The 57,671-nt window shown below is 69.7% G+C and carries 39 protein-coding genes and 2 pseudogenes (1 of these 41 running past the window's edge); 22 read left to right on the top strand and 19 right to left on the bottom strand.

Annotated features, from left to right (window positions below; all coding sequences use genetic code 11):
- A protein-coding gene (locus AOK11_RS12650; protein ID WP_157869344.1) for a hypothetical protein crosses the window boundary here: on the bottom strand, nucleotides 1-40 show its 5' end (the start). Its footprint begins 485 nt before the window's first position; 40 of the gene's 525 nt are visible here — the first part of the coding sequence; it begins with the start codon at nucleotides 38-40; its stop codon lies beyond the left edge, outside the window.
- Nucleotides 41-410: 370 nt separating this feature from the next.
- Nucleotides 411-806: pseudogene (locus AOK11_RS12645) on the bottom strand (nucleotidyl transferase AbiEii/AbiGii toxin family protein); the annotation flags it as partial.
- A gap of 2,418 nt (nucleotides 807-3,224) precedes the next feature.
- Here AOK11_RS12645 and AOK11_RS12635 point away from each other — a divergent pair.
- Together AOK11_RS12635 and AOK11_RS12630 are read left to right on the top strand one after the other, a co-directional pair.
- Nucleotides 3,225-3,560 carry a helix-turn-helix domain-containing protein gene (locus tag AOK11_RS12635; protein WP_055593778.1) on the top strand — a complete coding sequence of 112 codons (336 nt, stop codon included), beginning with the start codon at nucleotides 3,225-3,227 and terminating at the stop codon, nucleotides 3,558-3,560.
- A gap of 241 nt (nucleotides 3,561-3,801) precedes the next feature.
- Entirely contained in the window at nucleotides 3,802-4,005 is a 204-nt protein-coding gene (locus AOK11_RS12630; RefSeq protein ID WP_019072426.1) for a cold-shock protein, read from the top strand.
- Between the two features lie 451 nt (nucleotides 4,006-4,456).
- Here AOK11_RS12630 and AOK11_RS12625 read toward each other — a convergent pair whose 3' ends face one another.
- Nucleotides 4,457-5,017, bottom strand: coding sequence for a hypothetical protein (locus AOK11_RS12625; protein ID WP_206188826.1), 561 nt, complete (start codon nucleotides 5,015-5,017; stop codon nucleotides 4,457-4,459).
- Nucleotides 5,018-5,282: 265 nt separating this feature from the next.
- Here AOK11_RS12625 and trhA point away from each other — a divergent pair, with 265 nt between their 5' ends.
- The 3 genes from trhA (at nucleotide 5,283) to AOK11_RS43400 (ending at nucleotide 6,856) form a co-directional block, all read left to right on the top strand.
- Nucleotides 5,283-6,068 (top strand): PAQR family membrane homeostasis protein TrhA, encoded by a 786-nt coding sequence (gene trhA, locus AOK11_RS12620; protein WP_240497321.1) that lies wholly within the window; start codon nucleotides 5,283-5,285, stop codon nucleotides 6,066-6,068.
- A 230-nt stretch (nucleotides 6,069-6,298) separates the two neighbouring features.
- Nucleotides 6,299-6,655 carry a PRC-barrel domain-containing protein gene (locus tag AOK11_RS12615; protein WP_055593775.1) on the top strand — a complete coding sequence of 119 codons (357 nt, stop codon included), beginning with the start codon at nucleotides 6,299-6,301 and terminating at the stop codon, nucleotides 6,653-6,655.
- Between the two features lie 36 nt (nucleotides 6,656-6,691).
- Complete coding sequence (locus tag AOK11_RS43400) at nucleotides 6,692-6,856, top strand: hypothetical protein (RefSeq protein ID WP_167353787.1); 165 nt, start codon at nucleotides 6,692-6,694, stop codon at nucleotides 6,854-6,856.
- A gap of 67 nt (nucleotides 6,857-6,923) precedes the next feature.
- Here AOK11_RS43400 and AOK11_RS12610 read toward each other — a convergent pair.
- From AOK11_RS12610 to AOK11_RS12595, 4 genes and pseudogenes are all read right to left on the bottom strand, one after another.
- Nucleotides 6,924-7,899 (bottom strand): annotated as a pseudogene (locus AOK11_RS12610) (PP2C family protein-serine/threonine phosphatase); the annotation flags it as partial.
- A gap of 1,244 nt (nucleotides 7,900-9,143) precedes the next feature.
- Complete coding sequence (locus AOK11_RS12605; RefSeq protein WP_055593774.1) at nucleotides 9,144-10,631, bottom strand: carboxylesterase/lipase family protein; 1,488 nt, start codon at nucleotides 10,629-10,631, stop codon at nucleotides 9,144-9,146.
- Nucleotides 10,632-10,719: 88 nt separating this feature from the next.
- A complete protein-coding gene (locus AOK11_RS12600; protein ID WP_055593773.1) occupies nucleotides 10,720-11,238 on the bottom strand; it encodes an SRPBCC family protein in 519 nt (172 codons plus the stop codon).
- Between the two features lie 32 nt (nucleotides 11,239-11,270).
- The gene (locus AOK11_RS12595) at nucleotides 11,271-12,218 is read right to left on the bottom strand and encodes an MBL fold metallo-hydrolase (protein WP_055593772.1); all 948 of its coding nucleotides are present in this window, start codon (nucleotides 12,216-12,218) and stop codon (nucleotides 11,271-11,273) included.
- A gap of 337 nt (nucleotides 12,219-12,555) precedes the next feature.
- Between AOK11_RS12595 and AOK11_RS12590 the strand changes: the two genes are divergently transcribed.
- Entirely contained in the window at nucleotides 12,556-15,396 is a 2,841-nt protein-coding gene (locus AOK11_RS12590; RefSeq protein ID WP_055593771.1) for an ATP-binding protein, read from the top strand.
- Between the two features lie 517 nt (nucleotides 15,397-15,913).
- On the opposite strand, the gene AOK11_RS46180 is transcribed toward AOK11_RS12590, so the two are convergent.
- Nucleotides 15,914-16,045: a hypothetical protein gene (locus tag AOK11_RS46180; RefSeq protein ID WP_276204817.1), complete on the bottom strand. Its 132-nt coding sequence runs from the start codon at nucleotides 16,043-16,045 to the stop codon at nucleotides 15,914-15,916.
- 364 nt (nucleotides 16,046-16,409) lie between these two features.
- Here AOK11_RS46180 and AOK11_RS12585 point away from each other — a divergent pair, with 364 nt between their 5' ends.
- Nucleotides 16,410-17,135: a glycoside hydrolase family 11 protein gene (locus AOK11_RS12585; protein ID WP_055593770.1), complete on the top strand. Its 726-nt coding sequence runs from the start codon at nucleotides 16,410-16,412 to the stop codon at nucleotides 17,133-17,135.
- A gap of 1,904 nt (nucleotides 17,136-19,039) precedes the next feature.
- On the opposite strand, the gene AOK11_RS12580 is transcribed toward AOK11_RS12585, so the two are convergent.
- From AOK11_RS12580 to AOK11_RS12570, 3 genes are all read right to left on the bottom strand, one after another.
- The gene (locus AOK11_RS12580) at nucleotides 19,040-20,077 is read right to left on the bottom strand and encodes an alcohol dehydrogenase catalytic domain-containing protein (RefSeq protein ID WP_107098566.1); all 1,038 of its coding nucleotides are present in this window, start codon (nucleotides 20,075-20,077) and stop codon (nucleotides 19,040-19,042) included.
- 42 nt (nucleotides 20,078-20,119) lie between these two features.
- Nucleotides 20,120-20,491: a DUF2255 family protein gene (locus AOK11_RS12575; protein ID WP_055593769.1), complete on the bottom strand. Its 372-nt coding sequence runs from the start codon at nucleotides 20,489-20,491 to the stop codon at nucleotides 20,120-20,122.
- Nucleotides 20,492-20,557: 66 nt separating this feature from the next.
- On the bottom strand, nucleotides 20,558-21,442 hold the full coding sequence (locus AOK11_RS12570) for an aldo/keto reductase (protein ID WP_055593768.1): 885 nt from the start codon (nucleotides 21,440-21,442) through the stop codon (nucleotides 20,558-20,560).
- Between the two features lie 452 nt (nucleotides 21,443-21,894).
- On the opposite strand from AOK11_RS12570, the gene AOK11_RS42780 reads away from it, so the two are divergent.
- Nucleotides 21,895-22,083: a hypothetical protein gene (locus AOK11_RS42780; protein WP_157869343.1), complete on the top strand. Its 189-nt coding sequence runs from the start codon at nucleotides 21,895-21,897 to the stop codon at nucleotides 22,081-22,083.
- A 15-nt stretch (nucleotides 22,084-22,098) separates the two neighbouring features.
- Nucleotides 22,099-22,257 (top strand): hypothetical protein, encoded by a 159-nt coding sequence (locus tag AOK11_RS41715; protein WP_240497317.1) that lies wholly within the window; start codon nucleotides 22,099-22,101, stop codon nucleotides 22,255-22,257.
- Between the two features lie 671 nt (nucleotides 22,258-22,928).
- Here the strand turns inward: AOK11_RS41715 and AOK11_RS43395 are convergent.
- On the bottom strand, nucleotides 22,929-23,081 hold the full coding sequence (locus tag AOK11_RS43395) for a hypothetical protein (protein WP_167353786.1): 153 nt from the start codon (nucleotides 23,079-23,081) through the stop codon (nucleotides 22,929-22,931).
- Nucleotides 23,082-23,336: 255 nt separating this feature from the next.
- Between AOK11_RS43395 and AOK11_RS12560 the strand changes: the two genes are divergently transcribed.
- The 9 genes from AOK11_RS12560 to AOK11_RS12520 all read left to right on the top strand — a co-directional run bounded on the left by AOK11_RS12560 (nucleotide 23,337) and on the right by AOK11_RS12520 (nucleotide 37,592).
- A complete protein-coding gene (locus tag AOK11_RS12560) occupies nucleotides 23,337-23,849 on the top strand; it encodes an SRPBCC family protein (protein ID WP_055593766.1) in 513 nt (170 codons plus the stop codon).
- Between the two features lie 118 nt (nucleotides 23,850-23,967).
- Nucleotides 23,968-26,295 carry an FdhF/YdeP family oxidoreductase gene (locus AOK11_RS12555; protein ID WP_055593765.1) on the top strand — a complete coding sequence of 776 codons (2,328 nt, stop codon included), beginning with the start codon at nucleotides 23,968-23,970 and terminating at the stop codon, nucleotides 26,293-26,295.
- Between the two features lie 684 nt (nucleotides 26,296-26,979).
- Nucleotides 26,980-28,500 carry a catalase gene (locus AOK11_RS12550; protein ID WP_055593764.1) on the top strand — a complete coding sequence of 507 codons (1,521 nt, stop codon included), beginning with the start codon at nucleotides 26,980-26,982 and terminating at the stop codon, nucleotides 28,498-28,500.
- Between the two features lie 214 nt (nucleotides 28,501-28,714).
- Nucleotides 28,715-29,215, top strand: a complete 501-nt coding sequence (locus AOK11_RS12545) for a metallophosphoesterase family protein (RefSeq protein ID WP_055593763.1) — start codon at nucleotides 28,715-28,717, stop codon at nucleotides 29,213-29,215.
- A gap of 217 nt (nucleotides 29,216-29,432) precedes the next feature.
- Complete coding sequence (locus AOK11_RS42775; RefSeq protein WP_157869342.1) at nucleotides 29,433-29,810, top strand: hypothetical protein; 378 nt, start codon at nucleotides 29,433-29,435, stop codon at nucleotides 29,808-29,810.
- Between the two features lie 120 nt (nucleotides 29,811-29,930).
- Nucleotides 29,931-30,386 carry an SRPBCC family protein gene (locus AOK11_RS12535; RefSeq protein WP_055593761.1) on the top strand — a complete coding sequence of 152 codons (456 nt, stop codon included), beginning with the start codon at nucleotides 29,931-29,933 and terminating at the stop codon, nucleotides 30,384-30,386.
- Nucleotides 30,387-30,475: 89 nt separating this feature from the next.
- Complete coding sequence (locus AOK11_RS12530; RefSeq protein WP_055593760.1) at nucleotides 30,476-32,083, top strand: phytoene desaturase family protein; 1,608 nt, start codon at nucleotides 30,476-30,478, stop codon at nucleotides 32,081-32,083.
- Nucleotides 32,084-32,319: 236 nt separating this feature from the next.
- Entirely contained in the window at nucleotides 32,320-32,829 is a 510-nt protein-coding gene (locus AOK11_RS12525; RefSeq protein ID WP_157869341.1) for an effector-associated constant component EACC1, read from the top strand.
- A 2-nt stretch (nucleotides 32,830-32,831) separates the two neighbouring features.
- Entirely contained in the window at nucleotides 32,832-37,592 is a 4,761-nt protein-coding gene (locus AOK11_RS12520) for a caspase, EACC1-associated type (protein WP_055593758.1), read from the top strand.
- A gap of 161 nt (nucleotides 37,593-37,753) precedes the next feature.
- Here the strand turns inward: AOK11_RS12520 and AOK11_RS43940 are convergent, their stop codons facing one another.
- Nucleotides 37,754-38,206: a hypothetical protein gene (locus AOK11_RS43940; protein ID WP_240497320.1), complete on the bottom strand. Its 453-nt coding sequence runs from the start codon at nucleotides 38,204-38,206 to the stop codon at nucleotides 37,754-37,756.
- A gap of 565 nt (nucleotides 38,207-38,771) precedes the next feature.
- On the opposite strand from AOK11_RS43940, the gene AOK11_RS12510 reads away from it, so the two are divergent.
- The 3 genes from AOK11_RS12510 (at nucleotide 38,772) to pglW (ending at nucleotide 48,832) form a co-directional block, all read left to right on the top strand.
- The gene (locus AOK11_RS12510) at nucleotides 38,772-43,784 is read left to right on the top strand and encodes a sacsin N-terminal ATP-binding-like domain-containing protein (RefSeq protein WP_157869340.1); all 5,013 of its coding nucleotides are present in this window, start codon (nucleotides 38,772-38,774) and stop codon (nucleotides 43,782-43,784) included.
- Nucleotides 43,768-44,067: a hypothetical protein gene (locus tag AOK11_RS42770; protein ID WP_338058925.1), complete on the top strand. Its 300-nt coding sequence runs from the start codon at nucleotides 43,768-43,770 to the stop codon at nucleotides 44,065-44,067. Before AOK11_RS12510 ends, AOK11_RS42770 begins: the two co-directional genes overlap by 17 nt.
- Before the next feature lie 355 nt (nucleotides 44,068-44,422).
- Nucleotides 44,423-48,832, top strand: coding sequence for a BREX system serine/threonine kinase PglW (gene pglW, locus AOK11_RS12500; protein ID WP_055593755.1), 4,410 nt, complete (start codon nucleotides 44,423-44,425; stop codon nucleotides 48,830-48,832).
- Nucleotides 48,833-48,945: 113 nt separating this feature from the next.
- On the opposite strand, the gene AOK11_RS12495 is transcribed toward pglW, so the two are convergent.
- From AOK11_RS12495 to AOK11_RS12480, 4 genes are all read right to left on the bottom strand, one after another.
- Nucleotides 48,946-49,491: a GNAT family N-acetyltransferase gene (locus AOK11_RS12495; protein ID WP_055593754.1), complete on the bottom strand. Its 546-nt coding sequence runs from the start codon at nucleotides 49,489-49,491 to the stop codon at nucleotides 48,946-48,948.
- Nucleotides 49,492-49,573: 82 nt separating this feature from the next.
- Nucleotides 49,574-51,025: a hypothetical protein gene (locus AOK11_RS12490; protein ID WP_055593753.1), complete on the bottom strand. Its 1,452-nt coding sequence runs from the start codon at nucleotides 51,023-51,025 to the stop codon at nucleotides 49,574-49,576.
- Nucleotides 51,025-52,404, bottom strand: coding sequence for a KGGVGR-motif variant AAA ATPase (locus AOK11_RS12485; RefSeq protein ID WP_055593752.1), 1,380 nt, complete (start codon nucleotides 52,402-52,404; stop codon nucleotides 51,025-51,027). Before AOK11_RS12485 ends, AOK11_RS12490 begins: the two co-directional genes overlap by 1 nt.
- Complete coding sequence (locus AOK11_RS12480) at nucleotides 52,401-52,931, bottom strand: hypothetical protein (RefSeq protein WP_157869338.1); 531 nt, start codon at nucleotides 52,929-52,931, stop codon at nucleotides 52,401-52,403. The genes AOK11_RS12485 and AOK11_RS12480 overlap by 4 nt, the downstream gene beginning before the upstream one ends.
- 166 nt (nucleotides 52,932-53,097) lie before the next feature.
- On the opposite strand from AOK11_RS12480, the gene pglX reads away from it, so the two are divergent.
- Nucleotides 53,098-56,826: a BREX-2 system adenine-specific DNA-methyltransferase PglX gene (gene pglX / locus AOK11_RS12475; protein WP_055593750.1), complete on the top strand. Its 3,729-nt coding sequence runs from the start codon at nucleotides 53,098-53,100 to the stop codon at nucleotides 56,824-56,826.
- Between the two features lie 48 nt (nucleotides 56,827-56,874).
- Here pglX and AOK11_RS12470 read toward each other — a convergent pair whose 3' ends face one another.
- The gene (locus tag AOK11_RS12470; RefSeq protein ID WP_055593749.1) at nucleotides 56,875-57,066 is read right to left on the bottom strand and encodes a DUF397 domain-containing protein; all 192 of its coding nucleotides are present in this window, start codon (nucleotides 57,064-57,066) and stop codon (nucleotides 56,875-56,877) included.
- Nucleotides 57,063-57,671, bottom strand: a 609-nt coding sequence (locus AOK11_RS12465) for a DUF5753 domain-containing protein (RefSeq protein ID WP_055593748.1), incomplete at its 5' end; no start/stop codon positions are given. The genes AOK11_RS12470 and AOK11_RS12465, both read right to left, overlap by 4 nt.

The following is a 57,671-nucleotide window of genomic DNA, read 5'->3' as shown; positions in this document are numbered from 1 at the left end:
GACAGTGGTTCGTCAACACCGTCTCGAACGAGTTGTCCATGAACTGGACTCTATGGCGTATTCATCGACTGCTCGGCTGGATTCCGCCAACCCCTGAAACAGATCGACGCGCTGACGGAGCTGGTCCGAGCGCAGACCAACACAGCCCGCTTCCTCGTCCTGCACCGCTGGATGGAGATCGCCGTCGACCGGACGCACGTGCTCAGGGCACGCACCCATCCCCGGTACTCCGCCGCCTCCACGGTGCCGTTCTTGCCGACTCGGTATTGACGGGAGCCCTACGAGGGACACCCAGCCCGTTTCCGTCTGCCGCCGCTTCCAGGTCATGCGGTCCTTTCGGGCGGTTCGGTTCACAGGTAGGGCTTGGTGATCAGTTCGATGGCGTGGCCGGCGGGGTCTTTGAAGTAGACGCCGCGGTCGGCGAGGGCGCGGACTTTGGTCCCGATCACGTCCTCCTCCGCGAGGACGGGCCCGTACGGGCTCTGGGCGACCGGCCGCCAGAAGATTTCCTTGAGGATGTCGACTTCGCAGTCCTGTCCGGTGGCCGGGTCGGTCACGGTGAAGCGGGCGGACAGCGGGGCGGTCTCCAGCGCGTGCACCTTCCAGCCGCGGGCTTCCAGGCCGGCGCGGAGCGTGGCCGCGATGTCGGCCATGGGTGCCGGGTTCTCGGTGGCGACATCGAGGTCCTGGCTGGGGCGGGTCACGAGGCGGTGCGCTCGCACGGCGTATCCACCGGTGAGGACCAGGGGATACGGGGAGCCGAGGGCGATCACATCTGCCAGGAGCCGCGTGTGCAGCTCCGGCATGTCCGTCACGCGGCTGCCCGAGTGCGGGAGGCGAGCTGGGGGGAAGGCGTCCTCCCACACGGAGCGCACGGTGCGACCGGCGAGCGTGCGCAGCACCGGCCACATCTGGAGGAGGAGGCCCTGGTCGAGGTAGCGGGGCAGGTCGTCGCGCAGGCCCTCGTGCAGGACGGTGCGGTACAGGCCCATGCGCTGGCGAGGCTTGCCCATGTCGTACGAGGTCATCCCGGACCAGGCCATGTGCAGTGGCAGCTCCACGACACCGTGGGTGGGGCCGTGCAGCTCCTCCAGCGCCTCCGGCAGACGTCGCCGGAACTTCTCCCGGTACAGCGCGAGGTCCTCGGCGTCCGTACCGGAGAGGTCCGTAGGTGCGGGTACGGGCTGCTGTGGGCTGGAGCTCTATTATGGCGGCTCGAGAAGTAGTGCGGGGCATGATGAGTGAGCCGGCGTCCGGAGTGAGTCGAGGCGGATCCTGCCGGTGAGCTGGTTGTCGTAGTCTCCTCTGCCCTGAGCAGCAGGGACGGGCTCTCGGCCGTGACGCTCGTTTGACGCTCTGGGCGCCCGCACGCGGACAGCGAGCCGAGAAACTGGCTCTGACCTGGGCTTTTCCTTGGCTTGCTCAGGCCGATATCTTTTCGATGACCTCGCACGTGGAGTGCGTGGCGATTCTGGAACTGGCTAAGAAACTCCTCTGACCTGCCGTTTTCCTAAGTCGTCGGTCTGCTCGACCTGTTTCCACACAGGCAACGGGACGAGTAGGACAGCTTGGCTGTTGAGGTGTCCTGACCTGCACGTTCAGGTGGAGCCATCGCCGCAGCCAGCCAGCGACGGGCTATCTCCGTGGATTCTTTGACGCTCAGTTGACGCCCGTTGAGTACTGCCCCAGGACATCACCGCCGACCAGGCACGATCTCGGCGAGTGGGTCCTCAAGGGAGCGTGCGGCCGTGGCGGCCCGTTCGCCGACCCGGTGGGGCAACCCACCGCTGACGCAGACCCTCAGGCGGTCAGCGGGGGGAGTAGTCGTACCCGCGGCGTTCTGCCCCCAGGGCGCCGTTACGAGCTGCTGGACGTCTCCTGAAGGGCCGGCAGAGCCGCAGTGCTTGCCGGAGAAACCGACGACCACGGTCGACGTGTGACGGCAAGCTGCCGTGTGCCCGCGTCCCGCCTGTGTCAAGGTGCCGGCCCATGGCCTGATCGAGTCGGGGCCCACGCCGGGTTCGATCAGGCGGTCCATCCGAGGCGACGCCACCGGTCGGGCGAGCACGGGCAGCCGGGCGAACACGAGAGAGTACCCGCGGGTTGAGGAAGCAGATCCCCGTTGTGGCGCTGACTCGGCAGCAGGAGCGCCAGTCTGCGAATCGTGGCACCAGCACCGGCGTGCACCGCTTCCACGAGCTGCTCGGTCATCGGGCCACGCCCGTCAAGACCGGCGCAGGCCCTCGTGCCACGCCCGTCACCGGCCGGCCTGTCGGTAGATACGGTCGAAAGCATGAATGCCCAGCGGTGGCCGGTACCTGCCGACGGTAGCCGTGGCGCAGTGGGCGGCACCCCGGGAAGCCCGACGGACTGCGCGGCTGTGGGTCACTCCGAGCGCCGGACCTGAGCTTCGGAGCTGCTCCGACCATCAAGAGACCGGTCGAGGCGGGTTACCTCATGTTCGAGCGCGCAGAAATCTATGTCGGCCGGAGTAGACATTGGATGGTGGTGTGGTTATGGTTTCTCTTGTAGCCGAGATCGAGCAAGGCCCGGCAGAGACGAACTGCCGGGCAGCAGTACACGCAGGTGCAGTGCGCAGGACGGTGCGGTGGTGGAGTTCCGAAGCCAGGGTTGTCGTAGGACGGCGACGGGACTGACGGCCGGACCGGGTGGCCCGCAGTGATCAGGGGCCGCCGTGAGCAGGGCCGCGGTTAACGCGGTGGCAGTACCTGTAAGTGCAGTGCGCAGTACTCAGCAGTGAAGTCAGTGAGCAGTACCTCGGTGAAGGCGTCGGCTGCGGGCGCGCGCACCGGGAGGTTCGGCAGTGGGGTTCCAAGCCAGAGCAGACGCAGGACGGGCGACGGGGCTGGCTGCCGGAGAGTGGCGCTGTCACAGGCCACGGAGCAGTTCGCATCACCAGCAGTACGTAGGAGAGCAGTACCAGCAGTAGGTAAGTGATTGATCCCAGAGGGAAGAACGGAGGACTTCAGCGCCATCAGGATCGCCCGGGCGGAAGCCTTGAACCCGGGTACCGCAGGACATCGATAGTGAGGTGGTCTCCGGTCAAGCAACCGCGATCCCCGCACCCCCGACAGCATCTCGGTCGGGTCAGCGGACACAGAAGGCCGGCGCAGCACTAGGGCCGGCAGATGGTGTAGCAGTTCCTTCGGGGCCCTGGCGCCAATGGTGCCAGGGCCCCTCCATGCGTTCCGAGAGAGGTGCAAGTGACAGCAGACGACTCGTACGGCCGTCTCGACGACGACTACCCCGCCTACACCATGGGCCGAGCCGCCGACATGCTCGGCACCACCCCGGGCTTCCTGCGCGCCATCGGTGAGGCCGGGTTGATCACCCCGCTCCGCTCCAAGGGCGGCCACCGCCGCTACTCCCGTTACCAGCTGCGCATCGCGGCCCGCGCCCGGGAACTCGTCGACCACGGCACCCCCGTCGAGGCCGCCTGCCGCATCGTCATCCTCGAAGACCAGCTCGAAGAAGCCCAGCGCATCAACGCCGAGCACCGCCGCGCCGCCGGATCACCCAACCCCCCGGCTGCGGCATGAGAGGAGCGTGTCCGCCGGTATCGGCGGACACCGCCCGCACGGTCCCGGTCTGCGGCGTGATCGTTCCAGTGGTGACGCGGTGTGCGGCCGTGTAGCGTCTGCGTCAGCTGTCGTGGTTCGGAGTTCCCCTTTGCCCACGCCTTGGTGTGGGCGTTTTGCTGTGCTGTGCCGCAGGAACCAGGGCGATCACCTTTGCCTTCCACATGGAGTGGGAGGCGTTCATCGACTGGAAGGCATGACTATGGCTACGGGAACCGTGAAGTGGTTCAACGCGGAGAAGGGCTTCGGCTTCATCGCCCAGGACGGGGGCGGCCCGGATGTCTTCGCGCACTACTCCGCGATCAACTCCTCGGGGTTTCGTGAGCTCCAGGAGGGCCAGGCCGTGACGTTCGACGTCACCCAGGGCCAAAAGGGCCCGCAGGCCGAGAACATCAACCCGGCCTGACCTCGCAGCCTTGCCCGAGGGACCGGGCACTCCGCGTCCGGTGACTGCCGCGGCCCGTGCGGGCCGTGTTTTCAGCCGGACAAGGGGACCCGTTCTCGTGCCGGGCGCCTACAGGACCTGTCGTGCACAGGATCGGGGCCGCGCAGCAATGGCTGCGCGGCCCCGATCCGTTGAGGTGCATCCGGGGCGACGCGACCTCGGCCGGAAAATTCCTGAACTCGGTCGCTCCAAGCGTTGTCCCGGACTCGGCCGCCTCACCGTCGAGTTGCCGTTGAGCCGAGGGCCACGACGTTACGTCCAGGTCGCCGGCGCGCAGTTCGTCGGTGACCAGGGTTGCTCGCAAGGTGCAGCAGCACCGAGCCGGATGAGTACGGATACGGGGCCGGGTCTGCGCGCCACGTGCCGGCTCGGGTGCCGCGTGCCCTGCGTGGCTGTCCGGAGGAGCAGACGTTCAGACGCTGGTCCAGGCGTCGAGGAAGGCTTTCCGTCCAGCCGGATCGTCCGACCTGCGGTCTGCATGCAGGACGCGCCAGGCGGTGAGCTCGAGATCTCGGAGCCACAGTTCTCCGATGACCTGTGTCTTGAGGTCGGGAAGATGGTCGGACTCGGCGAGGGCTTGACCGATCACCTCCCCGGCCGCGACGCGCTGGGGTGGGGTCATCTCATAGACGGCCGAGAGGATCTGTCGGGCCAGGGCGGTTCCTTCTCCTGCCAGGGAACGCAGCACCCGAGCCTTGATGTTGACGGGGAGCAGGTACGCGGTGCCCGATGACCTCCACAGGTCCGACCAGAAGCGTTCTCCTGCCTTGGTGGGGGTAGGCAGCGCGGCCAGCAACCCGAGGAGATGGCCGGTGGCCGCATAGCCATCGGAGTGGGCAGCTGCGACGACTGCGATGCCGGCGACGCCCTCCACATCGAGATGGCCGGCTTCGAGATGCGAAGCCAGACCCAATTGATGTTCCAGCTGGTGTGCCAGGGGGGCGGATACGTGGGGGCGGACCTCAGGAAGCATCGGCGATCCTTGTGCGTAGGCGAGCGGAGATGCCCGTTCTGGAGCCCTGATCGTTCCCATGACCAGCCGATCTATTCGGCTTCGGCAGGCCCTATCGGCGGCAGCGTCTACGGAGCTGGGGTTCACCCTCGCGAACCAGCCCATGCCCGGCGACGTGGCCCTGGGGTTCTGGACCGACCTCCCCTCATGCTGTCGGAGTGAGGTCTTTTAGCATGACCGCATGGCTGCCCGTCACGCCCAGGTGCCCGAGAGAGGACGAGAAGCTGTGTCCCGCGACGCCGCTGAAGTCGAGTATGGTCACGTCGCCTCAGCGCGTGGAGAGCGCCGTGAGGACGGGTTACCCGGCGGATCACAAGGCGACCATGCCGGGGAGAAGGCTCACTCGGTTGCTGCTCTGGTGGAGCGGGCGGCCGACCTGGCCGAACCGATCAAGCCGAGGTTGCGTGGCTGGCTCCATGCCGGAATGGTCCCCGCCGCGCTGATCGCAGGCGTCGTACTCATCTGCCTGGCCCGTACTCCGCAGGCAGTCCTGGCCTGCGTCGTGTATTCGGTCACCGCCTGGCTGCTGTTCGCAACGAGCGCCATCTACCACCGCGGCACCTGGGGACCGCTGGGCGAGGCTCTTCTACGACGTCTCGACCACGCCAACATCTTCCTGATCATCGCCGGTACCTGCACGCCCCTGGCCGTGCTCCTCCTCCCGCCGGACCAGCGGTCCATGCTGCTGTGGATCGTGTGGGCGGGCGCGTTGGCCGGCATCGCGTTCCGGGTCCTGTGGGTCGGAGCTCCGCGCTGGCTGTACACCCCGTGCTACCTGGCCTTGGGGTGGGCGCCGGTGCGCTACCTGCCCGACTTCCTGCACACCGGCGGAGTGGCCGTACTCGCCCTGATCGTGGCGGGTGGTCTCCTCTACAGCGCGGGCGCGGTTGTCTACGCCCTCCAGCGACCCGACCCCTCGCCCCGCTGGTTCGGCTTCCATGAGGTGTTCCACGCCCTGACCGTGGCAGCCTTCACCGCGCACTATGTCGCCATCTCCCTCGCCACCTACTGACCCCGCGACAGTGTTCCGGCCCGTGCTGCTCATCGCCCATGTTGCCGTGCGCTGGGCCGCGACGGGCCGGACGGTCGCTGAGGCATCGCCCCGCGGGTGAAAGCCGTCTGCCGTCTGGCCCGCAAGTGGGCTGCTCTCCAGGGTGTGACGCTCCGTGGACAGGTAAGGAGGGAGGAGCGAGAGAAAGACGAGACAGCGGTCTTCAGCTGACCTGCGACGGAGGAGGCCCCGTGTTCGAGGCGGAAGACATCAGGGAATGGCGAGGCCACGACGTGGTCGACCATGAGCGGCACAAGATCGGCGTCCTGGAAGCGGTCTACGTCGACACGGCCACGGACCGGCCCGCGTTCGCGACGGTCACGGTCGGCCTGCCGACCCGGCACCGGCTGGTGTTCGTCCCCCTGGCCGACGCGACGGTCGGTCCGGGTTATCTGAAGGTCGCCTACGACAAGAAGCAGGTCAAGGAAGCGCCCTCGATCGGCACGGACGGCGAACTGCTCGCGGAGGACGAGAAGACGGTCTTCGCGCACTACGAGCTCGCCTACCGGACGGGTGCGGGCGGCGAACGTCGCCTCGCCCGCCGCTGATGCCCCACCAACTTCCCCTCCCATGAGGTGACACGCATGGCTCTCTTCCTCCTGCTGGTCGTTGTGGCCATCGTGCTCGGCATCATCGGAGTGGTGGCGAAGGGTCTGTTCTACCTGCTGGTCATCGGTGTGGTGGTCCTGGTCGCCGACTTCGTCCTTCTCGGCCTGCGCCTGGGCCGCCGCAGGCGCCTGCCCCGGTGACGCGGTCGCCCGGACAGAGCACCCCGTTCTGCCCTCCAAGGGCCGCCCGAAGCGGGCTACTGGAGCAGTCCTTCAGCATCACCAGCCGGTCGCCTGGCCGCAGGTCCAGCGACTGGACCCGGTAGCTGTGAAGGGCATGGAAGCCGAAGGCATATCGATCTTCGGTTTGATCTCCCGCACCTGTCCGTTCCGCATCCACAGCGGCCAGGGATGCCCGGCGTTGATGAACTCGGTCTTGCCGTCGATCAGGCTGATGCGCAGGAGCCGGCCGGTGACGTAGCCCTGGCGGCCGTGCTCGCGCATGGCCCGGTCGGCCTGGCGGGCCTGTTCGGCCAGGTCGGCACCGGCCCGCCGTGCCCGGCGCAGGGCGCCCACCAGAAGGGTGGCCAGCAGCGCGGCGTCGACATCGTGCCCCATGGCATCGGTGACGGAGAGTTGGACCGTGTCCCGGTCGATCACGTAGTCGAAGGTGTCACCCCCGACGCGGTCGGTCGGCTCCAGCGCCCCGGCCACCGCGAACTGAGCCGCCTCGCACGCCAGCGAAGCCGGAAGCAACCGGTGCTGGATCTCCGCGGCCAGACTCAGCGGGATGGTCCGGCGGCCCCACTGGTACACGTCGGTGAAGGACCGGTTCGCGATGACGACGTACGCCAGGACGTGCGCGGTCTCGCCGATCGCCCGCATCACCTCCGCTTCCGGCGCCGCGGGCAGGAACAGTTCCAGGAGCCCGATGGCGTCCCCGCGGTTGGTCACCGGGGCGACGTCCGTACCAGCGCGCCCTCGCTCTTGTCCTCCACGCTCGGCCGCTGGGTGCGGATCACGTCGTCGTACAGGGTGCCCCGCAGGGTGATGCGCCGGGCGGGCTCAGCGGTCTCGACGCTGCCCGCCGCCCCGAGCCGTACGACCGACCCGCCGGTGAAGTCGGTGATCAGGAACGACACCGACGCGGCCCCGAGGTGCTCCCTGAGCATGCGCGCGACCACGTCGAGCGACTCCACGGGCGCTGCGGTCTCCGCCGCCGCCAGTGTCCCCGCCAAGGTCATCGCCCTGCCCCGGTCACCCCCGTTCTCGTGAGGACGAGCGGTCGGCCCACCGTCCTCCTCAGGCCCACATGCGGTCACGGTGACTCCTCGCTGGTCGCCGGCGCTCAGGACTCAGTCCCGGGTGGGCGAGGGGCCGGCGCCAAGCCCGGTGCGGCGGATGTCATTGCCCCACAAAGCCCCTGAACGGATGCGCCTGGCGGCCAACCGCTCGTCGAACGGTCCGGCGCCGCCGCCGCGTGGAACGCCCGGGCCTCGCCGTCACCCGGCCCACCAGAGTTCGTGTCACACTGGCGCCGGCGGCGCCCCGTGGTGACTGCTGCGGCCTTCAGATGCTGCGAGCCCATGCTGGGCACCCCCGCTGGCTGCCTGCTGTATCTGGTCGATGAGGCGGTGCTGCGTGACGCCGTCGGCGAACGTGGTCGCCTCGGTGGTGCCGTTGGTCTTGTCGCGGGCGAAGGCGACCGTACAGGTGGGCGAGGTCCTGCACGCCCTCGCCTGGCATGACCGTGACGCTCGTTTGACGCCCCGGCCGCCTCGGAGCCCGGCTCCAGGTGGGCCTAACCCCCGCTGAACTGCAGGTTTTCACGCCTCCAGTTCTTGGGACGTCTTTCCGATGACCTCGCACGTGGAGTGCGTGGCTATTCTTGAGCCTGCTGAGAAAGGGGCCTGACCTGCGGGTTTATATCGTAGGCGGGTCGCTCGACCTGTTCCGCTCCGTGCAGCGGTTCGAGCGGACGAATCGACCCTTGAAAGCTTCCTGACCTGCGAATCCACAAGAGAGACACCTGCATCGGCGACGCCTTCAGGGTTTCATTCGGAGACTCTTGACGCTCGGATGACGCTCGAAGCGGAAGTCACGGACCTCTCCGGGCCGGGCCGCGCGGACCGGGCTGTCGGCACGGGGCGAGGTCTCCGGTTCGGGCGTCCGACTGCACTTCCTCGGCGGCGGCGCGAGCTGCTGCCTCGGTCGCACGTGTCCTGGAACCGAGAGCGTGGCCCGGCCGGGCCACAAAGGACGGCGCCGTGGTCCGAGGTCTCGAGTGGCTCGTACCACCTCGCCGCGCTGGCCGTCTCGCCTACGCCGTCGAGAGCAGCGACGAGCACCTCGCGGCACTGCGTGAGGAGGGCAAGGACCCGGGTGCCGTCGTTGACGGGGCCATCGGGAACCGGGCCCGCTCCATGTACCGGGACGGCCTGGCGCACGGGCCGGTCGTCGAGCTGATCGAACAGGCCGGCCATGACCGTCAGCCCGCGGACGGACTCGGTTCGGGTCGCCGCCCCGGGACGGTCTCCCACTCCTCCGCGATGCGCATGAGTGGTCCGTTCCCGCGCTCGTACGGAGCCCAGCCCGGGTCTCCGGTCGTGGCGAAGGCGATCCATGCCGCGTGTGTGCGGGTGGCGAGTTCGGCCGGCGGCGTCCCGGCACCGAGCAGGGCGTGGGGACCGAGCAGACCGGGCTGGTCGGTCACATCGAAGACGAAGGGCACCTCGACGGTGTGCGCCGCGCCCAGTTCACCGCCCAGAGCGGGAGAACGCCAGGCGAACTCGTAGCGGAAGGTGCGGGAGCCCGGGTGTGCGGCATGCGCGTCGGCGAGGTCGCGGCTGCCGGCGACGAACAGGGCCTCGGCGATGAGGGCGGAGCGCAGTTCGCCGGCCGTGCCTCCTGGACGGCTGCGGCGGAAGGACGCGACATACCGCGCGGGGTTGGGGCGGAACAGGGCGGCGGTGGCCTCCACGTCGGCCATCGTCGACGTGCCGAGCGTGCCGAACGGGGCCAGGTAGAGATTGCCCTCCTCGGCGTTCGTGCCGATCAGCAGGTCCACGCTCGCGCCCGGTCCGTCGGCGACGGCGTCGGCGGGCTGACGGTCGAGCACCACGCTGAACGGGCTGAGCCCGATGAGCGGATCGCTGGCGGTCGCCGTGCGCATGTCGATCCCCGACAGGCCCGGCATGATCTCGACGAGACGTTCGTCGGTGATCCGCGCGAACGCCTCGGCGTGCGGTGCGACACCCAGCTTCACGGCCGCGCCGGCCGTCACCCGCGCCGCCTGCTCGGGCGTGAACGCCCCCCGTCCGTTGCCGCTCTGGACGATCGCGCGCGCGACGAGTCCCTCTGCCGCGGGATCGGCCAGGACGGCACCGGTGATGGTGGCACCGGCCGACTGACCGAACAGCGTGACGTTCCCGGGATCCCCGCCGAAGGCGGCGATGTTCTCCCGCACCCAGCGCAGGGCTTGGAGCACGTCGAGCAGACCCCGGTTGCGGGGGGCTCCGGGCAGGTCGAGAAACCCGGGGATGCCGAGCCGGTAGTTCACGGTGACGAGCACGACGCCGTCACGGGCGAAGCGGCTGCCGTCGTAGAGGGACGACCGGTTGGAACCGGCGACGAAGCCGCCGCCGTGCACGAACACCATGACCGGCGCACCGGGCCGCGTGGTCCGGGGTGCCCAGACGTTGACGGTGAGGTAGTCCGGCCCTCGCACCCATCCGGACCCGAAGTAGGCCGTCATCTCCAGTGCGCCGAGGCGGCGCGGCGCCTGCGGTGCGGTCGGTCCCCATTCCGTGGCGTTCAGGACCCCCTCCCACGGATCGTGCGGTCGCGGGGCCGCGAAACGGCCCGCGCCGACGGGAGGCGCGGCGTAGGGAACACCGAGGAACACGGCGTGGTCGTCGCTCTGGCTGCCGCGGACCGCGCCCTGCGCGGTCCGAACGACGAGGTTGCGGTCGGTCAACGGACTCTCCTTGTCGGCCAGTGAGTCGTGAGTCGGTGAGTCCGGTACGGCTGTCCGGGGAGGCTGCCGGGTGCGTGACGGTGCGGTTTCAGACCGCCGGGTTGTCGAAGACCCAGCGGGCCAGTGCCACGAGGGTGTCCTCCATGCTCCCGGCGGTGACGTCCCGCAGGGTGTCGAGGTCCGTGTAGGTGGAGCCGAGGACGGGGTCCGCCTCGAGCAGTTGCCACGTCTGGGTGAGCAGGGTCCCCGACCCGTCGGGGGTGAAGGTCCAGCGCCAGCGGACGACGGGCACGGGCGCCGAACCGAGGACGGTGTACGTGAACTCGGCCCCGCGCACGGCCTCCTGCACCTGCGAACGGCTGTCCCACTCTGCGCCCTCGCGCCGGTTACGGCCCCGGAACCAGGCTCCCGCCCATGCTCCGGCGCCTTCCTCGTACTGGGCGCGGATCGCGTCGGGGCTCCATCGACCGATGTTCGACACGGTGCTCAGCAGGTCGTACGCCCGCCCTGGATCGGCCGCGACCCAGGCTCGTCGGGTGACGCGGTAGCCGGACACGTCGAGGACCGCGGTCGTGTTCTCCGGGTTCCTGGGCAACGTGGTGGACATGGGGGTTCCTCCTTGAAGGACGGGCGGTCGGATCAGGTGCGGGAGAACGGCGCCCAGTTGGTCAGCTCGAAGCCGGAACCCCGGCGGCGCATTTCGAAGGCACCGTGTCCGGGCAGGTGCGCCGGGAACACGAGGGAGTTGTTGTCCGCGGCGTGCGCGAACATGCGCGCACGGCTGGCGCGAGCACCGTCCTCGTCCTCTTCGAAGCAGCTGTTGATGTGCGGCTCGTGCACCTGGATCGCGCCGTGCAGGAGGTCGCCGGCGAAGATCGCGCGGTCGCCCCCGGACTCCAGGTGGATGATCGAGGCGCCGGGGGTGTGGCCGGATGCCAGTTCGAGGCGGAGGTGGGAGTCGATGGTGTACGACTCGTCCCAGGTCTCCACCAGACCGGCCTCGACGACCGGGTCGATGCTGTCCTCGTAGACGTTCTGGTTGCCCCGCCCGAATACCGTGTTGTGGAGGTTCTCGGGCCTCCAGTACTCGAAGTCACGCTGCGGCATGAGGTAGGTCGCGTTGGGGAAGGTGGGGACCCAGTCGCGGCCTTCGAGCCGGGTGTTCCAGCCGACGTGGTCGTCGTGCAGGTGGGTGTTGACGACGATGTCGACGTCTTCGGGCCGCACGCCGACAGCGGCGAGATTCGCCAGGTAGTCGGTGTTCAGATAGGACCAGATCGGTTGCAGCGGGCGGTACTTGCCGTTACCCGCGCCGGTGTCGATCAGGATGATCCTGCCCTCGCTGCGCAGCACCCAGGACTGGGTCGCGGCACGGGTGAGATCGGTGTCCGGCTCCCAGTGGTGGGGCGCCAGCATCTCGGTGTGCCGCTGCCACTCCTCGGGCTTGCTGCCGGGGAAGAAGACATCCGTCGTCATCGGAGTGGTGTCGGAGTACTCCATGACGCGGTGGATCCGCACATCACCGAGTTCGATGGTGCTCACCGTCGGCGTCCCGGTCTCGGAGGACGGGGAGGCAAGGGGGGACATTGTTCTCCTTCGAAGGTTCGGACGTCTTCCAGCCTGCGAGCATGCGGTGCCTCGGGGGTATCGGACACGTGACTGCACTTCTCCGGGGGCGGGCCCGGGGCCGTCCGCGGTGCGGACGGGCAGGCGCGTGGTGAGCGAGGCGGTGGGGAGCAGTAGGCCGGCCGCATGGGGTTTCATGTCCACGGCGGGCCGCAGGGTTTGGGGCACCGACCGCAGGCGCCGTCCGTCATGTGACTGCACCCGGGGTACACCGAGAACGCCCTGGTAGCGTCGATGCGCGGGATGCGGTGATCGGAGGCGTTGAGCCCTGGAAGATCCCGCCACGTCTGGAGAACCGGTGGACGAGTACACAGTGACAACCGCCTGCGGCCGCAGCGGCACCGCCGTGGTCAGGGGAGCCGAGTTGGACAGGCTGGTCGCAGCGGTGACCGCGCCGCGTGCGGCGGAGCCCGTGACGAGGCCGGTGCACGCTCTGCTGACCGTGGTGGGAGGGTTCGGAGCGGGCAAGACCACCCTGGTGGAGGCGGTCGTGGCGCGCTTCGCCGCGGACGGCGGCCGGGTACTCAAGGCCGACAGCAGCCAGTCCGAGACCCACCTGGCGTTCTCGGGGCTGCACCAGCTGCTACGTCCGGTCCGCGGGCGGATCGACGCCCTGCCCCTCAGGCAGCGCGGGGCGCTGCACGTCGCTTTCGGAGTGGCGGAGCGAAGCGAGGCGCCGGACCCGATGCTCATCGGGACAGCGGTCCTCACCATGCTGTCGGACCTCGCCGCCGAGCGCCCGCTGCTGGTGGTCGTGGACGACGCCCAGTGGGCCGACCGCGCCTCGCTGGACGCTCTCTCCTTCGTCGCCCGGCGTCTGGCCGGCGAACCGGTGACGCTGCTGGTCGCCACCAGGGACCCCACGTTGCGCGGGCTCGCCGTTCAGGAACCGACCCTCACCCTGGAGCCCCTCGACCGCGGCGCGGCGGAACGGCTGCTGGACCTCCAACCGCGGGTGCCCGCCGGACTCACCCGGGCGTCCATCCTCGACCAGGCCGAGGGCAACCCCCTCGCCCTGGTGGAACTGGCCCGGGCCGCCGGCGACCACGACAGCACGTCCCGCACGATCTACGGCCCGCTTCCGGTCACCGAACGGCTGGGGCGGGTCTACGCCGACCGTCTGGCCGCACTGCCCGCCGAGACGCGCCGCGCGGTGGTGCGCCTGGCCACCGTCGACAACGAGGACCCGTCGCACACCGTGCTGTCCTGGCTTCCCGACATCGGCGATCCGGTGTGGGCGCCCGCCGAGGAGGCCGGACTCGTCCGGCGAAGCGGGGGACGACTGCGCTGCGATCACCCGCTCTCCCGCCTCGCGATCTACCACACGGCCCCCGCCGAGGAGCGGCGCGCGGCGCACCTGGGGCTGGCCGAGCTGTTCGGCGACCAGGATCCCGACCGGCACGCCTGGCACCTTGCCGCCGCTACCTCCGGGCTGAGCGCGGCGGTCTCGGCCCAACTTGAAGGCAGCGCGAACCGGGCACGTCACCGCAGCGGCTACGCGGCTGCCGCCCACATGCTGGAACGGGCCGCGGACCTGCACCCCGACCGGGACGAGAGCACCCGGCTGCTGGCCGCCGCGACCAGTGCGGCGGTCCTGACCGGCAGGCTCGACTCCGTCGAACGGCTGGCCGCACGCACCCGCGCCGGCACCGACGACCCGACGGCCGCGGCCCTCGCCGCCCTTCAGGTCGGCCGGATCATGACGCTGACCAGCTCGCACAACGCCGCCTTCGGACAACTGATGCGCCCCGCCGCCGCCCTGGCCGACACCGATCCCGCAGCGGCGTTGGAGGCCCTGGCCGCCGCCGCTGTGGTGCGCTTCTACTCCGGTGACGCGGCCCAGTTGTACGAGATCGAACGCCTGCTGCCCCTGGCCTCGGCGCCCCCCGGCCACCGGCTCGGAGAGCGGGAGACGCTCCTGGCGGGCTGGGCCGGGGTCGTCGCGCATCCGGACGCCGCCGACGCGCGCTTCGCCCTGCGGCTGCCCGCCCTGGCCGCGGTCGCGCGAGAGGAACCGCAGACGCTGATCCTGCTCGCCGCCGCGGCCTGGCTGCTGGACGAGACGGAATTGGCCGCGCGTACGTACGACGCGGCGCTTGCCTCGTGGACCTCGCAGGGACCGCTGCCGGACGGCCTCGGCGGGGTAGCCGCCCTCGCCTATCTGGAACAGGGCCGGTGGGCCCGTGCGCAGACGGCCTGCGCCGAACTCGCGGCCGTCGCGTCGTCGGTCGGTCTCGATCATGCCGCGGCCTGTGCCGCCGCGACGGAGGCGCTGCTGTGCGCGCTGCGCGGTGACGTGGCCAGGGCACACGCCCGGGCGCGGTACGCCCTCTCGCTCGTCGACCCGCGGGAGAGCCGTTCTGTCCTCGTTCTCGCCCACCGCGCGCTGGGCACCGCCGCCACCGTGGAAGGCGATCACGAGACCGCCCACCAGCACTACCGTGTGCTCTTCGACGACCGGGGCAACCCCACGCACTACCACCTCTCCTACCCGGCGTTGCCCGAGCTGGCGGCTGCCGCGGCCCGGGTCGGCCGTCGCGAGGAGGCCACCCGGATCGTGGACGGAGTCGAGCGGTCCCTGGCGGACGCGGGCGCGCTGGCGCCGCGCAGGGCCGCGCTGGTCCGTCTGAGCCGGGCGGCGCTCGCCCCCGCCGAGGAGGCCGAGCACCACTTCACGGCGGCTCTGGAGACTCCCGCGCTCGCCCGCCGGCCTTTCGAGCGTGGCCAGGCGCTGCTCGCGTACGGGGAGTGGCTGCGCCGCCGCCGCCGTATCTCCGATGCCCGTCCGCCACTGGTCGACGCCGAGGCCGTCTTCCGGCGGCTGGCCGCGCAGCCCTGGGTGGCGCGGGCCCAGTCCGAACTCAGGGCCGCCGGTGCCCAGAGCGGCACCACGAAACCGGACGCCTTCGCCGGCCTCACCCCGCAGCAGCAGCAGATCGTGCGGCTGGCGGCGCTCGGACTGACCAACCGTGAGGTGGCCGAGAAGCTGTATCTGTCCCCGCGTACCGTCAGCTCGCACCTCTACCGGGCGTTTCCCAAGCTGGGCATCACCGTGCGCTCCCAACTGAGGCATGTGGTCGATGCCATGACCGCTGACAGAGAGGCGGGTCGAGACATCGACGCGAGGGGCGGGGCATGATCGCCGCGCACCACGGCCGGCGGTCCGGCCGGGATCTCGGGGAAAGAGGCAGTCCTGTCGGTACCGCGCCGTGAGCGGAGGATCAATGCGCGGGAGGCATGACGCTCGTTTGACGCTCCGAGCCTTGAATCGTGGGAAGTGAGGGTCGAAGAATGGTCATGACCTGCGGTTTTCGTTGCAGCGCACGCTGTGACGTCTTTCCGATGACGTCGCACGTGGAGTGCGTGGCGATCCTGGAGCCTGCCGCAAAGGGCTTATGATCTGCTGTTTCTTCTGTTCCTGCTAGCTTCGGGCGGTGGCCCCGACCTGTTTCCGCGGGCGCGTGACGTGGACTGTGTCGAGGTGTCGGACAGTGCTGCCGATCTGCTGTTTCCCAGGCTTGTGTGTGGGATCACGGATGCAAGGCCCCGATTCCGCATGGACGGGAGTACATCGCCTCGACGCTCATGTGACGCTCGACCTGATCGGGCATCAGGTGGATGGGTGCTGCTGGTCTGCCGGATGCCGGTACCTCGATTCAGTCCGCGGTCCGCGCGCGGCACCGCACCTCGACATGGGCGACGGTCGCGGGTTTCGCCGCGTCGTACGTGGTGGCCCAGGCCAGGCCGTTCGCGCGTAGTCGTTCCCAGCGGGGCCGCCGCAGTCGCATCCACGCTCGTTCGAAAGTTTCGAAGGTCGCGCACATGCTTGCGTTACGTCTCTTCCTTATCTCACTCCATCCCTCACAGCAGTTCGCGTGAGAGTTAGCTTGACCAGCGAAGACGTACTCGCCAAGACCTCTTCTGTCAAAGAAATATTTCCGAAAGGCTGTCGAAACTGTTGACAGGATCATGGCGTTTTGCGAAAACTGTGGCCACCGAACGACAGGAGAACGTCGTTCCCCTCGCGTCATGTGGCCGGGGATGGCGGTCGGTCGTTGCGGCACGACGACGGGCGACCCCCGCCGTGTTCCATGCAAGGCCGCGGGCAGCAGAAGCCGCCCGCCCCCCCACCAGCCTTCATCGGGAGGACGCATGCAGCAGGACGGCACGCAGCAGGACCAGATCCAGCAGAACCCCGCTCCCTTCAGCGGCTTGAGCCGACGAGGCTTCCTCGGCGGCGCCGGCACCGTCGCGCTCGCCACCGCGTCCGGACTGCTGCTGCCCGGCACCGCCCACGCCGCCACCACCATCACCACCAACCAGACCGGCTACGACGGCATGTACTACTCGTTCTGGACCGACGGCGGCGGCTCCGTCTCCATGACGCTCAACGGCGGCGGCAGTTACAGCACCCGGTGGACCAACTGCGGCAACTTCGTCGCCGGCAAGGGCTGGAACACCGGCGGGCGCAGGACGGTCCGCTACACCGGCTACTTCAACCCGTCGGGCAACGGCTACGGTTGCCTCTACGGCTGGACGTCGAACCCCCTGGTGGAGTACTACATCGTCGACAACTGGGGCAGCTACCGGCCCACCGGCGAGTACAGGGGCACCGTCTACAGCGACGGCGGCACGTACGACATCTACAAGACGACGCGGTACAACGCCCCGTCCGTCGAGGGCACCCGCACCTTCGACCAGTACTGGAGCGTCCGGCAGTCGAAGGTGACCAGCGGCTCCGGCACCATCACCACTGGCAACCACTTCGACGCCTGGGCGCGCGCGGGCATGAACATGGGCCAGTTCAGGTACTACATGATCATGGCCACCGAGGGTTACCAGAGCAGCGGAAGCTCGAACATCACGGTCAGCGGCTGACCTCTGTCCGGCGAACAACCGGCTGCGGGCTCCGTCCTCGTGGCGGGTCCCGCAGCCGTGGCGAACTCGCCACCGCGGCGGGAGCGCCCCCGGCCGAAGGCTGGGGGAGGGTCGACCGGTTCGACAACCAGCACTTCCACACAGCGATCGGCGACATCCCACCCCACGAGCACGAGACCAACCACTACGTTCAACACCAGCCCCCAACCGGCAGCTGGAGTCAACGCATAGAGCCTCCACCGATTCCCGGACTGGTTCAGGTCCCTGCCCAGATGGTTCGGCATGGTTCGGCAACACGCTCCAGTCCGGGTACCTCATCGGCACCGGCGGCCGGTCCCGGATGCAGATCGCCTCGTCCGGGAACATCGACGGTGACGGATTCACTGACCTCATCGCCCGGGACACCTCCACGGGAACTCTGGACGTACCACGGCCGCAGCAGTGGTGACGCTGACGGAGACGGCACTCCCGACACCGCTGGCACCGAACCAGCCTCCCGCGGGAACCATGGCCAACCGCACCGCGTACGCCACCGGTTGGACAACTGCCGCCCGCCCGCTGATCACCGCGACAGGAGACTCCCACAGCGACGGAGTCCCCGACCTGTGGACGACGGCCTCCAACTCCACAGCCGGACTCCACCTCGTACCTGGCCGACGGACTGGTCAGGTCGGTCCACCGTCAGTCGTCGGGACCGGCGGTCGGAGCGTGATGAAGCGCGTCTCCTGAATCCCCACGGGAGGCGGCAGGCCTGACCAAGCCGACCGCCTCCCGGCACCTTCCAAGGGGCGCGGAGGGCGTCAGGCGGAAGGGGCGCGGATCGTGCTGACCGCGCACGGCAGGCCCAGCCGTTTGCGGCACACACCGACCTTATGCGCGCCAGACCTCGACACCGTGTCCCGGGTGGAGACGCATCAGGGTTATGTAGAGGGTGGCAGCGCGAGCGTTCTCCCCGAGGAATTGCCACAGCCCTTCTGGGTCGGATAGGCCGATCATCGGAGGCGAAGGTCGAGGTCAGGTATGCAATTCACGGCTCGCCCGGCCCTGAGCGGCATGTTCGTGTCCAGGAGGATCAAAGTAGGTTGCTCCGTCCCGGGCGGTGAGCAACAGGCAGGACACGCCTTCCAGGCCCGGAGCGGTCTCGTCAGTGGATTTCGATCACACTGCCCCTTCGACGGCGGGCCTCTCGTGCGCACCGACGCGTCTCCACCGACGTGAGGCTCCGTACCGGGGGAGGTGCTGCGCAGGGAGTCGTGACGCGCCAGATCGCCGGTGCCGAACCGATGTAGGGCCGTGACGCTCGTTTGACGCTCCGGGCGCCCGACGGCCCTCACTCGGGCCCCAAAAGCATCTCTGACCTGCTGTTTTCCCGCTTGCGTCCAGGGTGACATGTTTCCGATGACGCACCACGTGGAGTGCGTGGCGATCCTGGAGCCTGCCGCAAAGGGCTCCTGACCTGCAGCTTCTCCTGCTCCTGTCGATCTCGGGCTGGTCGGATCGACCTGTTTCCGTGGGTGCACGACGTGGAGTGCGCGGCATGCCGGACACATTGCTCCGACCTGCGGTTTCAGCCAGGAGGGCAGGGGTGGCGAGCATGCTGCGGCGGTCTTCGCCGGGAGGGTGAGCGTCGAGCCCACTGAGCAGTACGGATCGTGAAGGTGCCCGGGGGCCGGTGTCCGCGGAGCCCGGGATGCTCGTCATGGCGGAGCCTTGGCCACGATCGCTGGGCAGCAGGAGAGGTCCCCGGGCCGCCCCGGGCCACCCGGCCTCACCGGAGCCGCCAGCGATCACGACGTACTGCGTCCCCGCGGGAATTCCGGACCGGGGCGGCGGAGGCTTTTGGGAGTGCATGCGCTGATCGTGCACGCGGTGACTTCGTTGTCGTCGCCGCGCCGCTCCGGGTGTCACGGGGCGAGGAGAACCTTGAGGGCTTCGCGCCGGTCCATGGCGCGGTAGCCGTCAGGGGTCTGCTCCAGAGTGAGGGTGCGGTCGAAGACGCGGCCAGGGTCGCGGGTGCCGTCCAGGACGGCGGGCAGCAGCTTCTCGATGTAGGCGCGGACGGGAGCCGGGCCGCCGGTGAGGGTGACGTTCGGGCCGAAGAGGCTCCCGAAGCCGACGGGGGCGTCCTCGTACTGGGGGACGCCGACGCGGCTGATGACGCCGCCGGGGCGGACGGCTCCGATGGCCATCTCGTAGGCGGGCATGTGGCCGACGGCTTCCAGGACGGCGCGGGTGCCGTGGCCGCCGGTGAGGTCGCGGACCCTGGCGATGCCCTCGTCGCCGCGTTCGGCGATGACGTCGGTGGCGCCGAAGTACCGGCCGAGGTCGGTACGTTCCTCGTGGCGTCCCATGAGGATGATGCGCTCGGCGCCGAGCTGTCCGGCGGAGAGCACGGCGAGCAGGCCGACGGCGCCGTCGCCGATGACGGTGACGGAGTCGCCGGGCTTGACCTGGGCCTGGTGAGCGGCGTGGTAGCCGGTGCCGTAGACGTCGGCGAGGGTGAGCAGGGAGGGCAGGAGTGCCTCGTCCACGTCGTTCGGGAGCTTGACCAGGGTGCCTTGTGCCTGGGGGACACGGATGGCCTCGGCCTGGGCGCCGCCGACGCCGGCGGCGGCGAAGAAGCCGCCGTCGGGGCAGGAGGTGTGCAGGCCGGCGCGGCAGAACTCGCAGGTGTTGTCGGCGAAGGCGAAGGGCGCCACGACCAGGTCGCCGCGCTGGAGGCCGGAGACCTCGGATCCGGTCTCCTCGACGGTGCCGAGGAACTCGTGGCCCATCGGCACCGGGCCGTCGGCGGCCGTCAGGGAGTGGTACGGGTGCAGGTCGCTGCCGCACACGCAGGAACGCAGGACGCGGACGATCGCGTCGGTGGGCTGCTCGATGACCGGGTCGGGGGCGTCCTGGACGCGGACATCGCCGGCTTCGTACAAGAAGGTGGCTCGCACGAGCGTTCCTCCTAGCGGTGACGATCAGGGGGTGGCCGGGGATCAGCGGGGTTCGAGGCGCAGGGTGGAGGCGCGGGCCCGCTCGGTCAGCACGTGCTCGACGATGCTCGTGTACCGCCCGTACTTCTCCCGGTAGGCCGCGTCCACGTCGGCGAACTCGCCGGGCCCCGCCGCGCGGAAGGCGACGTCGGCCTGGACGCCTCCGGCCGTGATGCGGCCCTGGTGGCGGGACTGCGTGCCCCGATACCAGGGGCCGTTCACGCCCTTGACCGAGCGGACGTAGACGTGGTCGCCCGTCCGTACGACCCACATGGTCACCGGGCCGCGGAGAGTGCCGTCGGCGCGTTCGGACTCCAGGTCCAGTTCCTCCGCCGTCCCGATCTTCTGCAGGTCCGAGTCGTTCCAGGTGATCATGGTCCTCACCTTCTGTGTCCTCTGTTTCTGTGTCCTCTGTGTCCTCTGTGCGGCTGGGAGGTGATGTCAGGCTTCGGGGATGGCGCGGCCGAAGGCGGCGAGGGTGACGTTCTCTGGCTCGGGACCTCCGCGGCGGCCGGTCTCCAGGCCGTCGAGGGCCTTCATCTCGTCCGCGGTGAGTTCGAAGTCGAAGACGTCGATGTTCTCGGCGATCCGGTGGCGCTTGGTCGACTTGGGGATCACCGAGCGGCCGTGCTGGAGGCCCCAACGCAGCAGCACCTGGGCCGGGCTCTTGCCGTGCGCCTCGGCGATGCCGATGACCACCGGATCCTGCAGGACGCTCTTGCGGTTCTCGCCGTAGCCCGGGTAGAAGGTGATCCCGCCGATGGGGGACCACGCCTGGTTGAGGATGTGGTGCCGGTCGTCGAAGTCGAGGACGGCGCGCTGCTGGAAGTAGGGGTGGATCTCCAACTGGTTGACGGCCGGCACGACGGAGGTGGCGTCGAGCAGCGCGGTCAGGTGATCGACCATGAAGTTGCTGACGCCGATGGCGCGGACCTTGCCGTCGGCCAGGAGCTTCTCCAGGGCGCGGTAGGCCGCGAGGGTCTTGTCGAAGTCCGACGGCAGCGCCTGGTGCAGGATCAGCAGGTCGATCCGGTCGACGCCGAGCTTGGCGGCGCTCTTGTCGAAGCCGTGCAGGGTCTCGTCGTAGCCGTAGTCGCTGATCCAGACCTTGGTCTCGACGAAGATCTCCTCGCGGGGCACCCCGGAGTCGCGGACGGCCTGGCCGACCTCGCGCTCGTTGCCGTACGCGGCGGCGGTGTCGATGTGCCGGTAGCCGAGGTCGAGCGCCGCCGTGACGGCGGCCCGGGTCTCGTTCGGCGGGGTCTGGAAGACGCCGAGCCCGAGGGCGGGCATCTCGACGCCGTTGTTGAGGGTGAGGGTCTGCATCACAGGGACCTTTCGTTCCGGGTGGCCCGTGCGGGCACGATCAGGGTGAGTACGGTCACGATCGACGGCGTGAGCAGGACGGCCGAGCCGGTCAGGGCCGCGTCCGAGCGGGACGCGATGTCGGCGGCCGCACGGCCGGTGGAGACGGCATGGTGACCCCTGCGTCACTCGGCACATGGGGGGCGCCCGGACGGCTCGGGTCGGCGACGTGCCCGGCACGGACGTCGCCGGCCCCGTAGGCGGGTGCTGCGCGCACGGTGTTCCTTCGAGTCGGCTGTGATTCCAGGCCCGGTCTCGGACCGCCAGTTTCCGGCCTTTCCCGGGTAACTGCACGTCGGCCCACGAGCGGGAGTCACTGCTCTTCCGGGTACTGGCAGTACCTCGCAGGCCCGCTCGGACAGACCTGACGTGAAGATGTCGGCACGACACAGGGTGATCAAAAGGAGGTCGCAGTGCCCCCGGCTCCGGTATGCACACCAGCCTGGCGGCTGAGCCGCACCGTCTGTCCCGCGCCGCCCTCCCTCATCGGCGACGTCCTGCCCGGCGGCACACGGGCCGGGCTCGGGGCGAGCACGCTCCACACCGCCCTGCGCCCGGCGCCGTCCGCCGCAGGCGTGGCCGACGACAACACCAGGATCTGAGCATGGCCGAGCACCATGGAGCAGCTGGAGACGTTCCTGCCCGCCGCCGGCGTCACCCTCCCGGCCGACGTGCTCGACGCCATCGATGACATCGTCGCGCCCGGGGTCACAGTCAACCCGGTCGACAACAGCTACGGCGACTTCGAGCTGCGGGCCGACCGGCGGCGACGCTGACGCGCGGTCGCCCCGCCGGGCCACGGCCGCTCGACTCCGCACGCCAAGGCCACCGCGACAGTTCACCGGCGCGGTGGCCGCCCGGGGGCATCGTGCCGTGCCGGTGGCGTGTCGGCTGCCATGGGAACCACGGGTGACGCCCGTGTGACGCTCCGAGCGCCGGACAGCTCTGGAGAGCCGTGGTAAATGCCCTTTGACCTGCACATATGGTGGACCGCGTTCCGGTGAGATCTTTCCGATGACGCATCACGTGGAGTGCGTGGCGATTCTGGAGCCTGCGGCGAAGGGCTCTTGATCTCTCCCTCGGCCGAGTCTTTCCGCCGCCGGAGCGCCTCGATCTTCGCGGTGAGGCCGTCGTGCAGTTTCTGCCGGTCGCGCAGCGCCTGGTCGGAGGAAACTGCCTGCTCTTCACGTGATGGCTGATCCCTTCGGGGGGTGAGTGCGGCGGGTTCGGCCGAGGGCCGAGGTCCCTCTGGCATGAGGTACTTCCTGAACTCCGGGAGCGGCCACGGCCGCAAGGGGCAAGGAGTGGGTCGGGAGGAGGGCACTCGGCAGCGCATCGGCCCCTACGGCCACCCCCGGTTCGTCACCTGTTCGGCTTCGTCGTTCTCGACCAGGCCGATCCGGCGGCGTTGCCGTCCGCCCGATGTCTCCTCAGCGGTCGGTACCCGCTACGGCTGCTCGTCCCCGCCGTCCGCCGAAGCCCGGTCGTCCTCCTCGTCCCGTTCCCCCTCGGCTTGCGAGGGAGTGGTCCGGTCCGGCTCCGTGGGCCGTTCCTCCTCGTCCCGTTCTCCCTCTGCCTGTGAGGGGGTGGTCTCGCTCATCACATCACCTTCTTTTCCTTGTTTTACGCCGTCGCCACGGGCTTTGGAGTTCCCCGGGTCCCCGGAAGAGGCGTGCGTCAACCGTCCGCGGAGGCCCCGCGGTGGCCGGTGGCGTGCGGCACCGGCCGACGGAGGCGCCGCCGAACCCGCTCCAGGGACGACATCACCCGGGTTGAGAGCGTTCGAGGAGGGCACTCGATCGCGTGGATGTGTGGATGTACGGCCTCTGGCCCATGGCGGAGAGGAGAGGCGCCCATGAGCGTCATCGAAGGCGCTGTCGACGTCGACGTCCCGGTCCACATGGCTTACAACCAGTGGACTCAGTTCGAGTGCTTTCCCCTGTTCATGCGCGGCGTGCGCCGGGTGGACCGGCCGAGTTCCTCCATGACGCACTGGGTGACCAGGGTCGGCGGCGTGACTCGCGAGTTCGACGCGGAGATCACCGAACAACGCCCCGACGATCGAGTGGTGTGGCGCACCGTGGGGAGGTCCCGCTCGACCGGTGAGGTGCGCTTCCAGGCGCTGGGGGAGACCCGTTGCCGGGTCGCCTTCCGGATCGATTTCACTCCGCGCGGCGCCGCCGAGCGGGCCGGGGACGCCCTGGGTCTGGTCCGCAGGCAGGTGCAGGAGGATTTCCGGCGCTTCAAGGAGTACATCGAGGGCCAGGGCCGGGAGACCGGGCAGTGGCGGGGGACGATCAGTGGCGGCCATGTGGAACCGGACTCCGACCTTCTGCCGCCGCGGGTGCCGAACTGGCCGACCGGCTGAGAAACGGCCATGACGCCATAATCGATAAGAGGATATTTCCGGTAGCGCCATCATTCGCCGTCTCCCGGCTCGGCGGGGAGCGGTGGAGGCGAGTGGAACAGAGCGGAAGGTCGATGCGGTGCGAGAGTCATCGAACGGTGATCCGGGCGGCGAGCAGGCGAAGATCACTCCGCCGAAGACGTGGGCGGCCGGTGTCCCGGCGGTGGCCCACGCGGTGCGGTACTCCCTCGCCGAGACTTCGGCCCGCCGTACGGCACTGAACCTGCTCGACATCAACCAGACCCAGGGCTTCGACTGCCCGGGCTGCGCCTGGCCGGACCCCGCGCCGGGCCAACGCCACACGAACGAGTACTGCGAGAACGGCGCCAAACACGCCAACGACGACGCCACCACACGACGCGTCACCCCCGAGTTCTTCCAGCGGTATTCGGTCTCCGAACTGGCACGCGGCTCGGACCGGTGGCTGAATCAGCAGGGGCGACTCACCCGGCCCATGGTGAAGCGGCCGGGCGCGGACCACTACGAGCCGATCAGCTGGCACGACGCCTTGGGGCTGATCGCCGATGAACTGCGGGCCATGGACTCGCCCGACGAGGCGATCTTCTACACGTCCGGCCGGGCCGGCAACGAGACCGCCTTCGTCCTCCAGCTCTTCGCCCGGGCCCTGGGGACCAACAACCTGCCGGACTGCTCCAACATGTGTCACGAGTCGAGCGGCGCGGCGCTGCACGAGACGCTGGGAGTCGGCAAGGGTGATGTGAGCCTGCTGGACATCCACCACGCCGATCTCGTGCTCACCCTGGGGCAGAACCCGGGCAGCAACCACCCCCGCATGCTCTCCGCGCTGGAGGAGACCAAACGCGGGGGCGGACAGATCGTCGCCGTCAACCCGCTCCCCGAAGCGGGCCTCATGCGCTTCAAGAACCCGCAGAAACCGCGCGGGGTCGTCGGCCGGGGCACCAACCTCGCCGACCAGTTCCTCCAGATCCGGCTCGGCGGCGATCTCGCCCTCTTCCAGGCCCTGAACCTGCTCCTGCTGGAGGCCGAGGACGCCGCGCCGGGGACGGTGCTGGACCGGGATTTCATCGACCACCACACCAGTGGGTTCGAAGAGTTCGCCGACCACATCCGCACCACCGTCTCCTGGCCGGACGTCCTGGCGGCCACCGGCCTGACCCGTCGCCAGATCGAGGAGCTGCGGGACCGGGTCCTGGCCAGCGAGCGGATCGTCGTCTGCTGGGCGATGGGGCTCACCCAGCACAAGCACGGGGTGCCCACCATCCGTGAACTGGTGAACTTCCAGCTCCTGCGGGGGAACATCGGCAGGCCAGGAGCCGGCGTCTGCCCCGTACGCGGACACAGCAACGTCCAGGGGGACCGGACCATGGGCATCTGGGAGCGGATGCCCCAGCACTTCCTGGACGCCCTCGAACGCGAGTTCTCCTTCACCCCGCCCGCCCGGCACGGCCTGGACACGGTGAACTCCGTCCGGGCCATGCTCGAAGGCCGGGCCAAGGTCTTCCTCGGCCTCGCGGGCAACTTCGTACGGGCCGCCCCCGACAGCGACCTGACGGAGAAGGCGATGCGTCGCTGCCGCCTCACCGCGCACATCTCCACCAAGCTGAACCGCTCCCACACCGTCTGCGGCGACACCGCGTTGATCCTCCCGACCCTCGGCCGCAGTGAAAGGGACTGCCAGAACGGCGAGGAGCAGTTCATCACCGTCGAGGACTCCATGAGCCAGGTGCACGCCTCGTCCGGGCGCCTGGACCCGGCGTCCAGCCACCTGCTCAGCGAGGTCGCGATCCTCAGCAGGCTGGCCCGCCGGACACTGGCCGACAAGGTGCCCGTGCCCTGGGAGGACTTCGAGGCGGACTACGGCACCATCCGGGACCGCATCGCGCGGGTCGTCCCCGGCTTCGAGAACTTCAACACCAAGGTGCGCAAGCCGGGCGGCTTCGGCCTGCCGAACCCGGTGAACGAGGGTGTCTTCCCCACCCCCGGCGGCAAGGCGCTGTTCACCCTCAACAGCTTCGAGGCGCTGCGCGCCCCCCAGGGGCATCTCCTGCTGCAGACGCTGCGCTCCCACGATCAGTGGAACACGGTGCCCTACACCACCAACGACCGGTACCGGGGCATCCACGGCTCGCGTCGCATCGTGCTCGTCCACCCCGCCGACCTGCGTGCCCTCGGACTGGAGGACGGCTCCCAGGTGGACGTGGTCAGTGTCTGGGAGGACGGCACCGAACGTCGTGCCGAGGACTTCCGGCTCGTCTCCTATCCCACGACCGCCGGCTGCGCCGCCGCCTACTACCCGGAGGCCAACGTCCTGGTGCCGCTGGACAGCGTGGCCGCCACCAGCAACACGCCGACGTACAAAGGCATCGTCGTACGCCTGGAGCCACGCTCGGGCGACCACGCCTCCGGGGTCGTGGAGCGCCCGTGACGGCACCGACGAGCGGCGTCGGCGAGCGCTTGCGCGATCTCATCGGCGTTACGGTCCCAGGTGCTCTCCACGTGTCGGACTCTTCGGTCGGGTGCGGGAGTCGGCGGCCTGCCGGGGACGAATGCCGTGGCATCGGCCCCTGAGAGCCGGATGCCGCCCTTCGCTCGCCCGGTGCGCAGGACGAGGCTCCGCCGACCTCGGCGGCAGACACGCAAGCCCCTTGGCCGGAGAGCACCCTCCGAGGCTATCGATAATCACCTACTATCTACGCAAAACAGAATTATTGCGACGATTCTTGAATTCGGCTTCCGTGCTCGCCGCCGCTGGAGTGCCACGTACGGCCCGGGACCCGCCTTGGCCGACGGGAGCAACGGCTCCCCCTCCCGTGCCCACTGCTCGTTCTCCGGGCCGGACCGGTCACCGGGTGTCGTCGGGGCGGAGCCGATCGGGCAGGCAGCGGCATCCCGGTCGCTCTGTCCGAGTGAGGGCGTTTACCGCGGCTGTTTCGGGTGAACCCGGCTCCGGGAACCGGGACGTGCTGGTGAGGATGTACCGAGGGTCGCTCCAGCGCGTCCGTGCCACGAGTGCGGGCGGGGAGTGCCCCGCCCGCTTCGCCGGTCGCGCGTTCGCGCACCGGTGCCGGAACAGCCGGCTCGTCGCAGCCACGAGACGAAAGGCAGAGCCATGACGGAGATCCGACCCGCCACCACGACCGACTCGGGCGCTCCTGCCGAGAGCGACGAACACTCGCTCACCGTAGGACCCGGGGGCCCGATCCTTCTGCAGGACGCCTATCTGATCGAGCAGATGGCGCAGTTCAACCGGGAGCGGATCCCCGAGCGCCAGCCGCACGCCAAGGGAAGCGGGGCCTTCGGCCACTTCGAGGTGACGCACGACGTCAGCGCGTACACCAAGGCGCCCCTGTTCCAGCCGGGCGTCCGCACCGACCTGGTGATTCGCTTCTCGACCGTGGCCGGTGAGCGCGGCAGCCCGGACACCTGGCGCGACCCGCGCGGCTTCGCGGTGAAGTTCTACACCAGCGAAGGCAACTACGACATGGTCGGCAACAACACGCCGGTGTTCTTCGTGAAGGATCCGATGAAGTTCCAGCACTTCATCCGCTCGCAGAAGCGCCGCGCGGACAACAACCTGCGCGACCACGACATGCAGTGGGACTTCTGGACCCTCTCCCCGGAATCCGCGCACCAGGTCACCTGGCTGATGGGAGACCGCGGCATTCCGCGGACCTGGCGCCACATGAACGGCTACACCTCCCACACCTACATGTGGATCAACGCCTCGGGTGAGCGGTTCTGGGTGAAGTACCACTTCAAGACCGACCAGGGCATCGAGTTCTTCACCCAGCACGAGGCCGACCAGATGGCGGCGGCGGACACGGACTACCACATGCGGGACCTGTTCGAGCACATCCGCGACGGCGAGTTCCCCAGTTGGACCCTGAACGTGCAGGTCATGCCGTACGAGGACGCCGTGGGGTACCGGTTCAACCCGTTCGACCTCACCAAGGTGTGGCCGCACGGCGACTACCCGCTCATCCCGGTCGGCCGGATGACGCTCGACCGCAATCCGACCGACAACCACGCCGAGATCGAGCAGGCGGCCTTCCAGCCCAACAACCTGGTCCCGGGCATCGGACCGAGCCCGGACCGCATGCTCCTGGCCCGGCTGTTCTCCTACGCGGACGCCCACCGCCACCGGATCGGCGCCAACTACCAGCAGCTCCCCGTGAACGCGCCCGTCGTCGACGTCCACACCTACTCCAAGGACGGGGCGATGGCCTACCGCAAGACGACGGATCCGGTCTACGCGCCGAACTCCAAGGGCGGCCCCGCGGCCGACACCGCCCGCTACGGCAGCCCGCCCAGCTGGGAGGCCGACGGCGAGATCACCCGCGCCGCCTACGTCTCCCACCCGGAGGACGACGACTGGGGGCAGCCCGGCACCCTGGTGCGCGAGGTCATGGACGACGCCGCACGCGACCGCCTGGTCGACAACGTCGTCGGACACCTCCTCGACGGTGTCACCGAACCCGTCCTCGAGCGGGCCTTCGCGTACTGGTCCAACATCGACGAGAACATCGGCAAGCGCATCGCGGACGGGGTACGGGCCAAGGCCCACGAGAAGGACCCCAAGGCCGCCGAACAGGGCAATCCCGCACGGAGCTCCATGCAGCGCAAGGCGTGAGACTCGCGCGAGCCCGCCGGGCCGGCACACGGCCTCACCCGTGAGCCGCCCGGCAACCGGCGACGCCCTGCCCGACCGGATGCTTCAGGGGGACGGAGCGGGGTACTCCACGGGGCGTGATCAAGCACGCACCGTGGCGGGGACCGGCTGCGAACCCTCGCCCGGCGCCGCGGGCACTCCTGTGCCGGGTCGGGGGAGGGCGACTGTGTCACCCGTGAGGCTGCTGCTCCTCTCCGATACGCACGTGCCGGTACGCGCCAAGCGGCTGCCCGCCGAGTTGCTGAACGAGATCGAGCGGGCCGACGTCGTGATGCACGCGGGGGACTGGGTCGACATCCCCACGCTCGACCTGCTGGAGGCACGCGCACGGCGGCTGATCGGCGTGTTCGGCAACAACGACGGCCCTGAGCTGCGCGAGCGGCTGCCCGAGGTGGCCCGGGCGGAGCTGGGAGGCCTGCGGTTCGGCGTCGTTCACGAGACGGGCCCGGCGCGGGGGCGGGAAGACCGCTGCGCCCGGCGTTTTCCCGACCTGGACGTCCTGGTCTTCGGTCACAGCCACATCCCCTGGGTCACCAGTGCGCCGGGCGGCCTGCGTCTGCTGAATCCGGGGTCACCGACGGACCGCAGGCGGCAGCCGTACTGCACGTACATGACTCTCGTCGTGGCGGACGGCGTGCCGGGCGAGGTCACCTTGCACCGACTGCCGAGGCGCTGACCGGCGATCCGCCCCCTGCGCAACAGCACCGGTCGGGCAACGTTCACCGTCGGGACGGGCCTTACGGGAGAGGGGTGCCGCCGGTGGCGTTGACGATCTCGGCGGTGATGTAACTCGCCTGCCCGGAGCGAAGAAAGTTTTGAACGTGTTCAATGATGGGGGTGCGGCCACTCCGGTCGAGTGACCGCACCCCGCCCCCGGTGAGAGGTCCGCAACGATGAGCCGTGCACCGCAGAGCCGCCCCCGCCCCCGTTGTCGCCGTGCGGCCCGGATCGTCGCCGTCGCATACGTCGTCGCCATGATCGTCGGTGGGCTGAGTGCGGGAGCCCAGGGCTCCACGCCAGCGGAACCGTTGGTGTCCTGGCTGTCGCAGCCCGGGCTGAACGTGCTCTACGTCTTCGTCCTCATGCCGCTCGCCGTGATGCTCGGCGACCTTGGTGGGGGAGGGGGCGACGCAGTCCCCTACAGCCTGGCTCTCTCGTGCGGGCTGGGGGCGGCCGTGAACGTGCTGCTGGTGTGGGCGGCGACGTGTTTCGTGCGCGCGGTCGCCGCCGACCTGCCCGCGTGCCGGAAGCGCCGTACCGCCGTCCGGTGACGGACGGGGCGCGCCGAACGGCAGGCGGCGGATTCCCCCGATGCCTGCGAGAGTGAACGAGTGAGGCCTCACGGCCGGGTACGGGCGGAGGCCGGTGATCCGAAGAGGGCTGGAGGGCGGATGGCCGTACGGCACCGACTGATCGAACGCTCCGTGGACGAGGTGTGGGCGGTTCTCGCGGACGGGACGCGTTACGCCGACTGGGTGGTGGGCACGTCCGAGTCGCGGCCCGCGGAGGGCGTGTGGCCACAGGTCGGCTCCAGCATCACGTACACGATCCGGCTGGGACGGTGGTCGGTGGCGGGAAGCACCATTGTCCGGCGGTGCGAGGCCCCGGCGGTGCTGGAACTGGAGGCCGACAGCGGCCGGCTCGGCACCGCCCGGATCGCCCTGGAGGTCCGCCCGTGGGGTGAGAACGCCTTGGTGACCATCGACGAGCACCCCCTGCGCGGACCGGCCGGGAAGCTCCACAACACGGTCATGGACGCGCTGATCCAGCTGCGCCACCGCAGCATGCTCGCCCGACTGGCGGACACCGTCGAGGAGACCCCCGAGGGCGCGCACCAGGCGGTCTGAGGGCGGCCCCCGCGGCCCCCGCGGCCGCCCGGAGAGCACGGCGCGGCGGCCGGGCGGACTCGGACCCGCGAGAACACAGGGAGGCAACGATGCCGGCCGCGGTGGTCATCGGCGCGGGACCCAATGGTCTCGTCGCCGCGAACAAGCTCGTCGACGCGGGATGGAGTGTGGAGGTCCTGGAGGCCCAGCCGGAACCCGGCGGCGCGGTCCGCAGCGACCGCGGCGCCCACACCGACTACGTGAGCGACGTCTTCAGCGCCTTCTACCCCCTCGCCGCCGCCTCCCCGGTCCTCGCGGGTCTGGAACTCGGGAAAGAGGGGCTCACCTGGAGCCACGCTCCGCGCGTCCTCGCGCACCCGCTGCCGGACGGCCGGTGCGCCGTCCTCGCGCGCGGAGCCGCCGAGACGGCTGCGGGCCTGGACACGTTCGCGGCGGGCGACGGGGACGCCTGGCTCGACCTGTGCACCGCGTGGGAGCGCCTGAGCCCGGACGTCCTGCGGGTTCTCTTCACCCCCTTCCCTCCGGTCCGGGCCTCCCTCCGGCTCGCCGCCGGGCTCCGGGCGGCCGGGGGTCTCCGCCTGGCGCGGACCCTGCTGCTGCCCGTCCGCCGCCTGGGGGAGGAGTCGTTCCACGGCGAGGCGGGACGGCTGCTGCTCGCCGGCAGCGCGCTGCACGCGGATCTCGGCCCCGAAGCGGCGGGCAGCGGAGGCTTCGGATGGCTGATGTGCATGCTCGGACAGGCCTACGGCTTTCCCGTGCCGGTGGGCGGAGCCGGGGCGCTCACGGCGGCCCTGGTGCGCCGGCTGGAGCGGCGCGGCGGTGTGGTCCGCTGCGGGGAGCGCGTGACCGAGGTCGTCGTACGCGGCGGGCGGGCCGTCGGCGTACGCACCGCGGGAGGCGAGTCCGTACCGGCGGGCCGTGCCGTACTCGCCGACGTGTCCGCACCGGCACTGTACGGCGAACTGGTCGACGCCCAGCACCTCCCCGGCCGGCTGCTGAAGGACCTGTCCCGGTTCCAGTGGGACTCCGCGACCTTCAAGGTCGACTGGGCGCTGAACGGCCCCGTGCCCTGGACGGCCGGGCAGGCGGCCTCGGCGGGAACGGTCCACCTGGCCGACGGAGTCGACGGTCTCACCCGCTTCGCCGCCCAGCTCGCGACGGGCCGGGTGCCCGACCGGCCCTTCCTCCTCTTCGGGCAGATGTCCACCGCGGACGCCACCCGCTCACCGGCCGGCACCGAATCGGCCTGGGCCTACACCCACGTCCCGCAGCGGATCAAGGGCGACGCGGGCGAGGACGGGCTGACCGGGCTCTGGGACCGGAGGGAGGAGGAAGCCATGGCCGACCGCATGGAGAACGAAGTCGAACGCTGGGCGCCGGGATTCCGCTCCCGCATCACGGCCCGGCGCGTTCTCTCGCCGCGCACACTCGAGTCGATGGACGCCAACCTGCACGAGGGCGCGATCAACGGCGGAACGGCGTCCCTGCACCAGCAGCTGGTGTTCCGGCCGACACCCGGCACCGGGCGCCCCGAGACGCCGGTGAAGGGCCTGTACCTCGCCTCGGCCTCCGCCCACCCCGGAGGCGGTGTGCACGGCGCCCCCGGCGCCAACGCGGCCGGCGCCGCGCTGAGCGGCCTCGGCCGCCTGCGCTCGGCCCGCGTGCCGTGGACCGCCCGAGCCGGGCGGAACACCTGAGAACAGCCACCACACCGGCGCAGCAGCGGTACGGGTTCTCCCGGCCGAGCGGAGCAAGGGCTCCTGACGGGGTGCCACGTGGCGTCTTGACGGCCATGCCAAGGGCGGGGCGGACGCTTCCGCCTTGTCCGGTGCGGACCCGTCGTCACCGAGGCGCGTTATCGCGTTGCCAACTCGTGTGTTCAAGTGGACAGTTGATGACTCCTGCACCGAGTTGAGCCGGAAGGGCAGCAGAGATGAGAGTGACACTGGCCGTCGATGCCGGGGACGGAGACGCGGCCGGGGCTTCGGAGGACCTCTACCAGTGGCTCCGCCAGGACCCTGATCTGCGCGTGCTCGTCCGCCGGGAGGTTCCCGACGCGCTGCCGGACGGAGCCATGGGCGCCCTGGGGGAGCTGATCTCGCTGCTGCTGGCTCCCGGCGGTCCGACGGCGGCTCTGGGGGCGGCCGTCGTGGTGTGGCTGCAGGGCCGCCGGGGCAATCAGACCGTCACCCTCAGCCTGCCGGACGGCACCCAGGTCGTGGTCTCCTCGGAGAAGGTGCGCGGTCTGACCGCCGAAGGCGCCGGTGAGCTGGCCGAGCGGGTCGCCGCAGCGCTTCAGCAGGAGCGGAACCCACGGACGGCGGCGCCGGGAACGCAAAGGCCGCAGGGAACGCAAAGGCCGCAGGGGACACAAGGAATCCAGGAGACACGACACACGGCGGAGGACGACGGTCGCGTCGGCCCGTCCGGAGGAGCGGGCTGACGATGACTCCGGGGGACGCGTCGGATTCACCGGCGAGAGGGGACCTGGCGGCGACCGGCTGCCACGCACTGGTGGTCGGGACGGCCGCCCATCCGGGACGTCACCTGCCCGGTCTGCCGTCCGCCCTCCGGTCGGCGCGGGACGTGGCCGAGACGCTGAGCACGGTGTGCGGCATGGGCGACCGGGTCACGCTGCTCACCGATCCGACGTCGCCGAGCGATGTCCTGGAAGCGCTGGCGACGGCCATCGACCGCGCCGAGCCCACCGAGCAGCGGTACGAGCGCGGAACCGTCCTCCTCTACTTCGTCGGGCACGGGCTGCGCGGACCTGGCCGGCAGCTCTACCTGGCGACGGCGAGCACCAAGTCCCAGACCGACCTGGCGCACTCCGTTCCCTACACGGAGATCGAGCGCTACCTGAGCGACGCCGCCGCCGACCCGGTCGTGATCCTCGACTGCTGTTTCGCGGGGAACGCGCGGGAGCCCGGCCGGCCGGCCGCCGCGGACCCGTTCGCCGGTGCCCGGCCCACCGGCAGCTACCTGCTCGCATCGGCGATGCGCGACGCCCTGGCGTACGCCCCGCCGGACGCGGAGCACACCCTCTTCAGCGGCCGGTTGCTCGGCCTTCTGCGGGAGGGCGACGCGGGCGGCCCGAAGTGGCTGACGCTGGGCGGCCTCTACCGGCTGCTCGACCAGCGGCTCCAGGGCAGCGCCGCCCGCCCGTACGGCGGGGGCACCGCGCGCATGAGCGAGCTGGCCCTCGCCGTCAACCGGCGGTACGAGCCGCTGCCGGGCCCGCCCACCGAACAACGGGCGGCCGACGCCCCGGACCCGGACGCCGCCTGCCCCTACCCCGGCATCCTCCCCTTCCTTCCCGAGCAGCACCGTCTCTTCTTCGGCCGCGAGGAGCTGACCCGGGAGCTGCTGCGCCGCGTCGAACAGGCGCGACCCGGTGAGCCGGTGGTCCTGGTGGGACCGTCGGGGGTCGGCAAGTCCTCGCTCCTGCGGGCGGGGCTCGGCGTGGCCGCGGAGCAGGCGGGACTCGGTCCCGTGCGGCTGGTGTCCGCGCCGGGCGAGTGGCCCTTCCGCAGGCTCGCCGAGGAGTGGGCGGCGGCGGTGGGCAGGGCACCCTCCGACGTCGTACGGGACCTGGAACGCGGGCGTTTCAGCCGGCCCGCGGCGACGAGCGGCGGGGCCGGGACCGGGCAGGCACCGCGTCTCCTCGTCATCGACCAGCTCGAGGAGTACTTCACGCTCTGCTCGGACGAGGCCGAACGCGAGCGGTTCGCCGCCGCCCTCACCGCGGGAGCGGGCGAGGGCGAGGACGAGGAGGGGGAGGGGGCCGGGGGCCCGCCGCCCGTTCCGCGTCTCGTCCTGGCCCTGCGCGCCGACTACTACGGCGACGCCCTGAGCGACCCCCGTCTGGCGCCCGTCGTGCGGCCGGGCCACTTCGCCGTGCCCGCGCTGGCCGACGAGGAGGTCGAGGCCGCGATCGTGCGCCCTGCGGAGTACGCGGGCCTGCGGTGGGAGGAGGGCGTACCGCAGCTCCTGCGGCGCGACGTGAACGAGGAGCGACGCGCCACGGGTGATGCCGCGGCGCTGCCCTTCCTGGCCTACGCCCTCCCCGAGATCTGGCTGCGGCGCCGGGGGACGACGCTGACGTACGCCGGGTACGCCGCCGCCGGAGGCATCCGGGGCGCGGTGGCCACGGCCGCCGACAGGATCCACGACTCCCTCGACGACGCAGGCCGCACGGCGCTGCGGAGCCTCCTGCTGGCCATGGTCCACGTCGCCGACGGCGAGGGGCGGCTGGTCCGTCGCCGGGTGCTGCCGGCGGAACTGGCCGGGAGCGAGGACCTGTTGCGCCGGCTCGCGGACGCCCGCCTGGTCGTCGTCGACGAGGAGGGCGGGGCGCAACTCGGCCACGATTCGCTGCTGCACGCGTGGACGAGGCTGAGCGGCTGGATCGACGAGGTGCGGGACGACCTGCTGAGACTCCGCCGGCTGACCGCGTCGGCGGAGGGCTGGGCCGAGGCCGGACGCAAGCCGAGCGGCCTCTACGAGGGCGATGCCCTGGAAGAAGCGAAGAAGCTCACCACGGACCACACTGGGCCGGCCCGGAAAGCCCCGTTCTCCCGGGCCGGCAGGAAGACCCGGGACGGCCGGCCGGCTCAGGAAACCCGTCAAGCGGCCACCGACGGCCCGGCCGTCGCAGCCGCGCCGGCGGTCGTCCGCGTGCCCGTCCCGCACGTGGTGGGGGATTTCGTCGCCGCGAGCGACCGCGCGCAGCGTCGGCGACGCCTCGTCACGCGGGCGTGGATCGCCGCCCTCTCGGCCCTGGCCGTGGTGGCGGCGTCCCTCTTCGGGTGGGCGTTCCACGAGAACGGACAGGCGGCGAGCCGGGAGAAGAGCCTGATCGCCAGGGAGCTGGCCGCCAAGGCCGACGCCCTGCGCGAGCGCGACCCGCAGACCGCGCTGAGCATCAGCCTGGCCGCGTACCGCACGGCGGTGACTCCGGAGACCCGCTCCAGCCTGTACGCGGCGTCGATGACCGTCACACCGGTCCGGCTCGTGCCCGAGAAGCAGTATCGCGCAGCCGTGCTGAACGTCGCCTACAGTCCGGACGGCAAGGTTCTGGCCGTGGGTCACCGGGTCAACGGGACCGAGGGCGGCCGTGTCCAGCTGTGGGACGTGTCCGCGCCGACCAGGCCCGTCGAAGCGGGCCGGTTCACGCTGAAGAGCAGTACGGTCATCGCCTACCATCCGCGCTCACGGATCCTCGCCGCACAGTCGGCGGACGAACTGACGCTGTGGGACACCACGGACCCGCACAAGCCGAGACGGCTCTCCCTGGTGCGGCTCGCCCACCAGGAGACGTACACGCTGGCCTTCAGCAAGGACGGCCGGACCCTCGCGGCGGGCAGCAGGACGGGCAGCAAGAAGGGACTGCTGCGGCTGTGGAACGTGGGCGACCCCGCCCGGCCCGCACTGCGGGCGCAGCGGACGGTCGCCACGTCGGAATTGATCTCTTTGGCCTTCACCCGCGACGGAGGCCATCTGATCACGGGCAACGGCAACGGGGACACGGACAGCGAACCCGCGCAGGTGCGGCTGTGGGACGTCGGCGACCCGGACCGGCCCGTGCTGCGGGACACGGAACGGGCCGAGACGGTCATGGCGGTCGCCGCCCACCCCCACCGCGACCTGGTGGTCGCCACCGGCGCAGCCGGAAAGATCGCCTGGTGGGAGGTGACGGACGGGCGGGACCTACGACGCGTGGAGGCGGAGGAGTACGGGGACACCTGGGGCATCCACGACCACGGCATACCGTCCCTGGCCTTCAGCGGGGACGGCAGGTTCCTGGCGGGAGCGGACCGCGACCACGGCGTCCGACGGGCCGACATGGCCGGGAAGGTGTCGGAGCTGGTCAACGGCCTCCCCGGGGTGACCCTGTCGACGGGGGAACCGTCCCAGTCGGTCGCGTTCAGCCCGGACAGCAGGTATCTGGCGGTCGGCGAGGTGGGCGGAGAGATACGGGTGTGGCCCGACCGTCCCCGGGCGCCGGCGTTCACGGGCGGCGTGCACGCCGTGCCCCAGATGGGCAGCAGCCCGTTCAGCGCCGACGGTGAACTGGTCATCGCCTCACAGCAGGACGACGCGGGCCCCACGACGAAGGTGTGGGACGTCAGCGACATCAAGGCGCCGAAGGCCCGGCACACCCTGCCGAGGGGATGGGAGGCGAAGTTCTTCCTGACTCGCCGCGGGAAGCCGACGCTCCTGGCCCACCACTGGATCGAAGGGCCGGACCACACCCTCCAGATCTGGCAACTGGAGCCCGACGGGACCGTGAAGAAGAGTTCCGGCATCCGGTTCACCGCCGACATCCCGAGCATCGCTGTGAGTCCCGACGGCATGCTCCTCGCGGTGGGCTCGCACGAGGAACCCGACACCGCGCTGTGGGACATCCGGGATCCGGCGAAACCCGTGCGCCGGGGCACGGTCGCGGTGAGGGCGAGCAGCGCGCTCGGGAGCTTGGGAAGCCTGTGGTTCGCCGGGGAACGGTCGCTGGCGACGACGGAGAACGGCCGGCACCTCAGGTTCTGGGACGTCTCCGACCCCGCCCGCCCCCGCAAGGACGGCCGCATCGAGGATGCGGCGTCGATGGAGGGCGCGATGTACTACGCCCCGTCCCGGCTGCTCGTCACCGAGACGGTGGCGCACGAGATCCGGCTCTGGGACCTTTCCCGGCCCGCGCACCCCGTCGAGGGCGGCCTGCTTCCCGCCGCACCCAGGGGCTACTTCCCGACGGGCGAGGGGAAGTTGGCGGCGACGCTGAACAACGGAAGCGTCCAGTTCTGGGACGTCTCCGATCCGGCACATCCCGAAAGGACGGGCCACGACCTCCGGTTCGACCACGCGGTCAGGTCGATCCGCATGACGCCCGACGGCCGCTACGCGGTGACGAGCGAGCCCTACCGCCTCTGGTCCGTCAGGGAGGACGGACGGTGGAACACCCCCGAACTCCTCACGTTGCAGTACGCGTCCGCGGTGCACGTGCCCCCGGCGGCATCGTCGCAGTCCCCCCGATGGCTGGCCGTCACCTATCGGGACACCTCCGGCATGACACCGGAGATGACCTACGTGCTCGACTTCGACACCGACGGCCTCTACGAGGACCTGTGCACGGCCTACCCCTCGAGCGCCCCCGAGGACCTGTGGAAGCAGATGTTCCCGCACCTGTCCTACCGCGCGTCCTGCGACTGACTCCCTGGGGGCGAGGCGGAGCAGCAGGCACAGCCGTGCCGTCCCAGCCTCACCCGGGTGGGCCCACGGAATGACTCCGAGGCAGGCAACGGCCAGCACACGACGTACGTCGTCCGGTGCCTGCCCGGTGGGTGAATCCGCTGCTGGAAGCACGTTCGGGTTCAGCCGAACAACGGCGCCAGCGCCTCCTCGCTCGCCAGGATCCGCCACGCCGGAACCCGCACCGTGCGGCCCACCGGGCATGCCGTCGCCCCGTAGCCCCCGGACGGCAGCCCGGTCAACAGGTCGCCCCGCGCGTGCGTCAGCCGCAGATGCCGCGCCGGGTCACCACTGTCCGGCCGCCCGACGACGATCGTCCGCTGCGGCACACGCGCCAGCCAGATCTGCACCCCGGCGGCGACCAGTGAACCGGCACTGATCACCAGCCCGATGGTGTAAGCCGACAGCCCGCCCTTCTCCGTCGGGCCGGCCGCCGTGCCCTGCCGGGGAACGTCCAGAGCCGCCCCGGGGTCGACGCCGGCGATCCCGGCGAGCAGCTCGCGCGCTTCCTTGCGCGCACGCAGCGGGTCCTCGTCGACGATGGAGATCCGGTACCCGGTCCGGTCCTCGGGCATGGCGGTCACAGCGCTTCCCCTCGGTCTGCCGCGCTCCTGAGGGAGGCATGAGCGGCTGACGTTAGTCGGCGGGTCCGACACCGGCGCCCGAGTTCCGAAAACCCGTCAGGCGTTGGCGGAAAGCGGCTGACCGGAGGTGGTACGGGTGTCTCCGAGGACAGCCATAGCTCCGCTCATGCGGTCTTGCCCGGCCCGTTGACGCGTGGCGCGACCGTCCAACGCGACGCCAGAAGCGTCACTATGAGCAGACTCTGCCCCGACTCCTCGTCCCCGGGCGGCTTCTGGGCTGCGAGTCGTCCGCGAGGACAGCGGGCTGTCGCAAAAAGCGGCGTCCCGGGGGCTGTTCGTAGGGGGTCGGTGACTCGCTCGGAGCGAAATCCTGGACAAGACAACGCGCTGATCCCGGGGGAGAGCAGCGAGACTTGCTTGGCCCCACGTACTGTGCAAATGCGGATACACCTGAATTCATGCCCTTTGATCGGGTTGGATGGCGTCACCGAGCCTGGCCTTTGGCCGCATGCGGATGCTCGGGTGTGCGGGAACGAGGGGAACAGCCATCACATCGATGTGGGATGCCGCAGAGGGCAACGGATTTCGGGCGGCCGTGCTCGCCCTGACCCGGCGGCGGATCGAGATCTACAGGGACGCCGGCGAGACGTGGCGGTTTGCCGAAAGCCTGAAGTCCGTCAGCGAGGACACCGCCCAGGAGTACGAGGGCCGCACGATCCTCGAACTCGTCCAGAACGGCCACGACGCACTCGGCGACGCCAACCCGGGAAGGATCGCAGTCCTGGCGGTCTCCCAGGAGAGCGGTGGTGTCCTCTACGTCGCCAACGAGGGGGCGGCGTTCGCCGAGGAGAACTTCCGCGCCATCACCGAGCTGGCCCTGTCGAGCAAGGCGGCGGGGGAGGGGATCGGCAACAAGGGCCTCGGGTTCCGCAGCGTGCTGCAACTGACGGACTGGCCGGAGATCTACTCGAAGTCCTCACCCGCCTCTCCGGACTTCGACGGCTACTGCTTCCGTTTCGCCAGGCCCGAGGACGTGCGCACTCTGGTGGAGGAGCCGGCACTGGCAGCCCGGGTGACCGAGGACATCTCCCCGCTGGCACTGCCGGTACCGGCCGACATCACCGATCCCGTACTCAAGGAACTGGCCGAGGCCGGGTACTCCACGGTCGTCCGGCTCCCGCTGCGCGACCGGCATGCCTGGGGGCTCGCCGTGGCGCAGGCGGAGAACATGGTGAACAGCGAGGCGCCGCTCCTGCTCTTCCTCGACCGCGTGGCCGAACTCCTCGTCGAGGTGCGTGACGGATCTGATGCCTCCTTCCGGCACGTCCTCTCGCGTGCCGAGCGCGCATCGAACCTCGTCACCGCATGTGAGGCCGACTGGGTACGGGAGGTCGATCTCGCCGGGGCGGGCCGCTACCTGCTGGGGCGTCGAACACTCGATGCGGAGGAATTGAGTGGAGCGGTCGGTCGCAGCGTCCAGGCGCGCGAGATCGACGCCGCCTGGGAGAACTGGGACGCCGACGCATGGGTGGCGGTCGCGCTACGACTCGACGCGCCGCTCACCCACGGCCGCATGTACACCTTCCTGCCGATGGCCGCGGGAGTTCACGCCCCGTTCCCTGGTCACGCCCACGCTCCGTTCTTCACCAAGCTGGCCCGCCTCGACATCAGTGAGACGGTGGCCCTGAACGCCTTCCTCCTCGACCAGCTCGCCGTACTGACAGTGGAACTGAGCAGACGCATGTGCTCGGAGACCCCGCACCTCATCGCCGCGGACCTCGTTCTCGACCTCATGTGCTGGGACGTACCCGCCCGGCTCGACGCCGCTCTGAACGGGAAGCTTGCCGCCGAACCGATCGTGCCCCTGCACGGACGGGAGGCGTGGGGCTCGCTGCAGGACTCCTACGGATGGCCCGACGGCAAGCGCTCCTGGCGCGTTCTCACCACCGAGGCACTGACGAGGGCCGGAGCCGACCTGCTGACCCCGTCCGTCGGCCCCGTCCGTCACACGCGTCTGGACAAGCTGTGCAAGGCCGTTCTCTCCAGGCCCTTTCGTCCTCCGGCGCTCCTGGCCGCAGAGTGGGCCGAAACCGTGGCGCGGTCGCTGCTCGGCGGTACGGAGCCGGCAGGATTGGTGTGGGCGGACTTCTACAGTGACGTGTCCCATGCGTTCGCCCGGGACCAGGGCGTGTTGCGAGGCCGGCGCATCATCCTCACCCAGGACATGCAGCTGAAAAGCGCCCTCGGCGGCCGGACCGAGTCCGGCAGACAGGACGCGACCGTCTTCTTCCATCCCGAGCCCGACGACATCGCGGACAGCGACGCCGTCACTCGGGTCCCTGGTGACCTCAAGGCGCTCCGGCGCCGTATCTCCTTCACGCACCCTGCGATCACCTGGGACAGCGCCGGGCGAGGATTCCTCGAACGCAACGAACTGGTGCGCCCCTACCAACTGGACCGCGTCTTCGACGCGCTGGACGATCTGCTCTCCGACCATCCTTCGGAGGCGCTCAGCCGCGACGCCCTCACCTTCGCCTTCCGGCAGTACCCGCTGCTCACCCAGGCCCAGCGCCGACGGCTGGCCCGTATCCCCTTCCGGCTGCCGCCGGCCGAAGCCGGCCGGTGGGGGAGAGCCGCGCGCTGCTCCTTCTCACCCGCTTGGGGCACCGAGGGAGCGCGGCGGCTGGAGAGGTTCCTCGCGGAGGGGGGATCCCGGGTCCCCGCCCTGGCCGCCCAGCGGGAACAGTGGATCAGCGGCCCCGACGACTGGCCCGCTCCGGTTCGGGACCGAACGGCCTACATCGAGTTCCTGGAGGCCCTCGGTGTGTGCGACGGCCTGAGGCCGGGAGCCGTCGGGGAACGCCTTGGGGCCTGCCAGGGATACGAACTGCGGCCCTCGGGCCTCGCCGTGCGCCTCGGGCTGGAGGATGCTCTCGCCGACGCCTGGTCCGCCGACGTCAGGAGCGGGTGGACAAAGTTCGCGCACCCGTACACGCCGTACGAGTTCACGAAGGCGCCGGCCCACCTGGCAGGAGCGACCGAGGTCGCCGGGCTCGGCTCCGCCGCCCGACGCGAGTTCGCCGAACTGCTGATGTACGGGCTCCGCACCTGGGGCGAGGAGGTTCTCACCGTCACGGTGCACAGGCCCCTGTACCCCTTCAAAGACGCGCATGTCTGGCCCACTCCTCTCGCCTCTTACCTCCGAAGCCTGGACTGGCTTCCCGTCGAGGACCCGGACGGCCCGTCCTTCGTCGAACCACGTCGGGCCTGGTTCAGCATCGACGGCGAACTCCCGACCTTCGTCCCCGCGTTGCCCCTGTCGACGCGACGCCTGCTCACCGACAGGACCGTCGTCGAGCGTATGGTCCGGCTCGGCCTCCGCAAGTGGGACGATCCGCAGCATTCCGGGGCGGCGGTGAAGCAGCTCGGCGACGTGCTCGACCAGGGCGAAGTACCCGAGTACCTCAGCGTCTCCTTCAAACGGCACTACGAGCGGGCGTGGTCGAACATCGCGCGGACAGGCCGTTGGCCCTGGGCACCGGGTGAGGAGGTCCGCCTCGTGGTCAGCCGCACCAACGTGCTGGGCACCTTCACACCGTCGGCCGACGGAACACCGGTCATCGTCTGCGACGAGACGGATCCCCTGAAGGAAGCACTCATCGAGCTGGCGGGCCATCCGGTCCTCGTCGCCCCGGCGGAATCCGGTGAGGTCATTGGCCGCCTGGCCGAGGCGAACGGGCTGAAGATGGAGCGCACATCGGCCACCCATGTGCAGGTACGTCACCGCGACGGCGCCTCCATCACGCCGTCGGGGCAGACCACTGGGTTCATCAGGGGACGGGAGTGGCTGGTCACCGTGGTGGCACTCGCCATGGAACTCAAGTCCGGGGCTTTCGTACGCCGCAGCGAGCGTGGTGTCCGTGCTGCCCTCGAACGGCTTCGCACCCTCCGCGTCGTACACGCCGACGACGTGGAGATCGCCATCTCCGGTACGCCGACCGAACCGCCGTCGACGACGCGCGCGCTGCCGCTGCCGGACGCCGACCACCCCACGGTGGTCGTCTGGAGGTGCGACGAGGGCTGGGACGAACTGCAGGCGGCGACACCCGCCGTCGCGCAGCTGCTCGGCAGAGCGTGGCTGCAGGACGCGCTGGAACTGGTCCTGGTCAAACTCGAGCGGAGCTTCGACGGCAGCAGCCCCACGCTCATCGACGACAGCGTCCTCGCGGCGGCGCTGGACACGACCGAAGCCAAGGTCACCGAAATCCGGCGCAACCTCACCGGCGACGTGCAGGACACGGTGAGACTGCTCCGCCCGGTGCTGGCGTGTCTCGCCGCCGACACCTGGAACGAGGAGGCCGCCCACATCCTCGATCGTGCGGCCGGCGAGCGTGAGCTCGTCGAGATCATCGACCGGCTCGCGCCCGATCTGCCGCGCTCGTCGGCGGACCTGGTGGCCCTGGCCCGCTCCTGCACGAGGCCGGCGGAACTCCGGGACGAACTGCGGCTCGACTTCCAGCGGTTCAACGCCGCGCTGGTCTCTCTCGGCCACCCTCCGGAGCACTACCCCGAGCGCCATGAACAAGCCTTCGGGGACTTCGTGCGCGACCGCTCCGGCATTCTTCTCGACCGGCTTCGCGAGCGGTACGCCGTCGCCGCGCAGCAGGGCGAGGACATCTCCGGCTACGCCGCGGCCCGCGGTTTCCACGACCTGCAACCGGACCCGGACTGGCTTCCCCGGTTCATCACCCCTCCCGAGGAGGCGATGCACGGTAGGGTGCAGGAGTGGCTCCGTGCGCACGGAGCCGAAGACGACCTCGAGCGGTCCACCGAGCTCGAGCCCGTCGACCAACTCCGTGCACGCAACGCCGCCACGCTCGACGCGCTCGTGCCCGCGCTGGTTCCCCTGGTGGCCGCCTGGTGCCGCCGCCATGGCGTTCAGGTGCCCGCGGGGTGGCACGGGGCGGCATTGCTGGAGTGCAAGAGCCACGTCGACGGAACCGGGTTGAACGACCTGCTGCCGTTGAGCCAGGAACAACTGCTCGGCGCGGTGGCACGCGCTGTGGGGTGGCCCGCCGGAATGCCGCATGCCGCGGATGCTGCGGCACTGGGTCTCACCGACAGGGATTTCGCGCAGACGGCGGCGCGGTCCCAGGGCTCCGGTAGCTCCGTCGATGTCGCTCCGCGCACCATCACCATCGGAGACGCCGAGGTCAGGGTCGGGCGCGACCAGTTCTCCACCATCGCGGACATCGCCTCGAAGAGCATCGACGAAGCCTTTCTCACCCAGTCGGGCAGGGTGCGCCTGGACACCGTGGCCGGTGTGCCCCGGCCACGGCACGGAGGTGCTGCCACCGTCAAGCCACGCATCGTCGTCGCGAAGATGAACCAGGCCAACGAGGACCAGCGTTCCGCCGTCGGCCTCGTCGGGGGAGGTGGCCGCGCGCGCCTGGCTCCAGCGCCACTACCCCGACGTGCGGTGGACCTCGGGCTACGCGGCCGTCGTCAACGGAGACAGCGAGGCGTCCGACAGTCTGGGATACGACTTCGAGGTGGCATGGCGTGGTAACACCAGCCGGCTGTATGAGGTGAAGGCGCTGAGCGAACCGGGCGCCGAGCGGGTGGAGTTCGAGCTCGGACAGTCCGAGGTGGAAGCGGCCCGCCGCCACGCCCGGGGCAACCGCTACCGCATCCTGCTGATCACCTCGGCCCTCGTCCCGGAGGAACGCCGCGTGTTCGACCTGCCGAACCCGTTCTCGACCCAGGGACGCGACCGCTTCAGGATGGTCAGCCGGGGGCTGCGGTATCAGTGCTCGCCTTTGGGAAATGCGCGGCCCAGCAACTCGCATTGAGCAAGCGGCCTCAAGCAGTGGTGTTCGTGAGCCGTCATGCACCGCGGGAGTGGAAGTTCCCGGGACACCCCTCGATCGGGTTTTCAGGTGTTCGCCGGCGCAGTGCTGCGCAGTGGGTGGGGGCGCACTCCACCTGCTGATGGTCTCGGCGACGACGGAGGCGTCGGTGTCCGTGCGGGGCGCGCGGCACCCCGAGCCCGGCAGGAAGCGGAGACGTCCTTGCCGATGCTCCTGGGCTCGGCGTCACCGCTGCTTGGCTGGTTCTCCGGGAGAAACCGCGTCGTCAGTCCGTGGCGGTAGGCTCCACCAGGGATTTGTCAGGCCCTGAGGGACGAGCGGTGAGGAGGCCGACGCAGTGGCAGCAACGGGAGGGGAGCCGCGGCAGACGTCCGGCCCGGCCGTACCCAAGCCGGGGCCGGTCAAGCCCGCTCAGCAGTGGTTCCAGGAGCGTCCCTCTCCCTACCCCTGGGAGCAGGACGCGCTGGACCATGTCAGGCGCCTCCTGCCCGCGGCCGAGCCGTACCGCGCCTGGGCGACCTTCTCCTTCACCGCCCAGTCGGGCCGGGTCAACGAGTGTGATCTGCTGGTCGCCGTTCCCGCCGGCCTCTTCCTCGTCGAGATCAAAAGTCACCCCGGTGAGCTCCGCAACACCGGTTCGACCTGGAACTTCCGCGGTAAGGACCGCACCCGCACCATCAACAACCCGCTGCACTTCAACGATCTCAAGTCCAAGGAACTGCGCAGTCAGCTTCAGTGGGCCGCCCGCAAGCTCTACCGGAGCGACCGGATGGTTCCGCGTATCGAGCCGGCCGTCTTCCTGTCGGCTCCTGACCTGGTCAGCCACCTCGACGAGGTCCAGCGCCTTCGCGTGTACGGGCGCGACGACGGCGCGAGCGGTCTGAGCCGTATCTGGCAGGACTTCCTCGGTCTGCCCCCCGACCGGCCCGAGCGGCGTATCACCGAGGATTTCTCCAGGCACCGGCTGCCTCAGCTGCTCAAGGCCATCGGCATCCGGCAGTCGACCGGCCATCTGCGTTTCGGTGACGCCTGGAAGATGGAGCCGCACCCGCTCGACGCCGGGGCCTCGTGGGAGGACCGTCTCGCGAAGCGGGACGACGGTCTCGCCCAGGGGGAGGGCCGGGTGCGCATCTACCTGGTCAGCCAAGGAGCGACGGAAGCCGACCGCAAGAAGACGGAGCGCGCGGCCCGCCGTGAGTACCAGGTACTCCAGGGCATCACGCACCGTGGCATCGTCGACGCCGTCGAACTGCGCGACCACGAGGGCGGGCCGGCGATCCTCTTCCGCCACCGCCACACCGACCTGCGCCTGGACCAGTATCTGGACACCTACGGAAGCAGGCTCACCCCCGAGACCCGCCTCGACCTGGTACGCCAGCTCGCCGAGGCCGTCCGGCACGCCCACAGCCGCTCGCTGTACCACCGGGCGTTGGCGGCCCGTTCCGTCTACGTGTCGTTCCGAGGGGAGGGCGCCAGTCCCGAGCTGCGCATCACCGACTGGCAGACCGCGGCCCGCGACTTCGACAGCAACGCCACCTTCTTCCTGTCCATCGGCGGCTCCGCGCTGGACGCGGCGCTGATCGAGGACGCGGCCCAGGTGTACCTGGCCCCCGAGACGGACCTGCCCTTCCCCGACCCGGGGGACCTGGACATCTTCGGGCTGGGTGCCGTTTCCTATCTGATCCTGACCGGCAAGCCGCCGGCCCCGCAGCGCAGCGTTCTCAAGGAGCGGCTGCGCACCGAATCGGGACTGCATCTGTTCGCGGTCGCCGACGGCGTCTCCGACGCACTCGACGCATTGGTCTTCAAAGCCACCCGCGCCGACGTCAACGACCGCCTCAGTTCCGCGGAGGAGTTCCTGGACCTCCTCGACGAGGCGGAACGGGCCGGTGCCGTCCCCGACTCCGCGGCGGCGCCGGCCGTCGACCCACTGGAGGCGCTGCCCGGCCAGGCCCTGGACGAGGAATGGTCGGTACGCCGGGTCCTCGGCACGGGGGCCACGGCCCGGGCACTGCTCGTGGAGCGTGCCGTGGAGGACGACGACGGCACGATCCGCGTCGAAGAACGTGTCTTCAAGATCGCACTCGACGAGCAGAAGGCCGACCGGCTGCGCGCGGAGGAGCGCGCCCTGAAGCTGGTCGGCGGCGGCGCCGTGGTCCAGTTGCGCGGCGACGGGCTGCGCGAGATCGGTGCGCGTACGGTCCTGCAGCTGGAGTACGCCGGTGAGCAGTCCCTCGGCGCCCGGCTGCGCGGCACGGGCCAGCTCACCTACGACGACCTGGAGAATTTCGGCGAGGATCTGTTCCTGGCGCTCGACCAGCTCGCCGCCAACGGTGTCCGCCACCGCGACATCAAGCCGGACAATCTCGGCATCCAGCGCCGCAAGGACTTCACCTGGCAGCTGAAGCTGTTCGACTTCTCCCTGACAGACGCCTCCGACCGTGACGTGAAGGCCGGTACCCGCGGTTATCTCGATCCGTTCCTCGGTTCGGTGCGCCGCCCGCACTTCGATGACCACGCCGAGCGGTACGCCGCGGCCGTCACCCTGCACGAGATGGCGAGCGGTGAGCGGCCGCTGTGGGGCGACGGCCGCATAGACCCGCTCACCAACGAGGCCGCCGAGCTGCACATCGCCAGTGAGGTCTTCTACCGGCCGTTGCAGTCCGGCCTGACCGCCTTCTTCCGGCGCGCCCTGCACCGTGACATCGAGCACCGCTTCGACACGCTGCGGCAGATGAAGGACGCCTGGCAGAAGGTCTTCCGGGACGCCGACACGGACCGGCCGCCGACCACCCCCTCCACGGTGGGCACCGAGGCGGAGGACACGGAGCAGGCACGGGACCGGGCGGCCCTTGCCGCCGACGCCGGCACGGAGCTGGAGCTGGCCGGTCTGTCGCCGCGTGCGGTCACAGTCGCCGCGGGGCTCGGCGCCACCACGGTGGGCCAGTTGCTGGACATCCAGCCGTCCGTGATCTCCAAAGCCCGCGGCGCCGGCCCGTTGGTGCGCAAGGAGCTGAACCGCCGCCGCAACCAGTGGGCGGCCGCCCTGCGCGGGAAGGCCGCCGTACCGGCGGCGCGCAAGGCTGCCTCTCCGACGAAGGACGAGGACCCGCAGGCCGGGGTGACCGGCATCCTGTCGGTCGACGACATGGCCGGCCTGTTGACCCCGCCTCCCGGCCGCAAGGGCTCGCACCGCGCCGACGTGGTACGCCTCACCCTCGGTATTCCACCCGAGGACGGCGGACTCTCGCCGCTGGGCCCCTGGCCCGTGCAGGCGCGGATCGCCGAGCATCTGGGCATCAAGCAGCCGCCGGTCTCCCGCCACCACCGGGCGGAGATCAAGCGATGGGCCGAGGCCGAGTGGCTGCGGGCGGTGTGCACCGAACTGGTCGGGGTCGTCGCGAACTTCGGCCGTGTGATGACCACGTCGCAGGCCGCCCAGGAGCTCCGTGCCCTGCACGGGGCGCAGGACGACACCCCCGAGCGCGTGCTGGCCCGGTCGCTGGCCGTCGTCCGTGCCGCCGTCGAAGCGGAGACCCGTGAGGAAGAGGGGCACGAGCCACGCCTCGCCGTGCACCGGCGCGGCGACACCGTGCTGCTGGCGTCCGAGTCCCTGCCCGGCACCGACGACCCGAACCCCCACGAACTGGCCGACTACGCGGCGGAGCTGGGCACGACCGCGGAGAAACTCGCCGCCCGTGAACCCCTCCCCGGACGCGCCGAGGTGGTCCGGGAGCTGCGTGCGGTGCCCGCCCCGGAGGGGTTCACCCCTCTCGCCGACACCCATTTGGTGCCGCTGGCCGCCGCCGTGGCCTCACCCGTGGTGCGCCACACACCCCGCATGGAGCTGTACCGACGTGACCTGAGCCTGGAACGCGCACTGCGCATCTCGCAGGCCGGCGCCAGTGTCCGGGCGGACCGAGGGATCACGGCGACCGAACTCGTCGCCCGGGTACGGGCCCGCTTCCCCGGTCTCGACGTCCTGTCCGACGGCCGGGAGCCGACCCCCGTAGCGCTGGAGGACGCGCTCCAGACGGCTCGCTTCGATCTGCGGCACGACGACGAAGCCGGACTTTTCCTTCCCCCGGCGCCGCGGTCGACCGGCCCCTGGTCCTCCACCGGCTCGGTCACCAGCATGCTGCCCCCGGTACGGGCCCACGCGCGCCGTGAGCCCGACGACCCGCACGGCGCGCTGCGCGAACAGCTCACCGAGAGCGCCGGCCGCGGCGGCTTCCTCGCCCTCACGGTCAAGGCCGCCCGCCTGCCGGGCACGGCGGAGACGATCTCCGCCCGCTTCCCGGTGGTGCCCATCGACCTCGGGGCACTGTTCCTGCGGGAGTTCAGGCAGCTCACCACGGAGAAGGGCCAGGACTGGCGGACGGTCCTGCGCGCCGACGCGGCCTCCGCGCCCGGCCGCGTGAAGCCGGGCCTCGCCACGTTCGTCCGCGTCGTGTGGCAGCGCGTCGCCGAAGACCTCGCCGCCCGCTCCGCCGAGCCCCGCACGATCCTCTTCCTCCATGACGCGGGCCTGATCGCCCGCTACTGGGACGAGGGCGGCCGTACGTTCCTGGTCACCCTCCAGGCCGCAGCCCGCCGACCCTCGGACGGACCGCATGGCCTGTGGCTCCTGTGCCCGATGGAGTCTCGCACCCAGGACCCGCACCTGGACGGACAACCGGTTGAGGCACTGCGCAATGACGGGGAACTGGCCTATCTGGACGGGGAGTTCCTGAAGCAGCCGGCGTAGCGGGCTGAAGGGGGCACGCCCACTGGGCGAAGCAGCAGCCGTGCGTCACTCGCCGCAGGCGCGGGATACCGGCTGACGGTATGTACGGCTGTCGTGTCGGGTTTCCTGCGTGATCAGGAACCGGCGCGGAGGAGAAGCAAGTCGAGTACCGGTCCGTCGGGGCTGGACTCGTACGGGCCGGCATACCGGTAGCCGAGGCTGAGGTAGAGCCGCTGTGCCGGCGCGCCGGGCATAGCGAGTAGGGAGACCCATCGGGGGCGCATCGCGTCGAGGAGGGCCTGGTGGATACGGGTTCCGATGCCTTGGCCCTGCCAGCCGGGGCGCACGGCGAGTTCGCAGATCCCGACGAGGGAGTCGGTGGTGCGCGCGTCCTCGGGGGTGATCCGCGGCAGGAGGTCTTCGCCGTACCAGTAGGCGGGGGTGCAGCGGAAGCCGTAACCGTAGCCGATGAGGAGGCCGTCGGCGTAGGCGGTGATCAGAGTGAAGTCGTCGCGACGAGCGTGGCCGGTGATCTGGCGGCGCAGGGCGTCGGGGGTGAACCCGGCGTCGGCGACGTCGGGGTGGGCGGCATGGGCGTCGGCCCAGGTGTCGACGAGGGCATCCAGGAGAAGTTCAATATCGTCGGCGCTGTGCCGACGCAGGGTGGGGGAGTCGGGCATGGGAGTCCTTCAGGAGGCGGGCGCAGCAACGCGGTAGGTATCGAGGCAGTTGTGCGCTCTGCTTGACGGTTGCTGTCGGCTGTCAGTTGACCGGCATACGGGGCACGCCGCCCTTGCGGCTGATGTCGAACGCCAGCCGGTAGATGTCCGGGATGTCGATCGCCTCTCCGCTGCGTCGGGTCATCACGCCCAGCTCGATGAGTTCCTCCAGCACTGCGGCGGGGTTGTCCAGCGCCCGTGGACCGCTGCCCGAACGCGGGTCTTCCAGGTGTTCCTTCACCTTGGCGGCCAGCGAGCCCTGGTGCCAGGCGTAGTAGAGGGCGGAGGGCTGCAGGGGGACCTGGCTGTTCTCCAGCTGCTCCACCGCGAGGGCCGCCCAGCCGATGTCGTCCTGCAGCTCCTCCACCCTGTTGTGGGCGGCGAAACTGAGGCTTTGGCGGATGGCCTCGTAGTGGAGGGGGGCCGGGTGGCCCGCGTGCCGTTCACCGGTCAGCACAGCGGCTTTGCAGAGAGCCTTCAGCCACGTCCGGGGACTGACCCGTCCCCTGCCGTCCTGGAGGTGGTTCGGCACCCAGGTGTACGTGTGTCCCTTGCGCCGGTCCGTGCCCATGAACGGTCCGGCGAGGGTGATGAATACCTCCTCCTGACGTCTCCGGTCCGCGACGACATCGACGGGCGCGACGTGCCGGCCGTCTTCGTCCGTCCACCTACCGGTCGCCGCGCGGAACTTCTCGGCTTCGGGAGTGGGGTGGTTGCCCAACTGGTGGAAAAGCAGACCGTAGAGGTTTTCCCGGCTCCATTCCAGGTCGGTGGCGTTCGCGCCGAGTTTGGAGGCGTCGGCGAACATCTTCGGGGCGTTCTCGTACATGTCCGGCCGTACGAAGATCTTGGCTCGCAACGTGCCGGTGGTCAGCCGCAGTTCGAGGGCCAGCCGGAACAGTTCGGACAGCAGCCGGTCCGCCTGCCCCCGCTCGCCGTGCAGGTGATCGAGCGCGTCGAAAAGCAGGACGAGTGTCTCGCCGCGGTCGCGACTGTGGCGGTCGGCGCGGATGATGGCTGTGTCGTAGGCCTCCGGGTTGGCCCGTGCCCACCGGACGCGGTCGGCCCAGGTGTCGATGGAGCGGACCTCGGGGACGTCCAGGGCCATCAGGACGATCGCCGACCACAGGTCCTGGGGGTCCACGCCGTCGTTGACGAGCTTCTCCCGCGTCCGCTTCATCGGGAAGGGGGGCTCACCTGTCCCTTCGTTCCCCAGCCCGAACGCAGTGATCACCCGGGTGCGCCGGAGTCGGGGCATCATGTATGAGGCGGCGGCGATCTCCCTGAGCCGCTCGTCGACCAGTGCCTTGGCCCAGAATGTCTTGCCCGTGCCACGCGCTCCGCGCACCACGGTGACGTCCGGATCCAGCGCCAGCCGGTGTGAGGACGGAGTGAACAGGGTCCGCAGACCGGGGCCGGTGGTGTTCGCGTCGGGGGCCGCGCCGAGCGCTTCGATCAGCAGTGTGCGGTAGTCGGCGGGCGTCGGTTCGCTCATCACGCGTCCTCGTGCGGTTCGGGCAGCAGGCGTTCCACCGTAGTCGTGAACTTGCTGTACGCGGCCTCCACGAACGGCAGCTCCGGCCAGCGGCGACTGCGTGAGGGGTCGAGCCCCACCAGGTCGTTACCGAAGAGGATGGGGATCGCCGCGTAGGGGGCGTCGTCCACCTGGCCGTAGGGCGAGTAGAACGGCTCGGGCTCGTCCTCGTCGGGAAGGTTGTACAGCGTGTCCACGAACAGGTCGTAGGCGTTCTTGCGCAGCACGCCCAGCCGCTCAGTGTCACCCGCCGAGTGGAACATCGCGCCCACCATCCTGATTCTTTCCCGGAGTTCGCGTGCGCGGTCCGGCCGGCGCTGCCACTCGGAGAGCAGCATCCGGTATCCCTCCCAGGTCGACGGGTTGTCCACGGCGAACAGCAGGGCGAGCCCGCTGAGCCGGGTGAGCGTGACGGCGGCGATGTCGTGTATTCCGGCGCGGCTGTCGAGCAGTACGTGGTCGGGGCGCCGTGCGCGCCTCTCGACCTGGTCCTCGCACGCGGCGATGGCCTGTTCCAGCCGGACGGCGAACGGGCGCGGAGTCGGATCGTCCCGGGTGGCCGGCAGGTCGGTGTAGATGCGGTTCAGCTTCGACAGGTAGGTGTAGGGCTGTCCTTCCAGCGGCAGTCCGACCGCCGGAGCGAGGAACACCTCTCCGTTGCTCTGGTAGTTCAACAGCGAGGCGCGGCTGACGAGTTCGAGGGTGTCCGCATTGCCGACCGCGGCCTCGACGAGATGGTCCACGATGCCGTGCCGTGGTCTGCCCGCCTCGTCCGAGAGCAGGTTGGACACGCCGGGCGACTCCAGGTCGAGGTCGACGACGAGCACGCACCGGCCCAGGTCGGCCAGGTGGCGGGCGAGGACGGCGGTCGCGGTCGAGCGGCCGACACCGCCCTTGAACCCGTACAGGGCCACGCGCCGGTCCCGCCGGGAGACCGGAGTGCCGGACGTGCTGTCGTCGCCGTGGTCGCCCTGCTGGAGCCAGTCGGTTCCGACGACCGTGCGTTCCAGCGTGCAGACTCTGCCGACACCGTCGGCGCGCGGGCTCACCTCGGTGAGTTCCGGCGCGGTGAAGAACAGCTCCGGCGCGAACATGGAGCGCGCGGTCTGTACCGGCTCCACTCCGGTGAACGGGTGGGTGGCCTCGGTGAACCGCTCGCGCAGCGCGGTGAATTCGGGGGAGTCCGACGGGAGCTTCTGCTGCATGTCGTCGATGAGGAGCGAGGACCGGCCGAGCAGGTCACGGGCCAGTACGACGTCACGGCCGAGCGCCGCGGCGTCCTCGGCCACCTTCTGCGCGGCCAGCCATGAACTGTCGAAGCCCGCGGTGGGTGTGGTCACGCGAGGCTCCCGGTGCCCAAGAACGTCGCCTGCTCATGCGCGGCAAGGAGCTCGTACGCCGCCCGCAGGTGCCGGTCGAGGTCCGCGTCGCTGATCGTCGTACCGTCGCAGTACCTTCCGGACACGTCCCAGTCGTGGAACGGGTTGTGCCCGATCAGCCGAAGGAACAGAACCCCTGTCTCACGCGCCCGCCGACGGTCGAGAATCGTGGTCAACTGCCCCCACAGGTCGGGAAGGTGCTCGTGCAGGTACTCCTTGCGGTCCTGCTTGCGCCACTTGCCCCCGGGTAGATTCGGCTGCGAGCCGAGCTCCAGGTCCTGGTTGTAGGGCCGCTGCTTGTCGTTGAGCCGGGAACCCAGGTAATCGAGGAGGATCGCCTTGATCGCGCATTCGGCGGCCAGCCCGGCCGAATGGTCGGCGGCGATGCGTAACCGGCGCGCAGCGGCCAGCCGGGCCGAGTGGTAATGATGGCCGCTCGCCGCCCGGAAGTCCGGTGGCGGGGCGGCGGAAGTCGTCGGAGCCGTCACGCTGATCACCTTATCGGCGTGATCCGCGGGAAAGGGAGCGTTTCCGCACGAGAGGCGCCCTGCGCTGACCAGCTGCGGCCTGGCAGGATTGGGGTCTGAGCACGGACGATCACGGTGGACGAGGGAGCCGTGGGGGACGCGCAGTGCATCGAGAAGGAAGCGGAACGTGACGGACGTCAAGGCTGGTGTGGACCCGCAGGCCCTGCTCAAGGACCTGAAGCGGCAGGTCATTGCGCTGGAGGAGGACCTGCGGGCGCGCACGGAGTCCGTGGACGAGATCCGCGACCGCCTGGAGGCCGAGTACGGGCACGCCCGGGAGGCCCGGCGCACGGCAGCCACGTACGGGGCCTGGCGTGACGAGCGGGTCACCCAGTCCGCGGCGGCCTGGGTGCTGGCCTGCGTCTTCGTCCGCTTCTGCGAGGACAACGGCCTCATCGACGAGCCGTTCATCGCGGGCCCGGGGGAGCGGCTCGCGGAGGCGGAGGCCCGGCACGAGGTGTACTTCCGCGAGAACCCGACGAAGAACAACCGCGACTGGCTGTTCGCCGCGTTCGACGCCATCCGCGAGGCGAACGACACGGCGGCCGGCCTCTTCGACGAGGCCCACAATCCCCTGTGGAACATCACGCCCAGCTACGAGGCGGCGACCGAACTGCTGTCGTTCTGGCGGCGGTGGGGCGCCGAGGGCGAGATCCGCTACGACTTCACCGACCCCGAGTGGGACACCCGCTTCCTCGGCGACCTCTACCAGGACCTCAGCGAACACGCCCGCAAGACGTACGCGCTGCTCCAGACCCCCGAGTTCGTGGAGGAGTTCATCCTCGACCTCACGCTTGAACCAGCCGTCTCGACGGACGCGTTCGGCCTGAACCCGGCGTGGGAGGGCCCGGACGGGGAGGAACGGCGCGGCCTGCGGACCATTGACCCGGCCTGCGGGTCAGGGCACTTCCTGCTGGGCATCTTCCACCGGCTGATGGACAAGTGGCGGGCGGCTGAGCCGGGCACGGATGTCTGGACGTTGGTGCGCCGGTCCCTGGAGTCGGTCCACGGCTGCGACAAGAACCCGTACGCGGTGAGCATCGCCCGGTTCCGGCTGCTGGTGGCCGCCATGCGGGCGGCGGGGGCGCGGCGGCTGAAGGACGCGCCGCCGTTCCCGATCAACGTGGCGGTGGGGGACTCGCTGCTGCACGGACGGGACGCGGCGGGTATCCAGACCGACCTGGACACGCTGTTCGCCGAGGCGCAGATCGGGCGCGAGGAGGGGGCGTTCGCGTACTCGACGGAGGACGTGTGGGAGTACGCGAAGCGGGTTGATTTGTTGGGGCGGGGATCTTATCACGTGGTGGTGGGGAATCCGCCCTACATCACGGTTAAGGACAAGCAGGAGAACGAGAATTACCGGCTGTCGTACGACGCCTGTGCGGGCAAGTATGCGTTGTCGGTGCCATTCGCGCAGCGGTTGTTCGAGCTGGCGGTGAAGGGTGCGGGTGGGCGTGCGGGTGGTGGCGGGTTCGTGGGGCAGATCACCGCGAATTCGTTTATGAAGAGGGAGTTCGGGAAGAAGCTCATTCAGGATGTCTTCCGGAACCGGGTTGAATTGTCCCATGTGATCGATACGTCCGGTGCCTTCATCCCCGGCCACGGAACGCCGACCGTCATTCTTGTGGGCCAGAACCGTGTGCCCAGTCCGGATCGGACGCTTCGAGCTGTACTCGGTGTGCGGGGCGAGCCTTCGCAGCCAGAGGATGCGGCGCAAGGCGCCGTTTGGCAGGCGATTTTGGAGCAGGTGAAGGTGCCTGGGTCTGATTCTGACTGGGTTTCTGTGGAGGATGTGGCAGCCCAAAAATTCAACTCGCACCCTTGGTCTGTGAGTGGGGGAGGCGCGGCAGCGCTGTTCCAATCCATTGAGGGGAGATCGCGCAATAGGCTTGGAAAGGTTATTCGCAGAGTAGGCTTCTTTGGGGTCGTCGGGGCTGATGATGCTATGACTGCCCCCAAGCGTGCATTTGCTTACAAAGGAGCGGACGGTTCCCTTGTAAGGCCCCTGGTGCTTGGTGAAGAGGTGCGTGACTGGTCTGCTGCTGCGCAAAATAGTGTTCTATTCCCGTATGACTCAAGTCATGGCCTGAGGGAGATCGCTGAAGAGCCTAGTGCTTCATCATGGCTTTGGCCTCTTAGGGTTGAATTGGGGAATCGGGCGACTTTTTCGAAAAATACCTACTTTGATGAAGGCCGCCCGTGGTATGAGTGGCATCAACTGCCTAAAGATGCCGGGGCTAGTAAGAGGGCGCTGGCCTTTGCTTTTGTGGCGACACATAATCATTTTGTGATCGATTGGGGTGAAAGTGCGTTCAATCGTTCCGCTCCGGTCATCAAGCTGCCTGAGGGGGCCAGTGAGGAGGAGCACCTGGAACTGTTGGGGGTGCTGAACTCTTCGACTGCTTGCTTCTGGTTGAAACAGGTCAGCCAGGATAAAGGGAATCGAGGTGGGGAGCGATCTACGGGACGGTATGCCTGGGAAAGCTTCTATGAGTTCACTGGTACTAAGCTTCAGGAGTTCCCTCTTCCCGAGCAACTGCCGCTTACGCTTGGACGTATGCTGGACTCGGCGGCGAGTCAGCTCGCGCTGTGTGAGCCCGCTGCTGTGACTGCGGAGCAAGTGCCGCTCCGGAGGGTGCTTAGCGGCGCAAGTGCCAGCTACGAGCATATTCATCGCGGGATGATTGCTTTGCAGGAAGAGCTGGACTGGCAGGTGTACGGTCTCTACGGACTGCTTAGTTCGGAAGACGTGGCGAGGGCTACCGTTCCTTCGGAACGACTGTCTGAATGTCCCGATGTCAAATTTGGGCAACGTGCCTTTGAGCTCGTGATTGCACCCAATGCTGAGCGGGATGAAGCCGTCGAGCAGTGGTTCAAGCGGCACGATTCCATCCCCGCTACCGAAATTCCCATCCGCTGGCCGGACTGGTATCGCGACATCGTCCAAGCGCGTATCGACATCATCAAATCCCGCAAGGGCATCGCCCTCATCGAGCGACCCGAGTGCAAGCGGCGCTGGGCCGCCGATTCATGGAAGAAGAAGGAATGCGCCGCGCTGCGGAACTGGTTGCTGGACCGGTGCGAGAAGCAGGAGCTTTGGTACGAGGTCCGGGACGGGCTCAAGCGGCCCCGTCCGATGACCGTCAACTACCTTGCCGACCAGCTCAGCGCGGACGATGACTTCACCTCCGTTGCCGCGCTCTACGCCTCCGACCACCTCGGCAAGCCCGACCTGCCCCTCGCGCAGATACTGACCGAGGTCATCGCCGACGAGCACGTGCCCTACCTCGCCGCGATGCGCTACAAGGACCCCGGCCTGCGCAAGCGCGCGCAGTGGGAAGAGGTCTGGCGGCAGCAGCGTGAGGAGGACCGTACCGGGGAGCGGCTCAACATCCCCGTACCGCCGAAGTACACGTCCGCCGACTTTGCCCGCGCGTCCTACTGGTCGAACCGCGGCAAGCTGGATGTGCCCAAGGAGCGGTTCATCTCCTACCCCGAGGCCGGGCCCGACAGCGACTCGACGCTGATGCTCGGTTGGGCCGGCTGGGACTACAAGGACCAGGCGCAGGCCCTCTTCGAGCTGCTGGCAGCCCGCACCACGCGGGACGGCTGGAGTTCCGAACGGGTCGTTCCGCTGCTTGCCGGCCTCCACGAGGTCATGCCCTGGGTCAAGCAGTGGCACGGCGAGTACGACGACGAGTGGGGCGACGTACCGGCCGACGAACTGGAGGCTGAGTACGAAAACCAGCTCCGCAAGCACCAGGTCGGGGCCGAGGACTTGAAGGCGTGGCGCCCGGTGCGGAAGACGCGTGGCCGCAAGGCGGCGGCGAAGCAGTCCACGCCGGACGTGGAGTAGCCGCGACGCGTTCGTTGGGGCAGCAACAGACGCTGCCCCAAAGGAAGTTCAGACGCGTGAGTCGGTCGCCAGTGTCGTGAACGCCGACCATGCCTCGCGAGAGACAGCCAGGGGCTGCCTCTCAATGTCCTTCGAGTCGCGGACTAGAACGGTCTCAGGGCGCACAGCGACCTCCACGCAGTTGCCGCCGCCACCGCCGCTGTAGCTGCTCTTGAACCAAGCAAGTTCGGTGGTGCTCATAGCGCTCCTCGCATCTGCTCCAGCAGGCTCGCGGTGGTTTGATGACTCAAAGCCTGCGAGCGCATCTTGCCATAGCGCTGGAGCATGGCGCTTGCGGCTTTTGTGTCGGTGACGAGCATGCTGCAGTCATGCGCTTCTACGTAGCCCACCCAGCGATTCTCTACGGTCTCAGCGAGGTAGAGAGGGCCCTCGAAGCCGGAGTGATCCTCCTGAGTCCGAGGCATGACTTGAATCTCCACGTTTCGGAGGCGGCCCGCATCCAGGAGGTTGCTGAGGAGTGCGTACGTGACCTCGGCACCTGCCAGACGGCGGTCCAGTAGCGCTTGTTCGACAACGAAGCTGAACGTACTGTTCGGCCGCTCGGTCAGGAGGCGCTGGCGTTCGAGACGAGCCGTGACCTGCTGCTCGAACTGCTCCTCCGACAGGGGAGGAAGGCGGCGGTCGAAGAGGGCGCGAATGTATGGCTCGGGCTGAAGCAGGCCTGGAATCACCGCGCACTCATACGCATACAGCGAGACCGCCTCCTCCTCGATCCCCGCCCACTGCCGGAACCACGACGCCAGCCCCGCCTTCCGAGTCAGACTCTTCGCGGCCGCCCCCAGTAC

The sequence above is a fragment of the Streptomyces hirsutus genome, assembly GCF_001418415.1.
GTDB classification, from domain to species: Bacteria; Actinomycetota; Actinomycetes; order Streptomycetales; family Streptomycetaceae; genus Streptomyces; species Streptomyces hirsutus.
This window is presented reverse-complemented; position numbering and strand designations above follow the sequence as displayed.

Excerpts from the sequence above, each read along its gene's own strand:
- AOK11_RS12510 (WP_157869340.1), top strand. The coding sequence starts at position 38,772 with ATGTGGGATGCCGCAGAGGGCAACGGATTTCGGGCGGCCGTGCTCGCC.
- AOK11_RS12530 (WP_055593760.1), top strand. The coding sequence starts at position 30,476 with ATGCCGGCCGCGGTGGTCATCGGCGCGGGACCCAATGGTCTCGTCGCC.
- AOK11_RS12490 (WP_055593753.1), bottom strand. The coding sequence starts at position 51,025 with ATGAGCGAACCGACGCCCGCCGACTACCGCACACTGCTGATCGAAGCG.
- AOK11_RS12585 (WP_055593770.1), top strand. The coding sequence starts at position 16,410 with ATGCAGCAGGACGGCACGCAGCAGGACCAGATCCAGCAGAACCCCGCT.
- AOK11_RS12535 (WP_055593761.1), top strand. The coding sequence starts at position 29,931 with ATGGCCGTACGGCACCGACTGATCGAACGCTCCGTGGACGAGGTGTGG.
- AOK11_RS12525 (WP_157869341.1), top strand. The coding sequence starts at position 32,320 with ATGAGAGTGACACTGGCCGTCGATGCCGGGGACGGAGACGCGGCCGGG.
- AOK11_RS12625 (WP_206188826.1), bottom strand. The coding sequence starts at position 5,017 with ATGCTTCCTGAGGTCCGCCCCCACGTATCCGCCCCCCTGGCACACCAG.
- AOK11_RS12575 (WP_055593769.1), bottom strand. The coding sequence starts at position 20,491 with ATGATCACCTGGAACGACTCGGACCTGCAGAAGATCGGGACGGCGGAG.
- AOK11_RS12520 (WP_055593758.1), top strand. The coding sequence starts at position 32,832 with ATGACTCCGGGGGACGCGTCGGATTCACCGGCGAGAGGGGACCTGGCG.
- AOK11_RS12550 (WP_055593764.1), top strand. The coding sequence starts at position 26,980 with ATGACGGAGATCCGACCCGCCACCACGACCGACTCGGGCGCTCCTGCC.
- AOK11_RS12495 (WP_055593754.1), bottom strand. The coding sequence starts at position 49,491 with ATGCCCGACTCCCCCACCCTGCGTCGGCACAGCGCCGACGATATTGAA.
- AOK11_RS42775 (WP_157869342.1), top strand. The coding sequence starts at position 29,433 with ATGAGCCGTGCACCGCAGAGCCGCCCCCGCCCCCGTTGTCGCCGTGCG.
- AOK11_RS12470 (WP_055593749.1), bottom strand. The coding sequence starts at position 57,066 with ATGAGCACCACCGAACTTGCTTGGTTCAAGAGCAGCTACAGCGGCGGT.
- AOK11_RS43395 (WP_167353786.1), bottom strand. The coding sequence starts at position 23,081 with ATGAGCGAGACCACCCCCTCACAGGCAGAGGGAGAACGGGACGAGGAG.
- AOK11_RS43940 (WP_240497320.1), bottom strand. The coding sequence starts at position 38,206 with ATGCCCGAGGACCGGACCGGGTACCGGATCTCCATCGTCGACGAGGAC.
- AOK11_RS43400 (WP_167353787.1), top strand. The coding sequence starts at position 6,692 with ATGGCTCTCTTCCTCCTGCTGGTCGTTGTGGCCATCGTGCTCGGCATC.
- AOK11_RS12595 (WP_055593772.1), bottom strand. The coding sequence starts at position 12,218 with ATGTCCCCCCTTGCCTCCCCGTCCTCCGAGACCGGGACGCCGACGGTG.
- AOK11_RS12600 (WP_055593773.1), bottom strand. The coding sequence starts at position 11,238 with ATGTCCACCACGTTGCCCAGGAACCCGGAGAACACGACCGCGGTCCTC.
- AOK11_RS12630 (WP_019072426.1), top strand. The coding sequence starts at position 3,802 with ATGGCTACGGGAACCGTGAAGTGGTTCAACGCGGAGAAGGGCTTCGGC.
- AOK11_RS12570 (WP_055593768.1), bottom strand. The coding sequence starts at position 21,442 with ATGCAGACCCTCACCCTCAACAACGGCGTCGAGATGCCCGCCCTCGGG.
- AOK11_RS12560 (WP_055593766.1), top strand. The coding sequence starts at position 23,337 with ATGAGCGTCATCGAAGGCGCTGTCGACGTCGACGTCCCGGTCCACATG.
- AOK11_RS46180 (WP_276204817.1), bottom strand. The coding sequence starts at position 16,045 with ATGCGACTGCGGCGGCCCCGCTGGGAACGACTACGCGCGAACGGCCTG.
- AOK11_RS41715 (WP_240497317.1), top strand. The coding sequence starts at position 22,099 with ATGGAGCAGCTGGAGACGTTCCTGCCCGCCGCCGGCGTCACCCTCCCG.